The organism is Nostoc sp. JL23 (assembly GCF_017115065.1).
Lineage (GTDB): Bacteria > Cyanobacteriota > Cyanobacteriia > Cyanobacteriales > Nostocaceae > Nostoc > Nostoc punctiforme_A.
On the sequence record NZ_JABXKN010000092.1, the window covers coordinates 230,686 to 288,356 of the forward strand.

Genomic DNA, 57,671 nt, shown 5'->3' on the forward strand with positions numbered 1-57,671 from the left:
TTAAGGTCAGCAACCGTTTTAATTGGTGAATCTTTCGGTACAATAATTGCTTCAGCTTTGGGACTCCAAGGATCATAAGCAACATAAAGCAAGGGAGTACCTCCGGCTTGGGCAAATATTGGTGGTGATTCACCTGTATAGCCAAAGTCAATACTACCTGCGTTCATTGCTTCTAGCATAGGTGGCCCGGCGGGGAATTCTGCCCATGTCACTGAAGCACCAGCAGTCGTTAAAGCTTGCGCTAAATTGCCTCGGTTTTTGAGAGCACTGAGAATAGTCGCCGCTTTTTGATAGCCGATACGAACTACCACACCTTGATTTGCTGTCTGTGTTGCTACAGAGTTACCTGTATTGTTGGCAGAACACGCAGATATCACAAGAGTCAAACTTAACCCACAGGTAAAGAATAAGGCAAATATGCCAATTCTGGATATTTCATAATTCTGAAGAAAGCTGCTGACAATCTTCATCAGTCGATTTGGTAAAAACTTAGCGAACATACCTACATTTAAACTACAAGCAATATAAATACTACTATAATTCGGGCGATTTACCGTATTTTGCTCATAAAATATTCACATAGATAAGCACCAGAAAACGAACTTAGCAGAGAATTGATTAATTACCGTGACTCACTCAAGGCTAACGTCAGTGAACAGGGTGAAAAATTGCTAGGTGGTAAACACATCTAGGGAAAGCTCATGAGTAAAGTAGTAAACTTACTGTTCTAAGAATTGTGTAAAGTGATTCCCATGACCTGATGTTAAAACCCTTCATACAAATGAAGGGTTTTGAAATCTAAACTTTCAGTTACCCTGAAGTTGATATATAAAAGAGCAATTTTCAAATGACCATTTACTTTTATAAGGTTTGGCAGCCTTATGGCTGTTTTTCTAACTTTTCTCTCCACGGAATCCACATCGAGGGTGCTTACTGGCCAACGGTTGAGCATTATTATCAAGCGCAAAAGTTTGTAGGCAGCACAGATGCGGCAATTATACCTCTCATCCATGCTGCCGCCACCCCAGAAGAAGCTGCCACTTTAGGAAGATGTAGCACTCGCCAACTCCGACGAGACTGGGATTTGGTTAAAACTCAAATTATGCGAGAAGCTGTACTCAAAAAGTTTCTCACTCATACCGATATCAGAGAAGTTCTTTTGAAGACAGGTGATGAGATTTTGGTTGAAAACTCCCCAACCGATTCTTTTTGGGGCTGTGGTGCTAATAAAAGCGGTCAAAACCAGCTCGGTAAAACTCTCATGAGTGTGCGTGAAGAAATTCGTAATTTACTATCTTTAACGGTAATTTACGAATGATTTAATCAAAATAGTTACATTCAACATAAAGTCAGTAATTAAACGGGGAATAGTAAAATTCCCCAGCCCAAAATATTTTAAGAAATTACTAATAATTTATTTATTGCTTTGAAGGAATCTTAAGTAATTAAATTAATGGGCAAAAATATGAAAATAATATTTTTATTTTCAAGAAATTATTCAAGCTTTAAATTAAGTAAAAATACTGGAATATTTTAATGATTAAGAGTATAAAATTAGTAAATGTCAATGATGAAAAACTTCTTAACTTTAGACTTGAGATGATAGTTGAAAAGTATCTAATGATACAGCAGTTTTATATCTCCCTAAATCCACTATACAAGGGCTACAGGGAACAAGCAAAATATCTGTTACTTTTCAAACATCCTCTCATCCATTTTCAAAATTTGTAATACATGTATGCCCTGAGCAATGCATTAGTAGCAAGCATTTCTTGAAATAGGATGAAAATCAAAGCATTGTAAGTTGAAAATTCCGATCAGAGACAAATATATAAAAAATTATACTTAAGTCATGGTGTATAGAAAGCAATGACACGTAGGGATAAACCAAACGAGTTGCAGCAAACCTTTAATCGAGAAAGTTTACTGCACCGAATGACAAAACAGATCAGGCGATCGCTCGACCTTCAAGAAATATTAACGACAACTGTTAGCGAAGTGCGTTTGTTTTTGGGTGCAGATCGGGTGAAAATGTATCGCTTTGATGCTGATGGTAGTGGTGAAGTCATTGCAGAATCTATTCATGAGCAACGTTTGCCATCCTTATTGGGGCAACGCTTCCCAGTTGATGATATTCCAGAAGCCGCCAGAGAGATGTTTTTGTTAGTGGGGCAACGTTCGATTGTCGATGTGGCAAATGAGAAGATCGGGCTATCACCTCTACAGTCAAAAGAAACTGGCAAACGTCTAGAAACTAATATCTACTATCGGCAGGTAGACCAGTGCCATATTCAATACCTAAAAGCAATGGGCGTGCAGTCTTCGTTGGTAGTACCAATTTTAGATTGCGACCCACAAGGACAATCAGCAAAGCCTAAATTATGGGGATTGTTGGTATGTCACCACAGTGAACCGCAAAAGATTTTGAAGCAGCAGCTAAAAGTATTGCAGCAAGTTGCTGACCAGGTAGCGATCGCGATCGCTCAAAGTAATTTACTTACTGAAGCCCACGCCAAGCAAAAGCGAGAAGCTACTATTAATCGAGTCACAACACTATTGCATAAACTGCCGACAATCCAATTACAAGGAGCGCTAGAAGAAGTTATTACTGCTTTCTGTGGAGTTGGTGGCCGGCTTTACATTGCAGAGAGCCAAGAATTATACACCTGGGGCGACCAACCGACACTCTCCTACGAGTTAGATAACAGTATTATCGAACAGCATCCCATCTGGCAAAAATGGATGGCTGATTTTCAACAAGGTAATATTTGGGCAACCACTGACCTCTATAAAGAACCACATTTACGAGTTTTGTCTTTAGCATTCCGTTCTACTCAAATTCGCGGACTCATGGTGATTCCCCTACATTATCGCGAAAAATTTATCGGTGTATTAAGTATTTTTCGCTCTGAATTTGAAACGGAAATCTTGTGGGCGGGACGATGCGAACAAAATCGGCGGCAACTATTACCCCAGCTTTCCTTTGAGGTTTGGCGAGAGCATAAAAAGGGGCAAGCACCTGAGTGGAAGTTGGAAGACATCTTTTTGGCACAAGCCTTATACGATCATTTCTCAATGGCTATTCAGCAGCAGCAAATGTATAAACAGGTACAATCCCTGAATGCCAACCTAGAACAGCGGGTGCAAGAGCAAACCGCTGAACTCGAAAAATCATTACTATTTACCAAAGTCATCAAGCAAGTTACAGAGCATATTCGCCGCACATTGGACTTGCAGGCAACTCTGCAATCTATAGTTCGGGAAGTCCGTCCCCTGCTAAATTCAGACCGAGTGCTGATTTTCTACCTGAAGACCAAATCAGTGATTGTGGAAGAAATTAATGGCAATTGGCAGTCAGTTTTGGAAGTGAATGCACCACCAGAATGCTTTCCTGATGAGTATACCCGTCTATACTGTCAGGGTAGGATACGGGCAATTAACAACCTTTCAACGGCTTCTTTAAGTGATTGTCATCGAGAGTTTTTGCAGAGTCTGCAAGTGCAAGCAAACTTAATAGTTCCGATTAATATAGGTATGGAACTATGGGGTTTACTAATTGCCCATGAGTGTGAGGCTCCCAGAAATTGGCAGGATATAGAAATTGATTTATTGCAGCAGGTGGCAGATCAGGCTGCGATCGCTATTCAACAAGCACAACTCTACCAACAAACCTTTGATGCCGAAACTGAAGCCAGAAATCAAGCTGCTCAGTTAGAGCAGACCCTACATCAACTCCAAGAAACACAGACAAGATTGATTCAGACTGAAAAAATGTCTGGCTTAGGACAGTTGGTGGCGGGTGTCGCCCACGAAATCAATAACCCCGTTAACTTTATTTACGGTAATCTGTGCCACGCCAGTGATTACACTGAACAACTGCTAGAAATTTTACGTCTCTACCAGCTACACTATCCCCAGCCCCATAATGAAATTCAAGCCGCGATCGAAGCGATCGATTTTGAATTTTTGGTAGAAGACCTGCCCAAAATCATGACCTCAATGCAAGTAGGAACTGAGCGCATCCGTTCAATAGTGTTGTCGTTACGCAATTTTTCTCGCTTGGATGAGGCTGAAAACAAGCGTGTTGACCTGCATGAAGGCATTGACAATACCTTATTAATTTTGCAACATCGGCTGAAAGGAAATGCTGAATTTCCACGCATTGAGATAATTAAAGATTATGGCAACATCCCACTGGTGGAATGCTATGCTGGCCAAATGAATCAAGTATTCATGAATATTTTCACCAATGCCATAGATGCTCTGGAAGTAGGTAGTCGGAAGTGGCAAAATCAGGGTGACAAGGAGAATAACTCATGCCCAATTCCAACGATCCAGATTTCCACTAAAGTCTCAGTGGACAACTCTCGTCTGTTAATTCGTATTACTGACAACGGGCCTGGAATGAATGAAGACGTGAAAAAGCGAATTTTTGACCCGTTTTACACTACCAAGCCTGTGGGCAAAGGTACAGGATTGGGACTAGCAATCAGCTATCAGATTATTGTCGAAAAACATGGGGGAATAATGGAGTGCGTTTCAGAACCTGGCAAAGGTACAGAGTTCTGGATTGAGATTCCCGTCAAGCCTCCAGCCAAAATAGTTAACTAGCAATAGGGAGCGGGGGATAAGGACGCAGGCGAAGAATCACTATTGGTATTAGTTTCAAAACTTAAAAATTGACTGAGAATTTTTTAAATTCATCCAAAAGGTAGATGATAATTGTCTGAACATATAATTTAAAGAAATATCTATCAACGCTCGGAGTGTGCAATATATTGAATTTGCTTAAAAATCATTTAAAAGTAAAGTTTAGTTGCAAAATAAATCTCTTCCAGCTACAAGTGATACTCTAATAGTAGAAGCTAATAAAAAAGCTTTCTTGGCAGATATAACAGCTGCATTTGAAATGTTAATAAGAGGTATAAGACGCTGTTTAACTTACATCTGTCTCGTCAAAATACAGCAACACCCAACGCGAAAACTGCTGTTTCCTCAAATGTGGAAGATTAGGGGGTACTGTAACTGATTTTCATTACTTGTTTACAAAAGCAATGGAAGTTAGTATATCCCTGGATATGATCGACAAAGAGAGGAGATAGTTCAGCGAGTAGAGGTTTGGGTGTTGTTGTGTTTAAAGAGAAGTCTGAGATAGGGACTCCTCTGGGTGTAAGATTATACGAAGTTGAATAGCGAGAAACAGTTAAAATAGCGCCTTATGTCAATAATTGCGCTCAGAGCGTGGTATCTACAAGATTATGAGCCGATTCCAGAACTGGAAAAACGTCCGCCAGACATTCGCTTAAGCAAAAAAAGCCTGCTGAAATCAGCATTGCGAGCAGACTTTTTGGAAGACAGTGACGAAGTTAAGAAATCAACTTGGTTTGGGCGCTATTTAGAAGGGGAAAATATTGAATTTTATATTGAAGGTAGTGGCGGCTATTGCGTCTCTAACATTGACTTAATTAGTCATGAAATTTATTTCACCAAGCAGGCGGTGTTGGCTCAGTTAGAACCAACGATTTTTTTATCCTATCAAACTGAGTATGCCGCAGCGACGAATATTCTCAAAGAAGAACTGCGAAAAAGTTTGGACAATTTAAACTTGCGATCGCGTCTTCCCCTAACATTGATAGAATCCTCGCGTCCCAGCGGTGCTACTTTCCGAATTAACCGCACAATTATGCGGAAAATCCGTAAGAGTTTGTTATTTATCGCTGACACCACGCCCATTGCTAGCATTGAAGGTAAAGAAACGCCCCAATTAATTCCCAGTCCGAATGTCTGTATTGAGATTGGCTATGCCCTCCAAAGTAAGCGGTCTGAACAGATTCTACTAGCGCAAATGCAACGCCCAGATTTTGAAGGTGAATTTCCCTTCGACTTACCGACACAGCAAATTTTGCAATTTCAAGACACTACAGAACTGAATAAAATTCTGACAGAGACGATTAAAAACCAGCTAGCACGTTTCAAATTGTTTTTTTGACCGAATTTTCCTGTCAGACTTGCTGGCTGTTTTTTCTTCTCAGTTTATACTTGACACAATCTAGTAATAACAATGCTCTCTTTCACAGGAGGGCTTTTTTTAGCGAAAGCAAAGACTAAAAGTATTGTTATTGCTTTAATTAGAATAAACGAACAGGCTTCTTTTGCAGCTTGGAACTAATTGAGCTTACCCGATCAACCACAGAAATCATGTATTTGTAATCTGGTACTTGTCCATTGGGTACATACCCCACTTCTTGAGCCAAATCTGAAGACGATTCACTCATCACTTTGCGGATAAACTCTTGACGGTTACGTTCTACATTTGGCCCAATCAAGACCACGCCCAATGGTACATAATGAGGGTCTTTAAATAGTATGCGGAATTCAGTTGGCGCCAATTGTGAACTGTAGAGACTTAATTCCGCCTCCGAGACAGCACAAGCGATCGCTTTTCCTTGAGCGACCAATTCCAGTGCTGCTTTAGGTGTGGGTGCAAACAGTATTTCAGCCAGCGTTGTACCATAAAGATTGTAAAGAGGAAGATAATATCCTGTTGCTGAACCTAACTGTCCTAAAGCTACTGTTTTGCCTTGCAATTGTTTCAAGTCAGTTATCGGATTATCTTTACGAACAACGAAGATTGAACGTAAATTACTAATACCTATTAAAGGAAATAGGGGAACATATTGGTGACGTGCGATCGCAATAGCCGCTAAACCCGGTGGAGCAAATACCAATGACCAAGCACGAGCATCAAGGCGTTCAACCGCTCTATTTTCATTAAAAACAGGCTCTAACTGAATATATGAGTTTGTTTTTTCACCCAAGTAACTATTAAATTTAGCATATTGATTAATTATCTGTTCGCCTCCACCATAGTTAATTACACCAATAGTTAACGTGCCCTCAACCCCACCTTGTGATTTGCAGGCAGCAAATGTAAAACCTAGTAGATGAAACAGAAATAAACGACGGGGAAATCGCACAAACATCACTAATTATGGTTAAGAAAATAATTTGGCTTTCAGGACTAATTTAGATAAATTTGACTGCTGCCTAAAAGGGTTATATTGCAGTAAAAAGTTAATATTTATTTAAATATTGTTGAGAGGCTTTCTAACAGGTATAAATAAATATTAGACAAACTCACAGGCCACCTTCGTTGCTTAGGTTATGTTAAACAACATTACGTTAAAAAAGTTAAAAATAGGTGCTAAATTTAACTTGCTTTTAATATTAGTTTTCATCATCAGTATTTTAGGAAGTGGCGTTGCCTTATCCAGTGTACTTCAAAGGAGAGCGCAAAATGAAGTAAGTTCTCAAGCGGAGATTCTCATCCAAATGGTGAATGCAGTTAGAGATTATACACAAAATCGTATTGCTCCCCTATTAGAACCTAGATTAGATACTAACCCAACATTCCTGCCTGAAGTAGTACCAACTTTTTCCTCTAAAGAGGTTTTTGAAAATTTTCGTAAAAAGCCTGAATTTAAAAACTTTTTTCATAAGGATGCAACACTTAATCCAACCAATTTAGCGGATAAAGCTGATAATTTTGAAACTCAACTTGTCGAGCGTTTTCGCAACGAACCTAATACTCTAGAAATTACAGGCTTTCGTAAATTGTCAGAAGGCGAAGTATTTTACATTGCACAACCACTAAAGATTACACAAGCGAAATGTTTGCGATGCCATTCTACACCAGATCAGGCTCCTAAAACTCAGTTGGTAAATTATGGCTCGGAAAATGGTTTTGGCTGGCAACTTAATCAGATTGTTTCTGCCCAAATAATCTCTGTTCCTTCTCAAGATATTTTTGCCAATGCCAAGCGGACTTGGATATTGATCATGGGACTTTTAATTGCGATCTTTGCGATCGTAGTTTTCTTAATTAACTTCTTAATTACAAAATATGTGATTCAGCGCATCAGAAGAATAGAGAAAATAGCTCAAAAAGTTAGTATTGGTGATATGAGCGCTGATTTTGAAGAAAGCTCTCATGATGAAATTGGCGGGTTAGCAGAAGCATTTAATCGGATGAAAGCTAGCTTGAAAATAGCTCTGGAGATGCTGAATAACCAAGGCTAATAATTCCTAATTCGTTATTCGTTATTAAGGAAGACAAAAACGCAATTTTGAAAAATTCAAGATAGTAGGCGTCGCTCAAATTGCAAAGCTTTTTGAGGTTCGGGGATTTGTGATGCTAAAATTTTCACAAATTCTGCACGAGAGATTTGCCCAGAAGATTTAACAGTTTTTTGGACTATAAACTTAGCTATTGGGCCAATTAATTTAGCCAACTCACGTTCGCACTCTTCTAGAAATTTGTCACTGATGACTTGAGATTCTTGGTTTAATAAATTATTTGAGTTAATACCAGATTGATCGGATTTGACAGTAAGTTCTTGTAGTAGAGTAGGCTTCTCTAGTAGAAACATTGTTTTCTTATTAAAATCAATTTGTTGATTTTCTCGAAGATGAAGAGCTAATTGACTAATTAATTCTTCAAAATTGGATGCTGAGGCCACAACTTGTCGTAGTAATCTTGAGGCGATGGGGCCGACAAATTCTAAAAGAATTGTTTCTAAGCGGTTGTAACTTTCCCCAGACAGAATAGAAGCAGTCTGATACCCAATTGAGTTTTGTTGAGCAAGCGAAGCTTGAGGCGGTTGTGTAAAAGATGGTAGTTGAAGTGATTGCGCTTCTACTCTAGTATCGAGATCCTTAAGCACGTGTAAAACTTCAGCCGCAGACTGATAGCGCTGTTTAAAGTGATGTAGCACCATCTTAGATAGCACAGATGCCAACTCAGAACTGACGTTAGCTTGATGCTGCCAAGAAATTTCTCCTGTATCTGGGTCTTCTTCAAAGTTTATCGGATGTAACCCTGTCAGCGATTGTATAGCAATAATACCCAAGGAATAAATATCACTGTTGGGGCGGGGCTTACCTTGCCCCTGTTCTGTAGACATATATCCGGGAGTACCAATAATAATAGTAGCCCTCGTGTGCCCTGCAATTGTAAGCAGTTGAGTTTGGACTTGTTTAACTGCGCCAAAGTCAATCAGCACAAACTTACCGTCTTGTTCCCGCCTAATTATATTGTCCGGTTTGATATCTCGATGAATAACGTTGTGGCTGTGAATAAATTGTAGAATACCCAGAACTTGTTGGAGCAATTGAATTACTCGATCTTCTGTCCAACGTTGATTGGGGAATAGTTCCGCTTTCAGGGTATGTCCTTCAATGAACTCTTGCACCAAGAAGAACTCTTGGTTTTCTTCAAAATAGGCTAAAAGCCGAGGAATTTGGTCATGGTAGCCGAGTTGTTCTAGCGTTTCTGCCTCACTAGTAAATAGCCGTCTGGCAGTTTCAAGAAATTCAGGGCTACGAGTGACGGGCTTCAGGTGTTTGACAACGCATTTTGGGAAACCTGGCCGATGGGTATCTTGGGCTATGTAGGTTTGACCGAATCCACCTCCACCTAATATCTGGAGGACTTGGTAACGTCCGTCTAATAATTGTCCTAACATTGTGTCACAAGCCTTAATTCCTCAAATTAATCTTGACACAACTACCAGCTTTGATAAGGTTGAGACAGAAAGTAGTGGTCTGTCCCAAAAGTTTTGAGAGGTTAGTGGTGTTCAGATCCCCGACTTCTTCAAGAAGTCGGGGATCTGCCCCGCAAAATTAAAAGGTATTGGCATGACTGGTGAAGAATTGCTGAAGCGATATGCTGCTGGGGAAAGAAACTTTAGTGGGATTGACTTGAGTGGGGTTGATTTCAATAGTATCCCTATCAATGGCACTAGTATTGATCTGACTGGTATCGATCTCAGTGGAGCCGATCTCACTCAAGTTGTGCTTGGCTCGGTTAACTTGACCAATGCCAATTTGAGTGCGGCAATCTTGCTCAAAGCTGGGATGCACGATGTTACCCTGACTGGAGCCAATCTGACTGGAGCCGATTTGAGAGGGTTGGAAGCTCATGAATCTAATTGGCAAAGAGCCAACTTGAGCAGAGCTAATCTGGGATTTAGCAAGCTCATTCAGTTGGATTTGACTGAAGCGATCCTCAGCCATGCCGACTTGACTTGTGCCGATCTTAGAATGTGCAAATTTGTCGATGCTGTAATGGCTTCCATTCAAGCGGTCTGCACTAATTTTACGCATGGCTTCTTCAACAGAGCTTATCTGAGAAAAGCCAATTTGGAGCGAGCTAGGATAGAGTACGCGGTGCTTGACTATGCCAACTTTACTGCTGCTAACTTGATTAATGCCGCTCTCATGTATTGTGACGCTACCAAAGTTAATTTCACCTATGCCTCGATGGGCGGTGTCGGAATTGAAACTGCCTTTACCAAAAGTAACTTCAGTAATGCCGACCTCTCCAATGGAAGTTTTTACCGACTGATCATCGAAGAGTGTGACTTTAGGAACGCTTTCTTTCACGGGACTCGAATAACCCAAGTTACCTTCGAGAACTGTTTGTGGGGTGAGGTAAGTAGTTTCGATACCGACGCTATCATCAGAGACAATTAAATTGGCAGATATCCCTTATAAGTTTATAACTAACTAGACTCCAGATCGGCTTGCAGGTCTATTATTGTTGAAGCTTTAATAATTCCTCAGAAATTGCCAGTGCCTCAGCTTTTGAAGTAGTTGTTGGTTGAGAGACGACGCTAACTTCTCCTAATTGATTTTTATTTACAAAATAGGTGATTCCCCGAAAGCTCAGTTTATAGGTTACTGGTGGTAGAGGAACTTCCGCCGATTTGGAATTTGGATTGACACGATAGTTAACGCCACGGTACATCAAATTATAAGCTGGCCCAATTTGAGGAACTGGTTGAAACGGCTGTTCTGTTTTTTTACTACCAACTTTGTTTGGGTTATATTCGTAGCTCAGACCACGATAGTAAAGTTTCATAATTTTTGTCTCCTGAATAACTATTTTTCAATAATGCCAATGACTTATCAGACGTTGATTAGAGAGTTATGCAAGAGCTAAGGTAAACTTACACTTTTTTAAGGAACTGCTTAAAGGATTAGGCGTCTAGAGTGAAGATTCATTGGGCATTGCAGGGGAGGCAGAGGGGCAGAGGGGAAAACTTACTGCAACTTCTCCTCTACTTTCCTGCTCCCCTGCTCCCAACCTCCCGTATGCTTACCCTTTTCATTCGGGGGTTACGTGGTTAACAATGGGTTGAATGTTTTTTAAATGATTCAACTTTATGGCTAGAACTGCAAATGAATATGCCGTATACATCCTACTGGAAAGCGGCCACCGAGAAGAAGTACGTTTTCCTACTATTCAAGAGTTTCAGAAATGGTATAGCGGCGAACTTGTGCCAAAATCTGCTTCTAATGACTTTATTAGCGTGCCGATCAAAAATATTCAAGGGGAATATATGGTAGTACGCCCTTCTCGGATTGTGGCAATCCGGGTAGAACCCATTTTTAGTTCCAGTGTTGAAAGATTCAACTAAATGATGAGAAAAACCCTTGCTTTGCTTTCCTTGAGTCTAGGAATTGCCCTCGTAAACCCTCTCTGGTCGGCTGTTGCTCAGGTTCCTAACTTACTGCCGTTGCCACTACCGACTACTCCCGATCTTCCACCTATACCAATACCGATCGCTCCTGTGATCGCGCCGCCGCTAAAACCAATCACTATCGGAAGCGATTGTACAGTCCGGCCGACTTGCTTGGGTTGGGATGAGCAAATTTGGGGTCAAAGAGGTAAAATAGGCGATCGCAAAGCGCTGTTGGCTTCCATTGATAACAGTCTGCTTTACCTAACAAAGGGTGACGCGATCGCAGCATATCAAAATTATCCAGTTCGGGAAATTACCCTCGATCGCGTCCGCCGGAGTTTGCTGCGTTTCCGCCAATTGGTTGTCAGTTCTAAGTCAGCAGCGCAACTACAAGCTGCTGTCAGTCGTGAGTTTGTCTTCTACCAATCTGTGGGCAACGATGGCAAGGGTACTGTTAAGTTCACTGCTTACTATGAACCTGTTTACACTGCTAGCCGTGTCAAGACTGCAATCTATAAGTATCCTCTTTATCGGCTACCACCTGATTTCAGCCAATGGCCTAAACCTCACCCAAAACGAATTGATTTGGAAGGGAAAGATGGTTTAAAAGGGAATAAGAGCAAGTTACGCGGTTTAGAACTGCTTTGGTTTCGCGATCGCCTAGACGCATACATGGTACATATCCAAGGTTCTGCCCAAATTAAATTAACTAATGGCAAGACAACATCAATTGGCTATGCAGGTGGAACTGATTATCCCTGGACTAGTATCGGCAAAGAACTAGCGAAAGATGGCAAACTTCCACTAAATGGATTGACAATGCCACGTCTGATTAGTTATTTCCGACAAAAGCCCCAAGAGTTGAACAATTATCTGCCCCGTTGGGAACGATTTATTTTCTTCCAAGAAACAAGCGGTAGAGGTGCTACTGGTAGTATTCATGTGCCAGTAACAGCAGAACGTTCCATTGCTACAGATAAGTCTCTCATGCCACCGGGAGCGTTAGCCCTGATTTACAACTCATTTCCCTATCCTGTCAGTGGTGGCAAACTAGAGAGGCGTACTGTCAGCCGCTTTGTGCTTGACCAGGATACAGGAAGCGCCATCAAAGGGCCGGGCCGGGTGGATTATTTTATGGGGTCTGGCAAACTAGCAGGCGATCGCGCTGGTGTCACAGGTGGTAACGGTTCACTATATTATTTGCTGCTCAAAGAATAAAGTTAGAAGTTAGAAGTTAGGAGTTATTAATTCAAAACTGATTATTCATCACTCCTAACTCCTCACTCTCCTTAATACGGCGGATAAGCAAAATCATCTTCATCAGCATAAACGTAAGAGTTGGAAACTCCTGCCATTGCCAATTTAGGGGTTTCTGATTTTATAGGTTCCTTGCCAAAATCTTTGTATTCTTCAAAAGTCTTACAAATCATTGCAGACTCAAGAGCATCGGAAGCAATTAAATATTGTGTTAAAGTCCCTACGGTGGGACGTTTATAGTCTACAGTTGAAGCTACCAAAACTGTATTTGGTTCAATACCTCTTTCTTCACACTCAATGATGGGACAAAAAATCCCGTGAGCGTGGAATAAAGGCCCTTTAGGTGTCAAAGGTTGCTTGCGGTAGATAGCATAAGCTTTTTCTAGTTCAGCAACGAATCCACTTACTACTCTGCCTTGTTGATATTCGCAGTAGGTTTTGCTGAAACTCGCTCCGGCTGCACCATTAAGAGTTAGTTGTAGTGGTGATTCATGTAAAAACTTTTTATTCTCACCCACTATAAAAATTAGATAGCGAGTAAAGGTTTTAAATTTAAGTTTGTCGGCTAAAAAAGCATCATAATTGTCTTTGAGCGTACCCAGCTTTAGACCACTTTCTCGGTCTTTAACAGACAATGGCCCCCGACGCACTATAACCAAGCGTGGAGTAGCACTAATAAAGACTGTTTCTACTCCAGAGCTAAATTCATGCTCAACTTGCTGCCAATTATCATCTGGCACAAAGCCGACAGCATTGGCATTATCCAGCTTAATCGCCAAACCGTGAGATTGTATACCATCTGTGCCATACCGAGGATTAATCATCTGACACCAGGGAAGGACTTGAGAAGGCGGTGCATTGAATTTCTCGTCTTCAAAGTCAAAATTAGCAGATGCTTTCATCGTTTTAGGCTATCAAAGTGTTTTATTGAACAAGGTTATCGGCAGGGCGCTGATCTGGAAAGCCAGTTATATGCTGTGGTTCTCAAAGTTTAAGAACATTAAACTGGCATAGTAGTTTTTCTAGAGTAAAACAGAATCAATCTATGTTGCAATCCCTGTTTAGTTTTTTAACAACAAATTCTTTCTTTGGCATCTCTCTATCTCTCTACAATTTTCTGCAATTTTTGGTCAATAATGCGATCTACTTTTTGTTCCTCTTGTGGTTAAATTAAAATCAGCAAATTAGTGTGAACTTAAAGCAGCGATAGTCTTCAAATCAGGCACTTCTAAATCAGGTTGACTGACTGGTGGTAAGTTTGCACTAACCCCTTCCTGTGCTCGACGATTTACCCAGACTGTTGATAATCCCAAAGATTTGGCTGTCACGATATCATGATATACACTAGCAGCAACGTGTAATATCTGCTCTAGCGGCAAATCAATTCTCTCAATAGCCAGTCTGAAGTTGTTGAAGGAGGGTTTGTAGCTTTTGGCCTGTTCTGCTGTGATTATCTGGTCAAATTCCACCTCCAAGTGCTTTGCCGAGAAAGCAAAAAGATCGTCATCTACATTTGAGATAATTACCAGCTTAAACTTTTGCTTTAAAGTTCTCAGTGCCTCAACTGTATCGGGGAAAGGCAGCCAATCCTGAATCGAATCGGCAAGTGAGTTTAGTTCGTCAGCAGTTGGCTCAAAACCAAATCGTTCACCAAATTTCTGAACTACTCTTTTCAAAACTTCTCGATATTTGATATATTCTCCTTTTTCCATTTCTGCTTCAAATTCAGCAAAAATATTGAGAATTTGCTCATCATCCAAATTAGTTTTGTGTGCCAGCAGAAGTGGCTTTAACACTCGTAAGATGCCATTCTCCCAATCAATTAGGGTTCCGTAACAATCGAAAGTTAAAGCCTTATACTGATTTAATTCAATCACCTTTTTATACTCCAGAGCTTGATTAATAGCGTTCAGTTTTCACAAACCAAAAGACGGGTGAACCCGTCTGCGTTGGCGCAGGCATTGCGACATCCACTGTTCTTGAAGTCTCTGAACATTTTTCTATATCACGGCAACGCGGAACTTATAGGTTGCTCAAAGATTGGCAAAGTGAACCGCCAAGGTAGTTTTACCGTTATACCTGCGTTAGAGAGCAGTGCTAACCGAAGTTGTATAGCCGTTATCCAAAAAAAAATATATTACATTGATAATACAATGTTACTAAGTTTAGGTGTGGGATATGGGATAATAGTTATTCCAGAAAGGAAATTATTCCTAAGTATAGTTTGTATGGATGTTAAATTTCAGGATACACAAGCGAATACCACTAAAGAATTAAACTCAAGTAAACAGTCATCTCATAGCAATGCATCCGAAACTTTGTCGGTAGCGGAAGCAGTAGTAAAAATCCTGGAAGAGATGGGAGTGCAGTATGCCTTTGGTGTATCGGGAGGTGCGATCGCCCCAGTATGGGCTGCATTACATCAAAGTTCTATTCAGGTGTTACACTTTCGCCACGAAGCAGGAGCCGCTTTTGCAGCCATTGAGGCGTATTTTGCTAGCGATCGCCCGGTTGTAGTATTCACTACAACTGGTCCAGGGATCACCAACGCTTTGACGGGGCTATTAGCTGCTCGTTGGGAGGGTGCTAAGGTCCTCCTCGTGTCAGCTTCAACCTCAGCACCACAGCGCGGCCGGTGGGCTTGCCAAGAAACTAGCACCTACACTATGCCCAGCACAGGTATTTTTACTTCGGGGTCAATATTTCATTATGCTACAACCCTTGAACGCAGTGATGAACTCCCAGAGGTTGCTCGAAGGATTGCTCTCGGTCTAGCACGACTTGGAGGATTCGTAGCTCATATAAGTATTCCTACAAATATCCAGACAAGTTCAGTAAATACAGTTTTGCCACGAGTAACTCTATCTCATGGTCTGGTAACCGCGAGTGAAGAAACAATCGCAGAATGTGTCCGGTTGCTGTCTGAGGGACTGTTTGCCATCTGGGTGGGCTTTGGAGCACGGGGTGCTGCAAAAGAGATTCGCCAGCTTGCCGAGAGGACAGGGGCTGCCGTAATGTGTTCACCTCGCGCTAAGGGCATCTTTCCCGAAGATCATCCTCAATTTGTAGGGGTTACGGGCTTTGCTGGACATACATCAGTTTTGAGGTACATGCAGGAGTATCGTCCTTTGCGAACTTTAATACTCGGCACGCGTCTGGGTGAATTTACCTCGTTCTGGAACCCTGCTATGGTCCCTAAACGAGGATTTTTGCATGTTGACATCGACCCAGACGTATCAGGAGTTGCATATCCATCTGCCGAAACGTTCGTAATCCCGTCTGATATAGGAGCCTTTGTTAAGGCACTGCTAAAATACATTCCAAAGTGTCCTGATGTGTCAATGGCTATTGCGCTGCCAAGACCTACACATAATATTACCAAGCTACGCAAAGTTGGGTTGGTACGACCTGATGTACTAATTAATTTGATTCAACAGGTAATCGTTGAGAAAAGTGATGCAGTAGTGATGGCTGAGGGGGGAAACTCATTTGCTTGGGCAATTCACCTGCTGCTATTTGCAAAACCGGGGCGTTTCCGTGTCAGTACTGGGTTCTCGTCTATGGGTCATACTGTCACTGGTATCTTAGGTCTTGCCTTAACATGCAAGGATAAAGCTGTCGCCATCGTCGGAGATGGTTCTATGCTTATGCTCAATGAGGTAAACACTGCGGTAAGATACCAAATTCCCGCCGTTTGGATTGTCCTTAATGATGGGCGTTACAACATGTGTGGTCAGGGTTCAACATTGCAGGGGTACAAGGATTTGGATGTAGAAATTCCGCAGGTGGATTTTGTTAAGATTGCCTGCGGTATGGGAGCTGATGGTATCCGGGTTGAGAAGGAAGCTGATGTCCAGACAGTCCTGGAAAAAGCGATGGCTTCGAGCAAACCGTTTGTTGTTGACGTAGTAATTGACCCAACCAGGCTTGCACCAATTGGAGATCGTATTTCCAGTTTGATTTCGCAGAGCGCTACAGATGATTGACAGGAGATACATTATAGTGAATCACTCAGTAGGTATTCGATCGCTGGCATTTAGCTTGCCGAGCATTAAGCGTACAAACGATTACTATAGAGAAAAATACCCAGAGTTGATTGCTGAGGCGGAGCAAAAAAGTTTGGCAAGGTTGTTTTCGCTTGCTGGCTCTATACCCAGTAACGAGTTTGACTCAGAGATGTTGCCTTATCTTAAAGACCCTTTTCGCGGTACTATCGATCGATGGGTGCTTAGTTCAGATGAATCGTCTCTGATGCTGCAAGAGCGCGCAGCTAGTGATGCCCTCAATGCAGCAAAGCTTGCTCCCGAAGAAGTAGATCTGATGCTCGTCGCCTCCATTTGGCCTGAACAAATTGGATTTGGCGATGCTGCTTACCTGGCTCGTCAAATGGGTTTACAGGGTGCTGCTTGGAATCTTGATGCCGCGTGCGGGGTTACCCCGGTTGCACTTCAAACTGCTTGTGCTTTAGTACGATCGAGAGAATATCGTAATGTGCTGGTGGTTATCTCATGTTCATACTCTCGCTTTTTCGATGAAGACGATACCCTCTCATGGTTTATGAGTGACGGTGTCGGTGCTTTTGTGGTCGGTTCACTTGCACCGAACCAGGGTATCCTCGGTACAAAAACCATTCATACTGGTGATTTGTGCGACATATTTTTTGCAGAAGTAACACAGGACGGGCAGGGTAGTCCACAAGTGCATATGCGGATGGGCAAGAGCGCAAATAAGGCGATTCGCGAAACGGCTGTAAGACAACTGCGTACGTGCTGTGATGGCGCTATTGCCGCAGCTGGTGTCACCATCGAGCAAGTTGACTTTTTTGTTTTCAATACATCCACTGCTTGGGGGGCAAGCTTTTGCACGCGCGTACTTGGTATTGACCCAGAGCGCGTAATCAACCTCTACCCCCAGTATGCAAACATTGGGCCAGTAATCACGGTAGCCAATCTGTATTTTGCTGCACAGTTGGGTAAGATTCATCAAAATGACCTAGTTCTTATCTATGGCTTAGGTGCAGCAGGTACCGCTTCTGCAAGTGTGATGCGCTGGGGTAACGTGGCGCTAGGTCCTAACCCTCTCAGTTAAACCAACTCGATAGCAAATGTACCGAAGACCAAAGCCTTATTTCTTGTTAACTATATGTATTGAAATGGTATGTATATTTCAAAATTGACAAAGCAAAGGGAGATGATAGCAACAGGACTTTTCCTGTTGTATGTCATGTTTCCGCTCAAAGTCTCGGCAAAGAATTATGACGAGATTTATGTTTTTGGAGATAGCTTTTCCGATACGGGTAATGTATTTAATGCAACTAATGGAATCGTTCCCCCAAATCCACCTTACTTTAATGAACGTTTTTCCAATGGTCCGGTTTGGGTGGAATATCTCGCCTCTGATCTAGGGTTAACTTTCAATCCGAACACCAACTTTGCCTTCGGTGGTGCAACTACAGGATTCAAGAATATAGGACTCAGCACTATACCAGGATTACAACAACAAATCAACAGCTTTACAACAGCAAATCCGTCTGCCGATCCAAACTCCCTCTATATCTTTGAGGCGGGTATTAATGATTATTTAGATTACTTTTTCCAAGGCACTCCCAACCCTACCCAGAGTGTTACAAATCTATCAACGGCGGTAAAATCGCTTGCTGCTGTTGGAGCTAGAGATATCATGGTCTTGAATCTGCCAGATTTAGGAAAGTTTCCAGTTACAGGCGGCAATAGTCAAGTTTCTAGCTTACTTAGCACTTTTACCAGTAAACATAATTCCAGCTTGACCACAAACCTCAACCTTTTGAGTCAGGAACTAAACCCTAATATCAACATTATTCCTCTTGATGTTAATTCTCTTTTTAATCGGATCGTCGCAGAGCCGGAGGAATTCAGTCTCACGAATGGAACTGACTCGTGCATCGGAGATTCACCAGTAGTGCCTATTAAAGTTACCACACAGCCAGTTATATGTATCCCAGACAAGTTTTTGTTCTGGGATGAAGTCCATCCAACGACTGCCACTCATAAGCTAATCGGAAAATTAGCATTTTCAGCGCTTGAGCCAGTGCCTGCCCCTGAATCTTCTGCTGTGTTAGGAATCTTAGCTTTTTGTGTAGGTGCAGTATCGCTACGGAAACGCAAATATAGCTATCAGTTAGTGCAAAACAAAGCCATCAAAATGGAAGGAACACATCTATGACAGGTCAATTCGATGGAAAAGTTGCGCTGGTTACAGGGGCTTCATCAGGTATTGGTAGAGCGAGTGCGATCGCATTTGCAAGGGCTGGAGCAAAAGTCGTGGTTGCTAGTCGTCGGCTCGCCGAAAGTGAGGAGACCGTGCGCCTGATAAAAGAGACAGGAGGTGAAGCTATTTTTGTCAAGACCGACGTTTCAAATGCTGCTGAAGTGGAGGCATTGGTCAATAAAACTGTAAAGACTTATGGTCGTTTAGACTGTGCTTGCAATAATGCTGGCATTGGGGGCAATCCCGGCTTAATCACCGATGATATGTCAGAAGAAGACTGGGATGGTCTGGTTAACGTAAATCTTAAAGGAACGTGGCTCTGCCTCAAGTACGAAGTCAGGGCGATGCTTAAACAGAACAGCGGAGCGATCGTAAATGTGGCTTCTATTGCTGGTGTTGTAGGTATTGCGGGCATTGCAAACTATAGTGCTACCAAAGGTGGCGTCATCGCTTTAACCCGTGCGTTGGCAATGGACTATGCTAAGGAAGGCATCCGGATCAATGTCGTGAGTCCCGGTGTCATCGAGACTGATATGCTGAGTGGCTTGTCTAGAGATGCACTTGCTCAACTTAAGGCAATGCATCCTATAGGACGCATTGGAAAGCCGGAGGAAGTGGCAGAAACTGTAGTGTGGTTGTGTTCGGAAGCGGCTTCCTTCATCACGGGGCACAACATGATGATGGATGGAGGATATACTGCACAGTAAAGTAAGGCAGATGAAGGCAAGGTTCATAAGTTCTGATAGATTTTACTTGCTTTCCGAATATCGCTTTTGCCAAAGACAAGCACGGAATGTAAGTGCAGGGTTAATAACTGTACTACTACTCCTTATATTTAACTGCTCCTAAAGCTTTTAGAGTGGCAATAGTTGCCAAAGTTACACCTGTAATGCCCGTGATATTAGTACCCTCATAAGGTCTAGAGCTGAAAAGAGTTTTCAGGCATTCACCTTTCAAGATATCCCAAAGCTTTATCGTCCCATCTTCACTGCCACTAGCTAAAATATTACCTTTAGAACTAAAAGCAACTGACCAGATTAGCTTAGTGTGTGCTGATAAAGTTTTCTCGCAGTTACTTGTGCTTGCATCCCACAGCTTCACCGTTTGGTCTCCGCTACCACTTGCTAATATGCAACCATCCATACTAAAGGCAGTAGAATATACGGAATTGGTATGCCCATGCAAAGTTTTAAGACACAGTCCGGTGCTGACATTCCATAGTTTCACTGTTTGGTCACCGCTGCTACTTACCAATGTCGTACCATCAGGACTAAAGGCAACTGACCAGATCCAGTCAGTATGACCTTGCAGAATCCGGAGGCATTTACCATTGCTGACATCCCAAAGCCTTACTGTTTGGTCATGGCAACCACTAGCTAGCGTATGATCGTCTAGACTAAAAGCGACAGACCATACCCGCTGGGTGTGTCCTTGTAAAGTCTTTAAACATTGACCAGTGCTGACATCCCACAACTTCACTGTTTGATCGTCACTGCCACTTGCTACCATTGTACCATCGTGACTAAAGGCAACTGATAAGATCCGATTACTATGTCCGTGCAACGTTTTGAGACACTGACTGATGCTAATATCCCATAGTTTCACTGTTTGATCTTCGCTGCCACTTGCAAGGATGCTATCGTATGGGTTAAAGGAAACTGATGTAACCCGATTACTATGCCCCTGCAAGGTTTTAAGACATTTACCTGTACTGGTATCCCATAACCTTATCATTTGGTCATTACTACCACTGGCAAGCATCGTGCCTTGAGGATTAAAGGTAACTGACCATATTCCATTACAGTAACCCTGCAAAATCTTAAGGCATTGACCTGTACTAACATGCCACAGCCTTACCGTTTGGTCATCACTGCCACTTACCAGCATCGTACCATCGGGACTAAAGGCAACTGACCATACCCGAGTGCCATGCCCCTTGAAAGTTTTGAGGCATTGGCTGGTAGTGACATCCCATAGCTTTACTGTTTGATCATCACTGCCACTTGCCAACATCGTACTGTCTGAATTGAAGGTAACTGAATTTACCAAGTCAGTATGACCCTGCAAGGTATGAAGGCATTGTCTTGTAGCGACATCCCATAGCTTTATTGTATGGTCATGACAACCACTAGCCAATATTTGACCGTCTGAACTGAAGGCAAGTGACTGTACTCTATGGGTGTGCCCCAGTAGAGTCTTGAGGCATTGACCAGTGATGACATCCCATAACTTTACTGTGTGGTCGTCACTTCCAGTCGCAAGTATTGTATCATCAGGACTAAAGGTGACTGCCCATACCCGACTACCATGTCCTGATAGAGCCTTAAGGCATTGACCGGTACGGATATCCCACAACCTCACCGTTGTGTCCTCACTGCTACTTGCTAGTATATTACCATCTGATCTAAAAGAAACAGACCAGATTCCACCGCTATGACCCTCTAAAGTGGCTAGGCATTGCCCACTGCTAGTATCCCACAACTTCACTGTTTGATCGTCACTGCCACTAGCGAGAATACGGCCATCGGGACTAAAGGTAACCGGCCAGATAAAACCTGTGTGCCCTTTGCAGGTGAACAGTTGTTTTCCATCCACAACTTGGTACAGACGAATCTCATTATTAGTATCCCCCGTAGCCAAGAGTTTTCCATTAGGGCTGAATGCTACTGAGTGAATCCCCCCTAGTGTTTCAGCAAAAACACATTTACTTAGATTGGCATGAGCAAAATTTACATTGTGCAAATTTATGTTACGTAGGTCTGCTTGCCAAACAGTCAGATAAGAAAAATCATAGTCACTTAGATCCGTCTCTAGATGACAAAGCAGATTGAAAATATTGCCAGCCGTATACCCTGGTTCTAGCGGAGATTCTTCTCGCAGTCTTGCAAGAATTTGAGTTAACTGACTTTCAATATTTTTTTTACTTCTTAAGTGGTTAAGTAACCCATCTATAACTGGTTTAAGGATAAGGCGAATCTGAATATCTTTAACATAGTCTTTACCGATAGCCTTTATCAAAGTATGGCGCCTAAACGACTCAATATTCTGAGTGACAATCTCTTCACAGACCTGTTCTATCAATCTACTAGTCATATACTCCATGACCACAGGCTGAAGTGTGAATAGTGCTTCACTTTTTTCAATTAGCGTAGGCGTTGGCATTAGCGTTCGCACAGTCTCTCGTAGAGAAGCCTTCTCGATTAGAGATCGCCTTCCTAAAGATTCCAGAGCTTCTAGTAATTTTGCTTGTGGTACTAGTGATATAATATCATTTCGCAATTCTGGAAGCGCCATTGGCTCACGATTAATCGCTAACCAATACATTATTTCCTTTTCTAAATCTGACAAGCGCTCAAACTGCTGCTCTAAGATATCGCGAATGTCTCCAAAAACAGCAGTGTCTTGTTGCAAAAACTCAGTTATATTACCATCAAAAACATCTTGAATGGTCGTGGCAACTATCTTTAATGCTAGTGGATTTCCTGCGTAACGTTCAATCATTAGTTTCCATTCATCTTCTGCCGCCGATAGTCCTTTGAGTTTTAAAATTTCTTGCCCTTCCGCCACCTTCAATCCACTCAGTGGCAAGGAGCGAACAGGTAGTGCTTGTCCTTCCAAAAATGCTATTTCTCTGGGTTTTTCACGACTAGTCAACACTAAGCAGCTTTGGTGAGTTGCTTCTCCCACCCGTCTTAAAAGCTCACCATATTCCTCATATCCTTCTCGATAAAGTCCGGCGCGGCTACCACTACGCAGAATTGATTCTGCATTATCAAGGATCACTAAACAGCGATTATTTTGTAAATAATAGAGTAGTCGCGATACGCGATCGCTAAAACTTTCTGGTAAGTTACTTTCTGTTTCTTGTTCGTCAGATATAAATTGGATTAAGTTACCTAGAATAATTTTAACAGGCGGTGCTTCTCGTAGCGATCGCCAGATCACATACTCAAAGTTGTCCTGAATTTTTTGAGCAAACTTTACAGACAGTGCTGTTTTTCCAATACCTCCTATTCCCAATAGTGCAACCAATTGGCAGTGCTCATTGAGAATCCATTGCTCTAGTGTAATCAGTTCTTCTATACGTCCATAAAAAGCGGAGTTAAAGATAGCCTCTCCCCAATCTAGACGAGTATTTGAGCTTGAATAGTCACTTTTATCTATTTTTAAGTTAAAAACTGAAAAAAGCTTCTCAATAGTCTGTTTATCAACTCCTCCTTCCCGATTCAATACTTTCGAGATGGTAGCGGAATATAAACCAGAACGTACACTCATTTCTTCAAGAGTGTATCTATTTCCAAAATTTTCCTTTGCTTCTGACTGATGCTTTGCTTCCTTAATTTTTTGTAATCCCTTGGTAGTAAGTGCAACGCCACGCTTACGTCTCCAATTCTGTAAAGTCATGTATTAACCCACTATTCGTTTAATCACTTTTTACTAAAAGGAATTATCTACTAGGTTGCTATAGATATGGGGTAATAGCCATAACAATCGAATAATTTCATTTTGCAGAGGATTTAAAACAGGTATATTAGCAAAATATTCACTGATAAAAACCACCTTTGGCATCTACTCATCTCGTTAATTCAACACCGCTTGCTCAACAGACTATCTGGTCTGTAGGGCATTGCTGACATCATCTCTTCAGCCGAAAGCTTCTTACATTTGGTGATAGCAGATTTATTACGTATGGTAATAGTTATTTAATACCTCGTATTTTTCCGTAATATTTTCGGGGCGTAAAGCTTAAGTTCAATCTCAAAATCTCGATTTTCACTGGTAAAGACAGCTTGAAATTGGCAATCTTGTTAAGGAAAGTTTGTATATATCTAGCTTATCAATCAATGAATAAAACTGCTGTACTTAAATTTCCCCGTTTGACAACCTCTAGTAAAAAAAGAGCGCTTAAGCGAATCACTATCACCTTGACATCAGATGAAGCCCAAAACCTTGAAAAGTATTGTGAACAGACAGGCAGACTACCATTAGACGTGATTCGAGAACTCATTCAAGCTTTGCCTTGAACTGCTGAACGTTGACACCAAGCCTGAAAAGCCCCAGTCCAGAAAAGTCATCGCTGAAGTAGAAGGTGTTGCAGATTTGGACAAAGGTTTTTCATTTTACTCTGACATGAGTAGTTGCAGGAGCAGTAATCATAGATTAGCTCCTCACGGCTGTATATTTGTTACCTCAATGCTGTTGTTTGTTGTAAAAATTTTAAACAATATGGGTTAGAGATTATTTTCTAACGAAGGTGACGACAGAATAAGGATAGTCATCGAACCAAAAAATATTCTCTCACTCTTCATTGTGAAACTCAATAATAGCGATCATGCATCTTCTTTTCGGCGCGCTGCGCTCGTCGTAAATGGGCGCAGCACGCCTGAAACTAAATTTTTATATCCTCTCAATCATATCAAAAAATTACTACCTCTTAATTTCAGACCTCCAATTAAACCAAATTCTAATGCTTATATCTTGAAAATCAACCAAGGTAAAATTGTTCGCAAATCTACTTTTATTTCGTCAGTGGCAAGGCTCGAATGAGTTCTCTAATTACATCTGTTGCTGGCCTGCCTGTCTGTTCACAATATTTTTCAAGGTTTTTGGCTTCATTTGATGCCAGGTTTATAGTGATTCGCTTGACCGCCCATTTTTTGTTCATACTGAAACAGATAAATCGTGTAATCATAACTTCAAATCCTGATTTTACCTTCCAGATGGAAAGTAACCTAAATTTTGGATAAACTGAGATACCCTTTAAATAGGACACGTTGTAAATAAATATTGCAGGTGTGCTTTACTGATTTACTAACTTGTCTATAAATGATAAAGGAAGAATCAATATTTATTACTCTATCATTTAATTTTTTATACCTTTTAGCTTAGGCTATAGTCTCATGCCTACTCGTTCGCTATGCGCAGCAGCAACCACAGGACAAGGGTGACACATAAAGTCACTAGTGTCTACAACAAGAGCGAGCTAATAGTCTAGAGTCAGCGAATTCAAACGCACTTGGCAAATAAAGATAAATTATAAAAGTATCCCTGTCTTTTCAATATTCATCATTGAAAGTGCAGGTTGATAGCGATATTATTACTCGATTTACAGAAAAATATTTATGGCATCTAGTTAATTCTAGATTATCCAAATTTTACAGCATTTAAATTAAAATATAAACCTGCTTGATTCACCTCAATAACTCAATGAATATTGGCAGAATATCTATTTATATGCTTCTAATTCGAGTCATAATTGAAGCTTAATTGCAATAAATTTAGAATTAACAATATTGCAGAAAGCCTTAACCTAAATTTGTACTAAGTTTAACTCAACCTTTGCTTACGCTGTATGCCTTAGTAAGAAGATTGTGTAGTAACTATGGCAAAATACTGCACTCCCATCGGGTTTTAGATGTATTGATACCATTAACCCAGAGCTAAAAGTCAAATTGGAGGTTCTTACGAGTTGCTGATTAGTGCATTAAGGATTGGAGATTCATAGAAACTGCAACTGACCCAATTACATATACTCTGAGCCAAATGGCACTAAGAAAAGCCCAAAGGCTTGTGTCGTCTTGTTCCCAGATGGAGGCTGGGAATGTACTTAAAAGAGGCTCTGCCTCAATTCAAGCTACTGGAGGCGGCAGCCCTTCCAGAATGGGTTCCCAGCCTAGAGGTTTGTTCCAGTCAGAGCAAGGGCTGTATCTTTTCTTCGTGCCATTATACTCTGAGCCAAATTACCTGGAGCGTAGACACATGAGACGCACAGATGCTGCTTGAATAGCGGAAAAATAGGTGTCTATGTCCACCGCATGACATTTGCATATTTTCTGTGGAATTTTCTTAACTATTCTTGAGGAGTACAAATGCTTGAGGCTATCGCTGTTGCTTGGTTATTACTGTTTTTTGGTGATTTTCTATCTACATTCTTTTACCACGTACCCGAGCACATTTTTGGTAGCCTTCATTTAAAAACGCACCACTCCTGGAAGAAAGACTTCCGCCACTACGCTATTTTGACTTTTAATCCCCAAGTTCTTTTGGATGGTATCTTGGGAGCTTTACCTTATGTACTTATAGCAGTAGTTTTGTGGTCTTTCTCTCCCATTGGCGTTATCTCTGGATTACTGCTTGGTCAGTTTCATGTATGGTGGAGACACATAAGTGTACTGGGTTGGCAAACTCCAAAGCCTGTAAATATTTTATGTCAAATTCTATTTATTACCACTCCTGAGAGACACTGGTTACATCATCACAAAACTAATTTAGGTTTCGGCGATATTTTCACCTTCTTTGAACAGCCTGCACAAATTTGGTTACGCTGGCTACGATTACTCAGACTTCGTTTTCGCGACTCTCGGATCTAATTAAAACTAGCGCTTACCTAAATACTTTTTAAAATTACCAAAAGAAGCTGCGATCGCAGCTTCTTTTGGTACACTCAGGGCGATTATTCTACTCTCCGAAATACCGCTCACCTATATGTTCAAAAAGCTAATTCCCAATTTATGAGGAGTAGCAATAAGAGACATGAATTTATCATAGACTTAAATCTATGCTTTTATCTAACTATTATTTTTTTATTTATAGTTGTTTTAACTGATTAAACAGTAAGCGAGTTACAAGGAAGAATGGCTCTGGTACAGAGTTTAAAGGTATTTGCTACCGCTCGACTTCGCTGTTATATCGCTAATGTTTTTGGGAAAACTAGTCTTAATTAGTAAATTATTATATCCCTAGATTTTTATGACAATTCCTCTCTTTTCGGGAGATGCTAGGCGTAGCTTGGTTATGCAAAAGGGGACGGATAGCTACGGTGAAGGTGGCAGGAGGTTGCAATACAGTGTAGGTTTTTCTTTGAGACACTACGCCAACGAACCAACACTGATTGCTAGAAATTTGCAACCTGCTCTAGATGAGGTGTTTCATGCCCGCAGTTAGCCTCAGAAAGATGCTCAACAAAAAAGAGTTGCCATCTCTTATTCATAACTTAGTCTACCAGTTCAACATCGCGATTGATGTTGAACTGGTAGACGGCACGAAACTGATTAGCATTGGGGAGCAAACTGGAGAAAATCGATATCCAATCGAGGTTTCAGGAGAAATTATCGGTTGGGTTGTTGGGCAAGAACAGGCAACTTTACTTGCAAATTTGCTCTCATTTCTGGCAAAGCAGGAAGCTGAGAAGAAAGTACTCGCCAAAGAATTGCTAGAGCGATATCAGGAAATTGATTTGTTTGACGATATCTCGACTCAACTGACAACAAGTTTAGATACGCGACAGATTGCCCAACTTGTGCTTCAAGAATTGAGTCAATTAATTGAATCATCTGCGGGGATGATTCTGCTTTTGAGTTCAGATGCAACTGCGTTTGAAATCATTGCCGAATTTGGAGTGTTTTTTGACCACAATCAGCCAGAACCGGGTAAGGGAATTATCGGCAACATTGTGCAATCCAACCGGGCAGAACTCGTCAATGATGTGCAAGCCGATCCGCGATTAGAGGGGCAAAAAAACGTTAGTGCAATGATTTGTGTACCGTTACGAGCCAAAGAGCGGGTACTGGGAGCGATCGCCATTGGAACGCCCAAAACTGACTCATACAAGGCTGAACACCTGAAACTGGTGAGTATTTTTGCCTCTCAAACAGCGATCGCTATTGAAAAAGCTGTGCTTTACGAGCAAAGCATTCAAGCAGCTCTCCAGGCAAAAGCTCAGACACAGAAGCTTCAGCAAGCTCTCCATGAGTTGCAATTAGCCCAAACTCAGTTAATCCAAAGCGAAAAAATGTCCAGTCTCGGGCAACTTATTGCCGGAGTTGCCCACGAAATCAACAACCCGGTTAACTTTATTTGCGGCAATTTAAAGTATGTTGCCGAATACGCCCAAGACTTGTTACACCTGTTGGAAAAGTATCAGAAATTTCTACCTGTTGCTCCTCCAGAACTGGAATCAGAGTTAGACAATATAGACCTAGAATTTATCATGCAGGATTTCCCTAAACTGGTAAATTCAATGAAACTGGGCACAGGTCGCATCGTCGAAATTGTCCAATCCTTGAAAAACTTCTCCCGGCATGATGAAGCTGAAATGAAAGCCGTGAACATCCACGATGGCATCGACGGAACGCTAATGATTCTTCATCATCGTCTGAAAGCAGATGTTCATCGTCCGGCAATTGAAATTGTTAAAGACTATGCAACACTTCCTCTGATTCACTGCTATCCCGGACAATTGAATCAGGTGTTTATGAACATCCTGGCAAATGCCATTGATGCTTTGGAAGAAAGTATGGAAAATTGGGGACTCAAAAATAATCCTCAATCCCCAACCCCCAATCCCCAAATCACTATTCGTACCATAGCCATTGACCAGCAGTGGGTTGTAATTCGCATTGCCGACAACGGCCCAGGCATGAAGGAGGAGGTAATTCGCCGCATTTACGATCCCTTCTTCACCACGAAAGATGTTGGGAAGGGAACGGGGTTAGGCATGGCAATCAGCTACCAAATTGTTGTAGACAAACATGGGGGAATGCTTAAGTGTCGTTCTCAACCGAGTGAAGGGACAGAATTTTGGATTCAGATTCCAATAAATTGTGCATTGGCAGACGCTCCTGAAGAACAAAATAGCACCTCTGCCTTGCCAACTCCCACAACAAAATCATCGCCGACTCCCGATACTGACGGTTTCATTTCATCAACTGTTCCAATACTCAAACCGACGGATCTACTGATCCGCCATACTCAACTGATCCAGCGACTTTCACAGCACAGTCCAGATGTGGAAGGTGCTTCACCCGATCAAATTTACCAGATGTTCCAACGCCACCCAATTTCGTTAAAGCTTTACGCCACTTTGTTGTCTTGGTTCTGTTGTTCTAACCCTACTCAAATACGCCACTAAAGAAACCTCAACCATGTTTAACCAACTTGATGAATACAACAGTCAGCTATTTGAACAATGTCCCGTTGGGCTAGTACTGTGCCGAATAGATGGGACGCTAATTAGCATCAACCCTGCCTATGCTGACATTTTGGGGCGAACTGTTTCAGAAACCCTGAATCTGGGCGATCGCCAGATTACTCCTGAAAACTATGCCGTCACTGACCAAGCTACCCTAGAGAAACTAGAGCAAACTGGTCGCTACGGCCCATCTGAAAAGGAGTTAATCCACAAAGACGGGCATCTGGTTCCGGTGAGGATTTCTGGACAGATGATTGAGAAAGATGGAGAGCGACTGATCTGGTGTAGTGTAGAGGACATCAGCTACCTTCGACGCGTCCAGCAGGAACGCCAAGATACTGAACAAATACTGAAACAGAGTGAAGCCCGATACCGTTCTCTGGTAACAGCTAATACACAAATTGTCTGGGTAAGCACACCAGAGGGAATTTGCTTTGAACTGGCAAGCTGGATAGCCTATACAGGTCAAAGTCTAGCTGAAGCAGAAAATGGGGGCTGGATTGATGCCGTTCATCCTGACGATCGCGCCTATACCGGAGAAGTCTGGAGTGCTGCCGTGGCAAACCTGAGTATGTATCAAATTGAATACCGAATTCGTGGCAAGGATGGCAACTATCGCTACTTTTGGGTCTGGGGTGCGCCCGTTATAGAAGAAGATGGCAGCGTCCGAGAGTGGATTGGCACCTGCACCGATATTCATGAGCGCAAGCTGGCAGAAGCCGAAAATCAGCGTCTTAAAGAACGATATCGCTCATTAGTAACTGCTACTTCACAGATCGTCTGGGGAGCTACCCCGGAAGGACTGGGAATAAGTAGTGAAATGCTCACATGGATGGACTATACGGGGCAGAGCGAAGCTGAAGTAAAAGGTTGGGGCTGGATCGATCCAATTCACCCCGATGACCGTGCCCACTCTACAGAAGTCTGGAATGCTGCTGTGGCAAACCGAGGTATCTACCAAACCGAATATCGGTTGCATGGTAAAGATGGCACATACCGCTACTTTTGGGTCTGTGGTGCCCCCGTCCTGGAAGAAGACGGCAGTATTCGGGAATGGATTGGCACCTGTACTGATATTCACGATCGCAAGCTGGCAGAAGCTGAAAATCAACGTTTATTGGATATGTTGAATCATTCCAGCGATGCCATCATCGTCCGCGACATGAGCGACAAAATCTCTCACTGGAATCAGGGTGCCGAAAGACTCTACGGTTGGACGCGGGAGGAAGTGAAAGACCAATGCATTCACGCATTTCTCAAATCAACCTTTCCAAAACCTTTAGAAGAAATTCTATCAGAGTTTCTACAGGAGGGCACTTGGGAAGGAGAACTGGAACACATCACGCGCGATGGCAGACCGATCACCGTTCAGAGCCGCTGGACTTTGCAACGAGATTTATCCGGTCAACCCTGCGCCATGCTAGAAATCAATACTGACATCACTGCCCGTAAACAAGTAGAAATTGCTCTACGGCAACTGAATCAAGAACTGGAAGCCAGAGTTGTTGAGCGGACGGCTGCCTTGCAAAATACCTTAGCAGAAGCGCAGGGATTAAATGCCATTTTAGATAACTTAGCTGATGGTTTGTTAGTGGCAGATACTACAGGACAAATCACCCACTTCAATCCTGCCTTTTTAGCTATGTATGAATTGACAGCTAACGCCGTCAACGGTCACTACCGAGAATTGCCGATACCTGGTTTAGCAGACCTGGTTGCACGAACTCAGTCCCATCCCGGTGAGGTGTTCTCTGCCGAAGTTGCATTGACCAAAGAACGCATTGGTCAAGCAGTGGCAACCGCCATTTTCAAAAAGACGGCAGATTCAGAACCCGCTGCCTGCTTCGGTTCGGCACTACTGATTCGAGATGTGACAGCAGAAAAGGAAATCGACCAGATGAAGACCGATTTCATCTCAACAGTTTCCCATGAGCTGCGGACGCCACTGACTTCTGTCCTGGGTTTTGCGTCCATCATTCAAGAAAAGCTAGAAACCGATGTGTTCCCAATGCTTGCTACCGAAGACCGCAAGCTTCAGAAAACGATTAAGCGGGTGGCTGACAATCTCAACATTATTGTGTCGGAAGCAGAACGGCTCACGTCTTTGATTAACGATGTCCTGGACATCGCCAAAATGGAAGCAGGTAAGGTGGAATGGCAGATGCAGCCCCTCGATCCTAGCGAATTACTGGATTGGGCAACTAATTCTACCGCCGGGTTATTTGAAAGCAATGGCTTGCAGTTAGTCAGCGAGATTGAACCAGGACTGCCTCAGATAGTAGGCGATCGCAACCGTCTGCTGCAAGTTTTAATCAACCTGATTTCTAATGCCGTTAAGTTTACCGAATCTGGTTGTGTTACCTGTCGCGTCAAACAAGGAAATGACGGTGTTTGCATCAGCGTCATCGACACAGGCATTGGGATTGCACCTGAAGACCAGCCGAAAGTATTCGAGAAATTCCGTCAAGTTGGCGACACTCTCACCGACAAACCCAAAGGCACAGGATTAGGACTGCCCATCTGTAAACAAATCGTCGATCATCACGGCGGTAGAATCTGGGTTGAGAGTGAAGCAGGTAAGGGCAGCGTATTCTCGTTCATCATTCCCACCTACGCCAGCGATCAAAAAACCACTGCTAATCTAAATTTGGATACGCTAGTCAAACAACTCAAAGAACACGTCATCACCAAAAACACTGTGCTGAACCAAAACCGTAAAACCATTTTGGTTGTAGATGATGACGCTAACATTCGGGAACTGCTCCGCCAACAACTGGAAAACGAAGGCTACAATGTTCGCGAAGGAAAGGATGGTATGGATGCAATTCATCAAATCAAAATATCCCGTCCCGATCTGATTCTCTTAGACGTGATGATGCCCCAAATCAACGGCTTCGATGTGGCAGCTGTTCTTAAAAACGATCCTCAGACCGCAGACATTCCGATTATCATTCTGTCGATTATTGAAAACAAAGAACGCGGCTACCACATTGGCATTGATCGCTATCTTACCAAGCCCATTGACACAGAAAAACTCCTCAACGAAATTGGCTCACTGCTTTACCAAGGCACTTCTAGTAAAAAGGTATTGGTTGTAGATAAAAATGCATCAGCCTTAAAAACCCTATCAGATGTACTGCAAACTCAGGGATACAGTGTGATTGAAGCTTCCGATCCGCAAGAATGCATTTATAAAGCCCTGTCAGCCAAACCTGACATGATCATCATCGATTCTATCTTTTCTCAAGAAGCCGATTTGGTGAAAACCCTACGCTTTGAGAAGGAGTTGGAAAATGTATTTTTTATTATGTTGTCTGAACAGTAATCGCTGGTGCTGGCGACTGGGTGCTGAGTACTGGAAAAAATTAGTGGAACCTTACTATATAATCTAATCCCTAATCTCTAATCCCCAGTCCCCAATACAACTCTTGGAGAGGCTGCGCCAACGGCAACTCTTAGAGACGCTGTTCGCGTTCGATCAGTACAAGTCCCCTAATCCCCAATCCCCAATCCCTATGACCCAGAAAATTCTAATTGTTGATGATGAACCCAATATCTTGATTTTGATGGAACAAGCCTTAGAAGCATTAGAGGACGAAGGTGTTGAACTTCTAACTGCTAGAAATGGAGAAGAAGCTCTCGAAACTATTAAAACTGAAAAACCAAACCTGGTTTTTCTTGATGTGATGATGCCGAAAATGAATGGTTTGCAAGTCTGCCATATTGTAAAACATGACCTACAAATGACTGACATCTACATCATAATCTTGACAGCTAAGGGGCAAGAATTTGATAAACAAAAAGGAATTGAGGTTGGTGCAGACTTATATCTAACTAAACCATTTCGCCCCAAAGAAGTACTTGAAAAATCAATGCAGGTGTTGGGTTTGTAAGGAAACTATTGAATGATTTTGTCTGTGATCGCAGTACTTGGAAGAATCGGAACAAATCTGGTTACGTTTCCTTAATGGATCAACGGTTAACAGTACTCGCTCTAAGGGGTGATAAAGTAGCTACAAAGCAGACTGGATAATAGTCATAGCACGTATACCCTTCTGAAAATGGGGTAGTTTACTGGGCTTGAGACGCATCAAATCATGAGCTAAATCAGCCTAAAACTCTATTGCACCTACCCATAACTTCTCATACAAACCGATCCAAAATACACTATGTCTATACTGCGTAGGCGTAGCCGGCCGAAGGCATCGCTGTAATTCCTTGAGACGACCAACATATTTTTATAGTCCCATTTGGCAGGATTTACGACCAGCTAAAATAGCACAAGTTTTAATCCACGAATAATTGATTTTTATCTACATATCATAAACCTGAAACAATATGAACTCCTTTTTTACGCATAGTTTCTTTGAGATCCTGATAGAGAGTATCATCACTAACTAGCAAACCATGTTTAGTTTTCGTGTTTACAATTGCATATCTTGGTTCTTTTTCTGAAGGTGAAGCATTGAATTTTAAGAGTGCCCAATCAGAGTCCTCCCAGAGATATGAAAATTCTTCTAAGTTTGTGTTCATATCAATACCTCTTTTTTTAAACCTAAATCTTACTTAGCGAAGAGAAAGGTTTTTACCTTAATTATGGGTAGTTTTCATTACCACTTTTGTATCTTATACGTATCTACGAGCTAAATTTTAGCAAATAAATACTACTACCAGTCGATCGACTTAACGTAATTTTAGAAGCAGAGTGTTTGGGATAAGTCATCACTTTAGTAGCATAGAACATCGCCAACTCCCGTAGTCGGGAACTGGAACAGCTAGAAACCTAGAAAGCATTGAACCTAGTTTTAAGGTTTCAGACAATCTTTATTGGTTCTAAAACCCAAAAAATTGGTCTAATCTGAAAAGCCTACCCATAAGTAGCTCCCTTGCTTGTTCAATCAGAAGGTAATTCTGGGAAACCTTAATTTGTGAGAGCGAGAGGCTTTTGCCAGAAGGAACTAGAATTAGGAAACACCTAGCTGGGTTCTTCTGACTTTTGAAATTAGGAGTGCATGTGTGCCAAAATCCCCTAAATATTTGCTGATTGGATCGACCGAGAATTACAGCGGTAAATCTGCAACTGTTCTGGGTTTGTCTCATCAGCTACAGCAAAAAGGTCTGGATATTAGCTACGGTAAACCACTTGGTACGTCTTTCAATTCGTCTAGTGGAACCGTAATTGAAGAAGATGTCCAGTTCATCGCTCTTAGCCTCAATTTGCCGGAAAACCGCGTTGCACCTACAATGCTGGCTTTGGATGAACCAAATGTGCAAAAGCGCTTACGGGGGGAAGACAAAACCGATTATCAGCAGTCCCTAATACAGCAATATTTACATAAGTCTCAAGGAGATTTGGTGTTACTGGAAGGGCCTGGTGATTTGTCCGAAGGCAATTTGTTTGACTTGTCTTTACTGCAAATGGCTGAAGTATTGGATGCTGGCGTGCTGTTAGTAAGCCGCTATAAATCCTTGCTTTCGGTTGAGGCACTATTGGCTGCTAAACAGCGTCTGGGCGATCGCTTGATTGGATCTGTGATCAATGATATCCCTGTCACCGAACTAGAAGCAGTTGAAACTCTCGTGCTACCATTTTTGGAACAGCAGGGTATTCCGGTGCTAGCAATGCTGCCAAACAGCGATTTGCTCCGCAGTGTGAGTGTTGGCGAACTAGTCAAACAGTTAAAGGCAGATGTTCTCTGTCGCAACGATCGCATGGATTTGTTGGTAGAAAGTCTGGCAATTGGAGCGATGAATGTCAATTCAGCTGTGAAATATTTCCGCAAACGCCGGAATATGGCAGTGGTGACAGGAGGCGATCGGGTGGAAATTCAGCAAGCGGCTTTGGAAACATCTACCCAATGTTTAATTCTCACTGGGCAACTACCACCGCCACCGTTCATTCTCAGTCGCGCTGAAGAACTAGAAATACCCATTTTGTCTGTTGACTTAGATACCCTAACTACTGTCGGAATTGTTGACCGCACTTTTGGTCAAGTTCGTGTCCACGAGCCGATTAAGGTTCAGTATATTCGTCAGTTGATGTCCGAGCATTTTGACATTGACCGCTTGTTATCCAAACTAGGTTTAACTCCCGCAGCGGCATTGTCTTAGATTCATCAACTCAAACTTTTAAGAGCATCTATGCTCAGTTATTAGTTAGGAGGCTGTATTGCTAGGATACAGCTGGTTCGCCGTCACCTCCCAGGCGACGGCGTGCTGTTTCCTTCCGTCTCATCGCTGGGACGTGTTTAGTTGCAGCAGCTAATCCAAAGACAGGCATATTCCCGTAAATCGCCTCATATCTTCCGGGTTCAATTAAATAAGTTTCGTGCCAAATACCAACACTGCCATCAGCACCAATGGCTTGATTAAACCTTTGCCAAGCTTTTAAATGTGCATCGGCTGGATTTCTGGCAAAACGCTCCAAATCCTCGAACGATCGCCAATACTGAATCAATCCTACCCCTCGCGGGTAGATAAACTTTTCTCCCCCTAAAAACCCTTTTTCAGGATTCTGATTAAGGCTTTGTAGCATGGGGGACATTGCCCTAGCTGTGGGAATCCATTTGGAAAAAGCGAATAACTTATTAATTCGCATCCCAATTAGAAACACAACAAAGGGTTCATCAATCTCGGCTGTAAATCGTCCCGGTATTACTTGAGGCATCTCTCACTCCTTGTTGTTTAAGTTAATATGCAACTAATTGCATATAGTTATTGTTATGCAATTAGTTGCATAAGTCAAGTAGTGAATTAAAAATTATGGCATTAGCGCACGCAATCTTAGCGGCTCTGGTTGACGCATCCTGTAGTGGGTATGATTTAGCAAAACGATTCGATGGCTCTGTAGGCTTTTTCTGGTCGGCAAGTCACCAGCAGATTTATCGGGAGTTGGCGAAGCTAGAAGATCAAGGCTGGATCAGTTCTGAGTCAATTCTTCAAGCAGGACGGCCAGATAAAAGGCTCTACAGCGTTACAGACTTGGGAGAACAGCACCTCAAAGAGTGGATTGCTCAACCTTGTGAACCCACACCGATTAAAGATGATTTACTGGTAAAAATTTTTGCTGGTCATATTGTTCCTAACCAAATTATCTTGGCAGAGCTAGAAAATCACCAAAAAGCCCATCAAAAAAAATTGTCTACGTACCATAACTTAGAACAGCGTTACTTTCAGAATCCGCAAGAACTGCCAGAATCAGGCAAATTTCAGTATTTAACTCTCTTAAATGGCATTAGTTACGAAACACATTGGCTAGCCTGGTGTAACCAAGTAATGGAGTTACTGAACCAAAGAATCGAAAAATAGTCGCAATGTCTAACTTAAGTTTTCTTCGCATCTACACGCTGTTTGGTAAAATATCTGGGTCGTTTAGTCTGATTATCTCCATCTTTGAGCCAATCAACAGACCTTATTAACCTCGATACATTAGCGCAAGAACTGGCGACAATCCAGCAAACGGGTTCTAAAAGAATTGCCTTGCTGGGTTCTCGTCATGTGCCAATTACGCATCAGAATCTTATTGAAATGATGACTTATGCCCTAGTTTTATCGGGTAATCGAATCATTACTTCTGGTGCTACAGGTACAAATTCCGCCGCCATCAAGGGAGCAACCCGGGCTGATGCAAATTTGTTGACAGTGATTTTACCCCAAAGCCTGGAACGCCAGCCTTTGGAATCCCGCCAGCAACTAGAACAGGTAATGCATCTAGTCGAAAATCCCAGTAATGATAATCTGTCTCTGGCGGAAGCTAGTTATTTGTGCAACAAGGAAATTGTCTCCCGTTGCCAGCAACTAATCTGCTTTGCGTTTCATGACAGTCGCACCCTGTTACAAACTTGTCAGGATGCAGAAGAACAAAGAAAAGTGGTGACGCTTTTCTACTTTGATTAGTCATTTGTCATTTGTCTTTTGTCATTTGTATTTGACTAATGACTGATGACCGATGACTGATGACTAATAACCAACGACTAATAAGTAATGATAATTTTTTTGTACTCGATCGCTGCTGCTGCCGTTCTAATTTACGTGCCATTTTTGCTAGTAGCTTATGCCCGTGCGCGTATTGGGTATGAAATGCTTTCTACTCCTCGCGCCATGTTTGATAAATTGCCACCTTATGCCCAACGGGCTACTTGGGCACATCAGAACACCTTTGAAGTCTTTATGATATTTGCCGCAGCCGCATTGATGGCTTATGTAACTGGTGTAAATTCTTTTACAGCCCAAGTAGCTGCGATCGCGTTTGTGGTGGCCCGTTTCCTATACTCGATTTTTTATATTTTGAATATACCCCTTTTGCGATCGCTGATGTTTGGCATTGGCTCCATCGCCTCTGCCACTCTCATGTTTTTCAGCATCATCCAAGCTACTAGTTAATTGGGGCATTGGGCATGGGGCATTGGGCATGGGAATTATTATTAATGTTTTATGCCCAATTCCAAAATCCAAAATCTAAAATCTAAAATGTTTTATGGCTTCTACTTTTTCCTTTGACATTGTGAGCGACTTTGACCGACAAGAGTTGGTTAACGCTGTCGATCAAGTTATACGAGACATCAAAGGTCGTTACGACCTCAAAGACACTGAAACTACTGTCGAGTTAGTTGAAGAAAGCATTAATGTTAGTACTGACAGCGAGTTTACCTTAGATTCTGTACACACCATTCTGCGAGAAAAAGCCGCCAAGCGTAACCTCTCCCAAAAAATCTTTGATTTTGGCAAGGTTGAATCAGCCAGTGGTAATCGCGTGCGTCAAGAAATCAAACTCAAAAAAGGTATCAGCCAGGAAATCGCCAAACAAATTTCCAAATTGATTCGGGATGAATTCAAAAAGGTACAAGCTTCAATTCAAGGTGATGCTGTGCGGGTTTCTGCCAAATCTAAGGATGACTTGCAAGTTGTCATGCAGCGGCTAAAACAAGAAGACTACCCAGTTGCTTTGCAATTTACAAATTATCGTTAAAAGATTCGTAATTCGTAGTTAAAAATTTAATTACGAATTACGTTAGCGCAGCGTTAGCGACGCAGGAGCGTCATTACGAATTATTTTAAGTCCGTCCGCCAATACTTCTTTGAAATGCCGGACGCTCAGATAACTGCTTCATATAGTTCAACACCGCTGGATAGGGGCTGAGGTCTAGCTTCAGTATCATGGGAATGTAATTCAAAATAGACCCTACTGCCACATCAGCAACAGTGAACTCATTGGCAAGTAAAAAAGGTTGCTTACTGAAAATTTCATTTAAGGGAGTCAACAAGCGGAGCATTTCCCGTTCTCGATTCTCTTCTCCAAAAATCCCTGGAGCAAGGGTAGCATTAGCAAACAAAACCCATTGGGAAAATACAGCACGTTCCTCTGGTGAAAGTGGAGTTTTACTATACTTATCGGCAAGATACAGCAAAATTGCCCCAGATTCCCAAAGCTGAAAATCCTCATCAACAATTGCTGGAACTTTACCAAATGGGTTGATTGCTAAATACTCAGGCTTGAGGTGTTCACCGGCCTGCATATCAAGCTTGACGAATTCGTAGGGAATTCCTAATTCCTCTAAATACCAGTGAACAATTGATGCTCGACTACGAGCGCCACCGTAAAGTTTTAGCATAATTACTTAAAGAACTTTGTGAGTATGAGAATGCTGCTTAACGTTGTCTTCTTTGGTGACAACTCTAGCGGCGTTTAACACCCGTTTCCGCTCAATGGAATACTTAAACTCAGTGTAGTTTGTACCTAATGGAATCAGAGATTTTGCAGATTCACGACGCTTGTAGGTACGAGCTGCTGCAAATGCCCGTGGCACAAATTCCTCTCCAAACTGAGCCGACTCTGGGAAGCCATCTGGCAGCAGTTGTGAATCGCCATCCAGCACAGATCCCAAAGTTGTGGCATGAGCCAGCTTATAGGAGGTAGGAATGCCCTTTAACAGCGCTTCCAAAGCCGCAGAGGGAATCGGTTCTATAACTTCGATTTGATAAACTTCTCCATCTTCTTTGACGAAGCAGGTTGCCAAGCCGATGACAATGTAATCATCGGTTGCTAAATCAGGGGCATTGGGATAGGAAATTGCAGTTGTCATCGGGAAATTTCTCAAAAAAATTGAATATGGGGATTGGGGTATGGGGCATTGGGCATTGGGCATGGGGCATTGGGGATTATTATTTCCCTTGTCTCTCTCATCTCCCTCATTTCCCTTGCCACCAGTCCCCGTCTCTTCTTTCTCATCTCTAAATGAACGGCTTGTTGGCATTCTACCAAGTTGTCGCTCTCACTACTTGACTAGTCTTTGATATTTAACGTCTGCTATTTCTGGAATTTTCCTTCGGGATCAAGTATCTATGATTAGGTTTGAGGAGCAATTGTTTATTTAAGGGGTAGATTTCTACTGGTGTGAGTAGTTTAAATCTCAGTCTTAAGATGGCTTTAAAGTAACCATAACTACCTTGAGAATAGACACAGTGGTAAAATCACCAGCGTTAAAAAACTAGACTTTTATTTAAAAAAGCAGGGATTTCAAGCAGGGAAAGATGAATATTCACTCATTTTTAGCTGACGATGACCAGCAAAGTAACCAATATAAGTATGTTCTAAATACTACAAAAAAACTTCAAGAGCGAAGGAAAAGCGATCGCAGCGAATCTATTTTTGGGGATAGCGACTTGCGCTCTTGTGCTTTGAGGTTGGCTCAACAAGGAGATTATACTGAGGCGATCGCACTTTTAAGCCAACTAATTTGCCGCCATCCTCACAATGCCGTTGATTACAACAACCGGGGGCTAATTTATTTCCAAAGTGGTGAAAGGCAAAAAGCGCTTTACGACTATAACACCGCCCTGAAACTTAATCCCTATTTGGCTAGTGCTTATAATAACCGAGCAAATTACTACGCGGCTTGTGGAGAATTAGCTGTAGCACTTGCCGACTACGATCAAGCGATTGATTTGAAACCTCACCATGTCCGCGCGTGGATTAACCGAGGCATTACCTGGCGCGATTTGGGGCAATACGAGGTGGCAATTGAGAATTTTGAGGTAGCACTGCTTTTCGGTCAACTAGAAGGTCATATCTGGGCTGAACGTGGCAGAACTTACCATCTTTGGGGCGACTGGAATTGTGCGATCGCTGATTATCGTCGCGCCCTCACTCAACTGCCCTCTTTCGACAACGACAAGGATATTACTGGTTGTCGCCTGCGTTTACAACTCGAAAATTGGCTAGACGAGTTACTATCTCAATCAACGTGCTAATTGGTAGATTAGTCCTTTTTGCAAATTCAAGATTCAAAAAGTAAATTCTTCATTTTGAATTTTGAATTTTTAATTGGAGCGTTCGCGCAGCGTCTCGTAGAGAAGCGACGCTGTATCGCTAATGACTAATAGATGATAAATACATAGCTATTCAAAAATTAGCTATTAACCATTACTTATTAGCAATAATATAAATTAACACCCAGTTTATACGTAGCCTGAATCATAATAAACCGAAATAATCCCAAATTCGCCATTTGTCTTAGGGTAACGAGTCTGTTGGCTCATCTTCTCGGCGATCTTGATTCATCAACACGATCTGACGCTGGCTAGGATCGAATCGGTATCCTTGTCGTTGTCTAATAGTTTTAGCTTCTTGCGGATCAAAGTTACGGCTAAATTCTGCCTGTAAACCATTGACATGTCCTTCCATCAGCTTGACTTCAGTACTCATTTCTCGCAATTTTTCTTGCTGTAACCAATGATAAGGCAAGAGTTGTGTTAAAGCAGATGCTGCAACGGCTGTAATCACAAGATTGACCGCTATTTTGGCTGTGCTTTCCAGTGCCATCACCTGGTAAGAACGTTGACGAAGATGCCGCTTGGGTCGAGAAATGACCTGGCGTTTTTGTATAGGTTGTAACGGTGGTCTGGAGGGTTGAATCGCGTTCATGATGCTAAAAGATAAGCTCGCTTAGTGAAGTGAAGTACTATCAAGAGTGCTGAGTTATGAGTGCTGAGTGAGATTTCTAACTCAGTAATCAGCATTTAGCACTCAGTACTCAGATATCAGCACTCCTGAATGCTTGATTTAGCTGTCATATTACTTCATTTTTTTGAAATAGCTACAAGTGTCGCATTAGTTAAAAAATAACCTGGCTTACGTAAGTGCAAGGTTTCCAGATTTTATGGCTTTATGCCATAAAATCTGGAAATTGCACCCCGTACTGCCAGGATTATTAACTTTTTAACTGTGTCACATCGGAGCGTTATTTGTAAAGTTCTGTGGCTAATCGCCAAGCTAGAACTCCTGGGATCAAGGCTACAACTAGAGCGATGTAGACTTGAGTATCTGAGATGGAAGATATCTGAGCGATGTACAGAGTATCTAAGATAGGCATGGCTGAAAACCTCCTAACCTGAATAGATTTTGAACAGTTCGTTTACTACTTTTCCTTGTTTTGCCAAGATTGTGGAATATCTTGTTACAAGATGCAACAAAAGCAGTTATTTGTCAGTAGTCCTTATTTATTCTCCATTAAAAAAATTTATAAAAATTATGAATTTATATCTGGGTATCGATTTCGGCACATCTGGCGGGCGCGGTGTGGTGATTGACGAGGAAGCCTCTTGTATTCAGGCAGAGGTGCGATATCCCTTCCATGACTCATCAAATGCCGTTACGCCAAAAATTTGGCAGGAGGCTTTGTTTGTGTTGGTGGAACAAATACCTGACCAATTGCGGCAAGAAATTAAAGCGATCGCAATTAATGGGACTTCTTCCACCGTCTTGCTGGTCGATGCTGCTGGCAACCCTGTAGATGCACCATTGCTGTATAACGACGCGCGGGGATCATCTGTGCTAGAGCATTTGAGGAGTATTGCACCCCCCAATCATACCGTGTTGAGTGCCACCTCCAGCCTAGCCAAACTTTTGTGGATGAAGCAATTACCCTCTTTTAGTGAAGCTAGATATTTTCTGCATCAAGCAGATTGGCTGGCGTTTCTCTTACATGGACAGTTGGGTATTAGCGATTACCATAATGCTTTAAAGCTGGGTTATGACGTAGAAGAGTTGAAATACCCAGAATGGCTAGAAAATTTGCAAATACCGATTCAGCTACCCAAAGTTTTACCTCCTGGTACTCCCATTGCCGAATTACGTCCTGAAATTGCCGATAAGTTCGGTTTCCGCCGTGATTGTCTGGTCTGTGCTGGTACAACCGATAGTATTGCTGCTTTTCTCGCCAGTGGGGCAAAATTACCTGGTGAAGCCGTGACTTCCCTTGGTTCAACGTTGGTACTAAAGTTATTAAGTCGTACCCGTGTAGAGGATGCCAGATATGGGATTTACAGCCATCGCCTGGGTGATTTGTGGCTAACTGGGGGCGCTTCTAATACTGGGGGTGCAGTACTAAAGAAATTTTTCACAAACGCTGAGTTAGAAAGCCTTAGTCGGGAGATTGATGCCTCAAAAGCCAGCGAGTTAGATTATTATCCATTGTTGAAGGTAGGCGATCGCTTTCCGATTAACGATCCCAATCTACCCCCACGCTTGTCACCACGCCCAGATAATCCAGTGGAATTTTTGCATGGCTTGTTAGAAAGCATTGCCCGCATAGAAGCGCGAGGGTATGAATTATTACAGCAAATGGGCGCAGATAAATTGAGCCGTGTTTATACTGCTGGAGGTGGCGCGGCGAATGAAACTTGGGCTGCGATTAGGGCGCGTCATTTGCAGGTTCCTGTAGTAGCGTCAGTAAATACAGAAGCTGCTTACGGGACAGCGCTGTTGGCGATGGGAGAGAGAAAAAGGGGTTAATCAACAACGCATCTTTTGGTAGATATCTTTTAAATCAGTATCTATCCCAGTGACAATCGACATATCTCCGACGATACTTGGATGATTAGATACCGGACTATAGATTCCAGGTTCATCATCTGGGCAGCTATTCGGGGATGGGTGCTTCGCAGCAAGCGAATGTCATCTGTCCCCTTTATTAATTACTGGTATAATTTCTGAGGAGAGTAGGAAAAAAACATTTTTTAAGAAGGTTTGACCTGCGCGATCGAGATTATCATCTAGGGAAAAGGTGAGGCTGCGGACTCGGATTTGATCGCTTTTAATATCTAGTGGCTGTGTCAAGTCTTTGGGGTATATCAAAAAGGCTTGCATTTTGTTGTGTTAGCGTAGCTGATCATTTGATGAATATCTGTATATCCTGCCAGTTCTAGGGCTTTATACTTTGTATCCAAAACTGCTATTGTTTTGCCAGTATCAGCATCACACAGTAATATATCTATACTAAAGTACCGATTCTGACTAATTTCTATTGGATGTTGCTGTTTGAAAAAATAGCCTTGCGGCGTGTTTTTCTTAAGCCATTCCGCAACAAAAAGTTCATATAAATGTGCCATATCGACGAGAAAGGGTAAGGTTTTGTAATTTCCCCTTTCATGACTGGGACTACTATTTTCTAAAAAGAATCGGCATAAATTATGTAATAGTTCATAGTCTGGATTGAGGCGATTATACTGTCTGGCTATACAATCTTCTGCGCTACAAGGTTGCAGCGTTACTAATCCTTGTAGAGCGTGATAAGCTTTTCGTACTGTTGGTGATACTCTTTCTGAACATAAACTGCTACGACCAATGATATAAAGTGTCCATGCCAGTATTTGATTTTCTTTAACATCAGCCGTATGTTCTTCGTAATTGCATTTAAGTTTAACATTCCACGGCTTTTGAATTATCTGTTGCACATCTAGCCTTCCCCGCACATAAGAAAGCTGCTGTGTTTTAGGCAAGTAAGTACGGTATAATCCTTTGCGGCATCGTTCTAAAACTTTATCGGCTAAGATATGAGCCAGATTATTATAAAAATTCTCTAGAGATTCACAATCCATTAGCCCTTCGAGAAAGCGAAAACCTTTAAAATTGTAGGCATATTCCAGCATTCCGAAGAAGTTTTGAATAGGCACTTTCGGATTTATTTTTAGATGCAATTCAGGAGTGACAGGAATGTAACCTACCCATCCTTTAGCTTTCAGTTTCCAATGTTGTCTTGTTGTATAGGTAGGAAATTCTATATCTACTTGTGTTTTGTATTTCTCATATAACTCGACTCCGGCTGAATAGGGTATTTGATCAAGCGGAAATAATTTATTTTCATATTCTGTAAGTTCAAGAATTCTTGGTTTTGCTGGGTTTATATCCATAGTTTACTTTTTATTTCATCCCAGCGAAACTGATCTACTTTTTCTAGCTGGTTAAAAAAGTATTCTTCTAAATATGGTTCAATTTCCATGCGCCATATATCTTCTATCTCTTCCCGTAGGTTGTCTGTTAAAAAGAATGAAATACCAATTTCGTAATTTTTATCTGCGATCGCCTGATTTAATTGCTGTAAAATATTAATTAATCCCTCTACTGCAAAACCTGTTTTTAGGTGATAACGTCGCAGCAGATCATAATTTGGGCGAAGTTCGATAAATGCAAAGCGACGACGGAGTGCATGGTCTATATTTGTAATAGACCTATCTGCTGTATTCATTGTGCCAATAATGCGGACATTTTTCGGAATGCGAAAGGTGTTACCGCCAGCTAATAGAATTTCTCTATCTCGGTACTCAAGTAAGTACATTAGTTCGCCAAAAACTTGTGCGAGATTAGCGCGGTTTATTTCATCAATAATTAAAACGCAAGTTCCTTGATGATACTCTGCTTCTTTGCAGAATTTTAGAAAACTGCCTGGAAGCAAAGGGTATGTTAATTGTCCATCTTGGCTTTGAGGACGTATACCTTGAATAAAATCTTCATAAGAGTATGCAGGATGAAATTGCACTAATTCTGAGAAGCCATCACTACCACCTATTAAATATTTTGCAAGGTGTTCAGCAATAAAGGTTTTACCTGTTCCAGGAGAACCGTATAAGATTATTTGCTTTTTGCGATGAATTGTACGTATCCAGTGTTCTAAGTCAGTTTCATTAAACCCAATTTCCTGAGAAATTTGCCTACTAGAATACTTAGCTTTTAATTGATATAAAGAGAAGAACCTGAATACTTGATTAGCAGCATCTGTAACTTTTTGCGATTGCTCAAAATTCTCAAAATGACCAACATCATTACAATCTGTAAAATGACCAAAATGATCAAAATCATTATAATCTGTGTCTGATAGGTATATTTTATCCTGAGCCTCTTGCTTTTCACATATTTCTATAATTGCAACTTCATATTTTATGATTTTGTTATTTTTATAAAAATCTTCATGTTTTTCAGATAATTTAATTATTTTTTCTACTGATATGCCATTACTAATTAATTCAGCGTCTATTCTTTGTAAATTATATTCATCTTCTTCAAATTCTTCCTCTTTAAGTTTTTGTACAGTTTTAAACAACATTGAGTCACTATTAAGCTTGTCCATTAGTAATTTCGTAACTTGTTGTAAAGCCATATCTACAGAATATAATAGTAAACTATCTAATTTTGAGTTTGGCACTAGGGGTAAAGCCAAGCTATATACACATTCGATTGTATATTCAAGATAATCATCAGCCATTCTAATAGCTTTAATCCAGTCGATTATGTAATAATAAACATAGTATTGCCAATCATCCTCGTCCAATAATTCTAGGTAAAAACTTACAACAGCAACAAAGCGTATGACTACTTGCAAAAATTCAAGTTTATTAGAATAAGTTGTAAGTCTAGCTTGGATTATTATTTCCCATGCTTGCCAAATCAGTTCTAATGCTTCCCATTCTTGCTTTGATCCTCCAGTCGCAATTCGGGAAGCGTAAGCTACATCACTCCAAGTAAGAATATTTTTTTGATTCATGTCACAGATGATCTAAATACCCCAATTAATTACTTTATAAAATTTAATACTTATTTATTAACTATTAAAGTGATCGCAACAAACTTTCACTGGTAAAAGAACGCTAAATTTTGGGTTGAAAGTAACCGGATGCTGCAACGCTATAGTGTAGAAGCTAATGATAGCAAGCGGAACACGGAGACAAAAAAGTGCAAATCACTAAGCGCAATGTTGAATTAAGAGTAGATGACAGCTTAATGCGTATTTATATAGCAGCTCCCAAAGCAGCAGGAAAATACCCTGGTATTGTCTTCTACAGTGATATTTATCAGTTAGGTGATGCAATGATTCGTCTCGCTAACTACTTAGCAGGATACGGCTATGTAGTAGCAGCACCAGAAATTTTTCACCGAATTGAGCCAGTTGGTTCAATAATTGAGCCAGACGATCTTGGAAGGATGCGGGGTAATGACGATGCTCGTCGAACCTCCGTAGCTGATTATGATGCCGATTGCCTTGCCGTAATTGAATTTCTAAAAGGAGAGAGTGCAGTTTCTCCAAATCAAATAGGCACTTTAGGCTTTTGTATTGGTGGACATTTAGCTTTCCGTGCAGCATTTCAAAGCGAAATTCGGGCTTGTGTCTGCTGTTACCCGACTGGGATTCCCAGTGGTAAACTGGGTAAAGAGGTAGCCGATACAATCCAGAGAGTAAGTGAAATCAAAGGCGAGATGCTAATGGTGTTCGGTACTCTTGACCCTCATATACCAGATAGCGATCGCCAAACCATAATAAAAGCAATTGAGAATGCTAAAATCCCTCACCAAGTTTTCTTGTATGAAGCAGAACATACATTCATGCGCGACGACGGTTATCGTTATGATTCTAGTGCTACCACCGCAGCTTGGTCTGAAATAATAACTTTTTTGGGACGCATATTCGCAGACTGAAAACTCTTATTATTGCTTTCTTCGCGTCAATTTTGAGTTGTTTGCAACGCTAATAACCCAGCACCATAAGCAGGTTCATACCTCGGAAATATCACCTTTACATTAGGAAAATTCTTAACAATTGATGCTGCAAATCTTTCATGGATCTTGCATCTACCCTGCCATACACTTCCCGTTGTGACTATTTCTAAAACTAAGTCAGCACTAAAAATTGCATCCATTACTGTAGATGTAGCTTTTACTAACTCTTTTACAGCATCATCAATTATGAGATTCGCTACTATATCACCTGACGCTGCTGCCAAATCTACAACTGGTGCTAAAGCCGCAATCTGTTTAACTCCCCATTTTTGCCGATATACTACTTCTATTAAATCTTCTATATTTTCCAAATCAAGATGCTGTTTGAAATCCTCTATCAAACTCGTTGATATTTCCCGTCCATCATAAGATTTTAATGCTGCGTTCATGGCTGCGATCGCAATTTTATAGGCACTACCTTCATCTCCTAAAATATATCCCCAACCACCGACTCGCTTGGTATCTCCCTGATGATTTTGTCCGAAAACTATCGAACCAGTACCGGCTGCAACCACAATTCCTACAGGCTGACCAATTCCACCAACTAAAGCAATTAAAGCATCGTTACAGATTATAATATTTCCTGGCTGTAATACCCAATTAATAGGCATACATTTTTTATTTTGCAACTCTTGTACTAAACGTTTTACTACTTCTATATCTGCTGCACGACCTACACCCGCTAAACCCAAACATATCGCATCAATATTCACAGTATTTGTAATTATTGCTGCCTCAACCGCATTATGAATTGCAGATTGAATAGATTGTAAAGTTGCTTCGATACCTATACTTTGATAATTAGATGGCCCTGCTTCACCGTGACCTAGTACTTGATACAAATCATCCATCAAGACACAAACAGTCTTGCTACCGCCGCCATCTATTCCCAAAACATAACTCATGATCGGTAATAATATTAATTATTTTGACGCTTCGGTTCTTCTTTTAAAGGTATAAAAAACAGAGCAATCATCCCAGGAATAGTCAACAAACAAACAAAGATAAAAAATAATGGATAGCCAAAAGCTTTTTGCAGATAACCGCTAATTAAACCTGGTAGCATCATCCCTAAAGCCATAATGCCAGTGGAGATAGCAAAATGAGAAGTTTTATATTCGCCCTGGCAAATATGCATTAAATAAACACTAAAAGCTGTAAATCCAAAACCATACCCAAATTGCTCCAATGAAACTAAGGGATACACTAATGTTAGTGAAGGTTTATTGTAAGCCATATACACATAAAATATATCAGGTAAATTCAAAGCTAAAGCCATAGGAAACAGGCACTTTTTTAATCCATATTTTGAAATTAATAGACCTCCTAAAATTCCTCCACAAATTAGGGAGATTACCCCAAATGTTCCGTAGACTAAACCGACATCTGATGTTGATAGTCCTAAACCCCCTACTTCTGGTTTGTCCAATAAAAATAAAGAGGCTATTTTCACAAGCATTGCTTCGCCAAATCTGTAGAGTAAGATAAATGCTAAAATGTTTATAATTTTATTCTGAGCAAAATATGAGCTAATGATTGACCAAAAGGGTATATTTTCCCTAGCTTGTATTTGTCGTTGATTATCTGATTCGGGTAAGGGTAAAATTAGGCGATGGTAAATAAACAAAATTGCTAAGATTAAAGCTGAGAAGCCAATGGCTATAGTCCAGCTTAAAGGAATATTATTGAGAGATACTTCAAGCTGACCTGCTAAGACTACTAATATTCCAGAACCAAAAATGACAGCCATTCGATAAAATAATGAGCGAATGCCGACAAAGAAGGCTTGTTGTTCTGGAGATAAAGCCAGCAGATAGAAGCCATCTGTAGCAATGTCATAAGTTGCAGAAATAAATGCTCCTATTGTTAATGCTGCGAGGGAGATGAAAAAGAAATTTGGCAGTTGTAATGAGAAGGCTATCAAACCCAAGCAGCAAAACATGGCAAATTGGGTATAAAGTATCCACTTACGTTTGGTAGAGTAAATATCAACAATTGGGCCCCAAAACATTTTGATGACCCAAGGTAGATAGAGAAAACTTGTCCATAAGGCAATTTGAGTGTTATCTATTCCGAGTTTTTTGTAAAAGATTACGGAAACTGTGTTGATGATAATGTAAGGGATGCCGGAGGTGAAATAGAGGGTGGGGATGAATTTCCAAGGGGAGGTTGTTTGGTGTTTCATGGATTTGGGGGACGAACCGCAGAGGCGCACAGGGCACAGAGAGATTAAGAGAGGATAATGCGTTTGATGCCGTCTTTGAGGAGGGGGACGTTAAAGTTGATGAGAAGGGCTAAGGGGTAATTAGTCATTTTAAGGTATGAGAGGACTTGAGCTTCGTGGATTGGGGCTAAATTTTGAACAGCTTTTAATTCCACAATTAAACAATTGGCAACCAGAAAATCTAATCTCCCCTTGCCTACTTCATGTCCTTTGTAATTCACTATTACCCCCTTCTCAACCACATGAGGTATCCCGCACCTGAAAAATTCTATAATTAGCGCCTCCTTATATACCTCCTCCAAAAACCCAGGCCCCAACACCCTATGCACCTCAATCGCTGCCCCAATCACCTCACCCGTAAGCCGATTCATATCCTCTCCTAACTCTCTTCCCTCCGCGTTCTCTGCGCCTCTGCGGTTCGTTTCCATCAATCCCTCTCCAACCCTGTGGCAAAATTTATTAGAGTCCTTCCTTAGTTTTCCCGCATGACCGCAACCATTCCCAATCTCCCCAGTCTCTACGACCCCTTTTCCACTGAAGCCAAGTGGCAAAAATTCTGGGAAGACAACCAAGTTTACAAAGCTGACCCCAACAAAGGCGGCGAACCCTACTGCATCGTCATTCCCCCCCCAAATGTCACCGGCAGCTTACACATGGGTCACGCTTTTGAAAGTGCCTTAATTGATACCCTCGTGCGCTACCACCGGATGCAGGGACGCAATACCCTATGGCTACCCGGAACTGACCACGCCAGCATTGCTGTGCATAGTATGCTAGAAAAGCAACTCAAGAAAGAGGGTAAGACTCGCTATGAATTGGGGCGCGAAAAATTCTTAGAACGCGCTTGGCAATGGAAGGCGGAGTCTGAGGGAACAATTCTTAATCAGCTACGACGCTTAGGTGTCTCAGTGGACTGGTCACGGGAAAGGTTTACGCTGGATGAGGGTTTATCTAAAGCTGTTGTCGAGGCATTTACTCGCCTCTACGAAGAAGGCTTAATTTATCGTGGTGAATATTTAGTTAACTGGTGTCCCGCTTCTCAGTCGGCTGTGTCTGATGTGGAAGTTGAAAATCAAGAAGTTAATGGAAATCTCTGGCACTTCCGCTATCCCCTCACCGATGGTTCCGGTTTTGTAGAGGTGGCGACAACTCGACCAGAAACGATGCTGGGCGATACGGCAGTAGCGGTTCATCCTAATGACGATCGCTACAAACATCTCATCGGCAAAACTCTAACTCTGCCAATTCTACAACGAGAAATTCCCATTATTGGCGATGAATTTGTTGATCCTACCTTCGGTACAGGTTGCGTGAAGGTGACTCCCGCCCATGACCCGAACGATTTTGACATGGGTAAGCGTCACAATCTGCCGTTGATTAACATTATGAATAAAGACGGCACTCTCAACGCCAACGCTGGGGAGTTTCAAGGACAAGACCGCTTTGTTGCGAGAAAAAATGTGGTTTCTCGCCTAGAAACAGATGGCTTTTTGGTGAAGATAGAAGATTATAAGCATACCGTTCCCTACAGCGATCGCGGTAAAGTACCTATTGAACCTCTCCTCTCAACTCAGTGGTTCGTCAAAATTCGCCCCTTAGCTGATAACACTCTCAAATTCCTCGACCAGCAAACTTCCCCAGAGTTTGTCCCCCAACGCTGGACTAAGGTCTATCGTGATTGGCTAGTAAAACTCAAAGATTGGTGTATTTCTCGCCAATTATGGTGGGGACACCAAATTCCGGCTTGGTACGCTGTCAGTGAAACCGATGGGCAAATTACCGATACCACGCCCTTTGTGGTAGCGAAATCGGAAACTGAAGCTTGGGAGAAAGCTAAATCACGATTTGGCGAAAATGTCAAGCTTGAACAAGACCCAGATGTGTTAGATACTTGGTTTTCTTCTGGACTCTGGCCATTTTCGACTTTGGGCTGGCCAGAACAAACTCAGGATTTAGCAACTTACTATCCGACTACCACTTTGGTGACAGGCTTTGACATCATCTTTTTCTGGGTAGCCAGAATGACAATGATGGCTGGGCATTTTACGCAGCAAATGCCTTTCCAAACAGTTTACATCCACGGCTTAGTGCTGGATGAAAAAGGTCAGAAGATGTCAAAGACCAAAGGTAATGGCATTGACCCATTGTTATTAATTGACAAATATGGTACTGATGCCCTGCGGTATACCTTAATTAGGGAAGTAGCTGGCGCGGGTCAAGATATCCGCTTAGAATACGATCGCAAAAAAGATGAATCAGCATCTGTAGAAGCATCCCGCAACTTTGCAAATAAGTTGTGGAATGCTGCCCGGTTTGTGATGATGAATTTGGATGGACAGACACCGCAACAACTGGGGAATCCAGTCGCTACAGAATTGAGCGATCGCTGGATTATCTCGCGGTATCATCAAGTTATCAAACAAACTACTAATTACATCGATAATTACGGTTTAGGGGAAGCAGCAAAAGGACTCTATGAGTTTATTTGGGGTGATTTTTGCGATCAGTATATTGAACTGGTGAAATCCAGATTGCAAGCAGATGCCGATCCAGTATCGCGGCGGGTAGCACAGGAAACCCTCGGCTACATATTGGAAGGAATTTTAAAACTGCTTCATCCGTTGATGCCTCATATTACCGAAGAAATTTGGCAAACTCTCACCCAACAACCAGCAGATTCCCCGCAAACTTTACCGTTACAACTCTATCCCCAGGTAGATGCAAACTTGATTGATCAAGCTTTAAAAGAACAGTTTGAATTGCTGATTGCTACTATCCGCACAATTCGGAATTTGCGGGCTGAGGCGGATATTAAGCCAGGGGTAAAAGTGACAGCGAATTTGCAAACTGAAAGCGAGAAGGAGCGAGAAATTCTCACTGCTGGACAGTCTTATATTAAAGATTTGGCGAAGGTTGAGACTTTAACCATTACCGACAAGCAAGAAAACCAAACTGTTGCTGTTAAAAAACCTCAAAGGGGTTTGAAGACAATTGGCTTAATTATCGTGGCCATTGTCTTTGGTAGAGTGGGTTTAGCTGCGGGAAATGCCATTGATGACATTCCCATCGTCGGAACTTTCTTTGAACTAGTTGGTTTTAGTTACACAGCGTGGTTTATTAGCCAAAATTTACTCACTGCTCAAGCAAGACAAAGTTTATGGAGCCGATTTTTCCCCCAGAGAGAATTAGAACAACCACAAGAACCAGAAAATGCGATCGCAGGTGTAATTGGTACAATACAGGTGCTAATTCCTCTAAGCGGTGTGGTAGATATTGAAGCTGTGCGTGCCAAGCTAGAAAAAAGCTTGAGTAAAGCTGAAGCCGAAGTTCAATCCCTGAGTACCAGATTAAACAATCCTAGTTTCGTAGATAGAGCTAGGGCTGACGTGGTACAGGGAGCGCGTGATGCCTTAGCAGAAGCACAGAAGCAAGCTGAAATTTTGCGCGAGCGTTTGAAGGGGTTGTCGTAGCGATCGCCTGCATGGCTTAGGATAACTGTAATGGGTAATGGGAGTGTTAATAATTCCCAATTACCCATTACCAATTAACAAAGTAAAAATATCAATTCTAGTACTTCTAGTACTTATTTTTTTATTAAATTATTTTGAATTTTGAATTTTGAATTGGAGCAAAGCGACTCTCATGCTATATCTAGCCCAGGTGCGTAAAAACGATTTTTTAGACCAGCACCAGTTACGCTTATTGGCGCGTCAAGAAGCTGATAACTTGTGGGCGATAATTCCCGAAGAAGCTTTCATTCTGCTTGGAAAGGGAAAAATCATGAGTGAGAACTTGCTTGTTCTAGTCGAACTTTCTCCTACAGGCGATATTGAAAGACTAGAAGACGCCACTAACTGGGTACTGCATCTGGTACAAAACTACCTCACCATCGGCATTACCCCAGAATTTTTGCAGCATGAGGCCGAGCGAGCAGAACATTGGCGACAATCCCTGACGTTGCAAAACCAAGACTTAGCAAGGCGTTCTTTAGAGTTGGAAGCCAGACGCGAACAAATTCAAGCCTTAGAAGAAAGCCTCAAACGCGAGAAAAATGGTTATTCCCAAGAGGAAGGTTAAAAGTTTGCAGTTATGTTGCACTCAAATGTGTATTTATAAAAGATTACCCAGCAAGAGTTGCTCTGTCTATTACTGGGTAATTTCTCAATACTTGCTATAGTTAGCTTGCGTTAGGCAATGATAGTAATATTTGCACTACTAAGCGCTACCTGATTGGAGAACTGGGCAATTTGAAGAACTTGTGCAGCCTTACCAATCCCATCCGCGTCAAAGAAAAGATTACCCGTAGTTTGATCGTAGATAAAGCGATCGCTTGCTGTTATCGCAGTGGTACCAAGTCGAAACAGGCCCGAATCGAGCGTAGTATTTTGAGATTGAACCAGTCCGAATTCAGCCTTGGAAATCAAGATAGTATCCTCTCCAAGAGTAAAATCAGCGATCGTATCATACCCTCCAGTACGGGTACCACTTAGGTTGAAGCTATCTTGCCCAGTTCCACCAATCAATACATCTCGACCAACTCCACCAGCGATTAGATCGTCACCTGCACTACCGAACAAGGTGTCATTGCCTGAGTTACCAAAGAGGCTATCATTGCCATCTCCTCCTGTTAATGTGTTAGCACCATTATTTCCCATCAGGATGTTATTAAGGCTATTACCAGTACCATTGATTGCCCCAGTTCCAGTCAGAGTCAAATTCTCTAGGTTATTTCCCAACACCCAATTCACCGAAGAATTGACTAAATCTGTGCCTGCATCTAAGTATTCAATAATCAAGTCGTTTACGTTGTCTACAGTGTAAATATCATTACCGACTTCACCATCAAGACTGTCAGTCCCTGCACCTCCATTCAAGGAGTCATCGCCTACACCGCCTAACAAGGTGTCATTACCTGAGCTACCAAACAGGCTATCGTTGCCATCAACTCCATTCAACGTGTTAGCACCACTATTTCCCACCAGGATGTTATTAAGGCTGTTACCAGTACCATTGATTGCCCCACTTCCAGTTAGGGTCAAGTTCTCCAGATTATTTCCCAACACCCAATTCACCGAAGATTTGACTAAATCTGTGCCTACATCTGAGCCTTCAGTAATCAAGTCGTTTACGTTGTCTACAGTATAAATGTCATTGCCGACTCCACCGTTGAGACTATCAGCCCCTAAACCTCCATCCAAGGTGTCATCACCTGCACCGCCCAACAAGGTGTCATTGCCTGCACCACCAATTAGGCTATCGCTACCATCTTCTCCACTCAAGATGTTAGCGCCAGTATTTCCAATCAAGATGTTCTTAAGACTGTTACCAGTACCATTGATTGCCCCACTTCCAGTCAGGGTCAAGTTCTCCAGGTTATTTCCCAACACCCAACTCACCGAAGACTTAACTAAATCTGTACCTGCATTTAAGCCTTCGATAATAATATCGTTTACGTTATCTACGATGTAAGTGTCATTACCGATTCCACCATCAACACTATCAGCTCCCAAACCGCCATCTAAGGTATCATTGCCTGCACCACCCAACAAGGTGTCATTGTCTGAATCACCAAAGAGGTTATCGTTGCCATTTTCTCCACTCAAAATGTTAGCGCCAGTATTGCCAATCAAGATGTTATTAAGGCTGTTACCAGTACCATTGATTGCCCCACTTCCAGTCAGGGTCAAGTTCTCCAGGTTATTTCCCAACACCCAACTCACCGAAGACTTAACTAAATCTGTGCCTGCATTTAAGCCTTCAATAATAATATCGTTCAGGTTGTCTCCGATATAAATATCATTGCCTTTACCACCGACGAGACTGTCAACTCCTGCACCACCATCTAAGGAATCATTTCCATCGGCGCCATCGAGGGTATCATTATCACCTAGTCCTTGGAGCGTGTCATTACCCTGCAATCCTGAAATGATATCCATATTGACTGTACCATTCAGGTTGTCTGCACCTAAAGTACCATTAATCACATTGTATTGATTAATAGTCAAGTTGACGGTAGCAGTACTATTTTCTCCCTGTCCATCAGTTATGGTGTAAGTGAAGCTATCAAAGCCATAATAGTTTTGGGCAGGGGTATAAGTGTAAGTACCGTCGTTGTTGTTAACTAAGCTTCCTTGGCTAGGTTGAGTAAAGCCAGTAATGCTCAAAACGTCGCTAACATCGATATCTGTATCATTGCTTAACAGAGTAGTAGCGCTAATAATAATGGGTGTGTTTCTTTTTGTAGTGATGCTATCGTTAACAGCAACAGGCGCATCATTCACCGCCGTAATATTAATATTGCGGGTAACGGCAGTACTATTAGCAGCCCCATCATTAACTAGAAAGCTGACGGTACGAGGTGTAGTACTGGGGTTATCACTACTGTTGGTATAAGTAATGGAACGTAGTGCGGTTTGATAATTAGCAACAGTGGCACTGCCAGTTAAGGTTAGAATGCCTGTGTTACTGTTGTAGCTGCCGATAATCCCATTTTGGTTGGTGAAGGCGAGAGTATCTTGAGCAGAGACAAAACCATTGGTAATGCTGACGGTGGCACTAGCCAGGTTGGCGGAGTCTACGTCACTAACGGTGATACCTGAGTCAATGAGTGTAATAGCATTCTCAGTGTATACTAGGGCAGAGTTGGTGGCAGTAGCAATGGGTGCATCATTCACCCCCGTAATATTAATATTGCGGGTAACGGCAGTACTATTAGCAGTCCCATCATTAACTACAAAGCTGACGATACTAGTTGTAGTACTGGGGTTATCACTGCTGTTGGTATAAGTAATGGAACGCAGTGCGGTTTGATAATTAGCAACGGTGGCACTGCCGGTTAAGGTTAAGACACCTGTGGTGCTGTTGTAGCTGCCCGTAATCCCATTTTGGTTAGTGAAGGCGAGGGTGTCTTGAGCAGAAGTGAAACCACTAGTAATGCTGACGGTGGCACTAACCAGGTTTGGGGATTCTACATCGCTGACGGTGATGCCTGAGTCAATTACTGTAGTTGCGTTCTCGGTATATGATAAGGCAGAACTCGTGGCAGTAGCAACGGGTGGATCATTTACCGACGTAATATTAATATTGCGGGTAACGGCAGTACTATTAGCAGTCCCATCATTAACTAGAAAACTGACGGTACGAGGTGTAGTACTGGGGTTATCACTGCTGTTGGTATAAGTAATGGAACGCAGTGCAGTTTGATAATTAGCAACGGTGGCACTGCCGATTAAGGTTAAGACTCCTGTACTGCTGTTGTAGCTGCCGGTAATCCCATTTTGGTTGGTGAAGGCGAGGATATCTTCAGCAGAGGCAAAACCACTGGTAATCCTGACGGTGGCACTAGCCAGATTGGGGGAGTCTGTGTCGCTGACGGTGATGCCTGAGTCAAGTACTGTAGTGGCGTTCTCAGTGTATGTCAGGGCAGAGACAGAACCAGAGGTGACTGTCGGAGGAACCCCGCTGTTGTTGTTTAGTTGGGCATATATACCCTCCCCAGATCCGTCCTGACCATCGCTTTGCCAAGAAATTACAAAATCTCCAGTAGCATCCATTGCTACTGTGGGGTTAGTTTGACTGTTGTTGGTGTAGGTATTGACCAGAAATTCGCCTCCAATAGCTACCCCAGAACTGTTATAGCGTTGGGCATATATACCATAGCCAGACCCGTCCTGACCATTGCTAGTCCAGGAAATCATAAAGTCCCCATCTGCATCCATCGCTACTGTGGGATTATATTGATTGCCGTCAGTGTGGGTATTGACTTTGAATTCGACCCCAATAGCTACCCCAGCACTGGTGTAGCGTTGGGCATATACACCATAGCCAGATCCATCCTGACCATAGCTTTGCCAAGAAATAACAAAGTCCCCAGTGGTATCCATTGCTACTGTGGGGTTGTTTTGATAGCCCTGAGTGTGGGTATTGACCAAAAATTCACTTCCTTGAGCCACCCCAGCACTGTTATAGCGTTGGGCATATATACCCAAGTAAGACCCGTCTTGATAATAGCTTTGCCAGGAAATAACAAAGTCCCCAGTCGCATCTATCGCTACTGTGGGGTTATATTGAGAGCTTTCGGTGTGGGTATTGACCTGAAATTCGCCCCCAACAGCCACTCCAGAACTGTTGTAGCGTTGAGCATATACCCCATAGCCAGACCCGTCCTGACCACTGCTTTGCCAGGAAATGACAAAGTTCCCATTGGTATCCATCGCTACTATGGGGTTAACCTGATCGTTGTTAGTGGAGGTATTGACCTGAAATTCGCCCCCAACAGCCACTCCAGAACTGTTGTAGCGTTGGGCATATATCCCAAAGCCAGACGCATCTTGGCTTTGCCAGGAAATAACAAAATCCCCTGTGGAATCGATCGCTACTGTAGAGTTAAGTTGATTGCCGTTGGTGTTGGTATTGACTTGGAATTCCCCCCCAACAGCCACGCCAGTACTGTTGTAGCGTTGAGCGTACACCCCATCGCCAGACCCATCCTGAGCATTACCAGTCCAGGAAATGATGAAGTCCCCATCAGCATCCATTGCGACTGCGGGGTTAATTTGATTATTGTTGGTGTAAGTATTGACTTTGAATTCATTCATGAAAAAACCTCTGAAAAAACTAGAA

General features: G+C 42.1%; 47 protein-coding genes (1 of these 47 running past the window's edge). 27 read left to right on the plus strand and 20 right to left on the minus strand.

Annotation, left to right across the window (positions count from 1 at the left end; all coding sequences use genetic code 11):
- Nucleotides 1-500, minus strand: partial view of a sulfonate ABC transporter substrate-binding protein gene (locus HWQ42_RS18800; protein ID WP_292814843.1) — the 5' portion only. The gene continues 559 nt to the left of window position 1, outside the view; only the first 500 of its 1,059 coding nucleotides appear in the window; the start codon lies at nt 498-500; the stop codon falls past the left edge of the window.
- A 347-nt stretch (nt 501-847) separates the two neighbouring features.
- Here HWQ42_RS18800 and HWQ42_RS18805 point away from each other — a divergent pair, with 347 nt between their 5' ends.
- From HWQ42_RS18805 to HWQ42_RS18815, 3 genes are all read left to right on the plus strand, one after another.
- Nucleotides 848-1,318 carry an NADAR domain-containing protein gene (locus HWQ42_RS18805; RefSeq protein WP_292814846.1) on the plus strand — a complete coding sequence of 157 codons (471 nt, stop codon included), beginning with the start codon at nt 848-850 and terminating at the stop codon, nt 1,316-1,318.
- A 551-nt stretch (nt 1,319-1,869) separates the two neighbouring features.
- Nucleotides 1,870-4,611, plus strand: a complete 2,742-nt coding sequence (locus HWQ42_RS18810; RefSeq protein ID WP_292814849.1) for a GAF domain-containing protein — start codon at nt 1,870-1,872, stop codon at nt 4,609-4,611.
- Between the two features lie 607 nt (nt 4,612-5,218).
- Nucleotides 5,219-5,989, plus strand: coding sequence for a hypothetical protein (locus tag HWQ42_RS18815; RefSeq protein ID WP_292814852.1), 771 nt, complete (start codon nt 5,219-5,221; stop codon nt 5,987-5,989).
- A 139-nt stretch (nt 5,990-6,128) separates the two neighbouring features.
- Here the strand turns inward: HWQ42_RS18815 and HWQ42_RS18820 are convergent, their stop codons facing one another.
- On the minus strand, nt 6,129-6,983 hold the full coding sequence (locus HWQ42_RS18820) for a PhnD/SsuA/transferrin family substrate-binding protein (RefSeq protein WP_292814855.1): 855 nt from the start codon (nt 6,981-6,983) through the stop codon (nt 6,129-6,131).
- 181 nt (nt 6,984-7,164) lie between these two features.
- Between HWQ42_RS18820 and HWQ42_RS18825 the strand changes: the two genes are divergently transcribed.
- Nucleotides 7,165-8,079: a DUF3365 domain-containing protein gene (locus HWQ42_RS18825; protein WP_292814858.1), complete on the plus strand. Its 915-nt coding sequence runs from the start codon at nt 7,165-7,167 to the stop codon at nt 8,077-8,079.
- A 56-nt stretch (nt 8,080-8,135) separates the two neighbouring features.
- Here the strand turns inward: HWQ42_RS18825 and HWQ42_RS18830 are convergent, their stop codons facing one another.
- Nucleotides 8,136-9,524 (minus strand): serine/threonine-protein kinase, encoded by a 1,389-nt coding sequence (locus HWQ42_RS18830; protein ID WP_292814861.1) that lies wholly within the window; start codon nt 9,522-9,524, stop codon nt 8,136-8,138.
- 172 nt (nt 9,525-9,696) lie between these two features.
- On the opposite strand from HWQ42_RS18830, the gene HWQ42_RS18835 reads away from it, so the two are divergent.
- Nucleotides 9,697-10,533 (plus strand): pentapeptide repeat-containing protein, encoded by an 837-nt coding sequence (locus tag HWQ42_RS18835; protein WP_292814864.1) that lies wholly within the window; start codon nt 9,697-9,699, stop codon nt 10,531-10,533.
- A 61-nt stretch (nt 10,534-10,594) separates the two neighbouring features.
- On the opposite strand, the gene HWQ42_RS18840 is transcribed toward HWQ42_RS18835, so the two are convergent.
- Nucleotides 10,595-10,921 (minus strand): DUF4278 domain-containing protein, encoded by a 327-nt coding sequence (locus HWQ42_RS18840; RefSeq protein ID WP_292814867.1) that lies wholly within the window; start codon nt 10,919-10,921, stop codon nt 10,595-10,597.
- A 304-nt stretch (nt 10,922-11,225) separates the two neighbouring features.
- Here HWQ42_RS18840 and HWQ42_RS18845 point away from each other — a divergent pair, with 304 nt between their 5' ends.
- A complete protein-coding gene (locus tag HWQ42_RS18845) occupies nt 11,226-11,480 on the plus strand; it encodes a hypothetical protein (RefSeq protein ID WP_094348386.1) in 255 nt (84 codons plus the stop codon).
- 3 nt (nt 11,481-11,483) lie between these two features.
- Nucleotides 11,484-12,743, plus strand: coding sequence for a murein transglycosylase A (locus HWQ42_RS18850; RefSeq protein ID WP_292814993.1), 1,260 nt, complete (start codon nt 11,484-11,486; stop codon nt 12,741-12,743).
- Nucleotides 12,744-12,814: 71 nt separating this feature from the next.
- Here the strand turns inward: HWQ42_RS18850 and HWQ42_RS18855 are convergent, their stop codons facing one another.
- Nucleotides 12,815-13,684, minus strand: coding sequence for a DUF5895 domain-containing protein (locus HWQ42_RS18855; protein WP_292814869.1), 870 nt, complete (start codon nt 13,682-13,684; stop codon nt 12,815-12,817).
- A gap of 282 nt (nt 13,685-13,966) precedes the next feature.
- Nucleotides 13,967-14,659 (minus strand): haloacid dehalogenase type II, encoded by a 693-nt coding sequence (locus HWQ42_RS18860; RefSeq protein WP_292814873.1) that lies wholly within the window; start codon nt 14,657-14,659, stop codon nt 13,967-13,969.
- A gap of 351 nt (nt 14,660-15,010) precedes the next feature.
- On the opposite strand from HWQ42_RS18860, the gene HWQ42_RS18865 reads away from it, so the two are divergent.
- From HWQ42_RS18865 to HWQ42_RS18880, 4 genes are all read left to right on the plus strand, one after another.
- Nucleotides 15,011-16,768: a ScyA-related TPP-binding enzyme gene (locus tag HWQ42_RS18865; protein WP_292814876.1), complete on the plus strand. Its 1,758-nt coding sequence runs from the start codon at nt 15,011-15,013 to the stop codon at nt 16,766-16,768.
- A 13-nt stretch (nt 16,769-16,781) separates the two neighbouring features.
- On the plus strand, nt 16,782-17,870 hold the full coding sequence (locus tag HWQ42_RS18870; RefSeq protein WP_292814995.1) for a 3-oxoacyl-[acyl-carrier-protein] synthase III C-terminal domain-containing protein: 1,089 nt from the start codon (nt 16,782-16,784) through the stop codon (nt 17,868-17,870).
- A 69-nt stretch (nt 17,871-17,939) separates the two neighbouring features.
- Nucleotides 17,940-18,983, plus strand: a complete 1,044-nt coding sequence (locus HWQ42_RS18875; protein WP_292814878.1) for an SGNH/GDSL hydrolase family protein — start codon at nt 17,940-17,942, stop codon at nt 18,981-18,983.
- Nucleotides 18,980-19,735, plus strand: a complete 756-nt coding sequence (locus HWQ42_RS18880; protein ID WP_292814881.1) for an SDR family oxidoreductase — start codon at nt 18,980-18,982, stop codon at nt 19,733-19,735. The genes HWQ42_RS18875 and HWQ42_RS18880 overlap by 4 nt, the downstream gene beginning before the upstream one ends.
- A gap of 115 nt (nt 19,736-19,850) precedes the next feature.
- Here the strand turns inward: HWQ42_RS18880 and HWQ42_RS18885 are convergent, their stop codons facing one another.
- Entirely contained in the window at nt 19,851-23,432 is a 3,582-nt protein-coding gene (locus HWQ42_RS18885) for an NB-ARC domain-containing protein (protein WP_292814883.1), read from the minus strand.
- Between the two features lie 440 nt (nt 23,433-23,872).
- Here HWQ42_RS18885 and HWQ42_RS18890 point away from each other — a divergent pair, with 440 nt between their 5' ends.
- Nucleotides 23,873-24,052 (plus strand): CopG family transcriptional regulator, encoded by a 180-nt coding sequence (locus HWQ42_RS18890; protein WP_292814885.1) that lies wholly within the window; start codon nt 23,873-23,875, stop codon nt 24,050-24,052.
- Between the two features lie 494 nt (nt 24,053-24,546).
- On the opposite strand, the gene HWQ42_RS18895 is transcribed toward HWQ42_RS18890, so the two are convergent.
- Nucleotides 24,547-24,693, minus strand: a complete 147-nt coding sequence (locus tag HWQ42_RS18895) for a ribbon-helix-helix protein, CopG family (RefSeq protein ID WP_094348756.1) — start codon at nt 24,691-24,693, stop codon at nt 24,547-24,549.
- A 1,204-nt stretch (nt 24,694-25,897) separates the two neighbouring features.
- On the opposite strand from HWQ42_RS18895, the gene HWQ42_RS18900 reads away from it, so the two are divergent.
- The 5 genes from HWQ42_RS18900 to HWQ42_RS18920 all read left to right on the plus strand — a co-directional run bounded on the left by HWQ42_RS18900 (nt 25,898) and on the right by HWQ42_RS18920 (nt 32,891).
- The gene (locus HWQ42_RS18900) at nt 25,898-26,398 is read left to right on the plus strand and encodes a fatty acid hydroxylase (RefSeq protein ID WP_292814888.1); all 501 of its coding nucleotides are present in this window, start codon (nt 25,898-25,900) and stop codon (nt 26,396-26,398) included.
- A gap of 379 nt (nt 26,399-26,777) precedes the next feature.
- Nucleotides 26,778-26,972, plus strand: coding sequence for a hypothetical protein (locus tag HWQ42_RS18905; protein WP_292814891.1), 195 nt, complete (start codon nt 26,778-26,780; stop codon nt 26,970-26,972).
- Nucleotides 26,959-28,938, plus strand: coding sequence for an ATP-binding protein (locus HWQ42_RS18910; RefSeq protein ID WP_292814893.1), 1,980 nt, complete (start codon nt 26,959-26,961; stop codon nt 28,936-28,938). Before HWQ42_RS18905 ends, HWQ42_RS18910 begins: the two co-directional genes overlap by 14 nt.
- A 13-nt stretch (nt 28,939-28,951) precedes the next feature.
- Nucleotides 28,952-32,323, plus strand: a complete 3,372-nt coding sequence (locus HWQ42_RS18915; RefSeq protein ID WP_292814896.1) for a PAS domain S-box protein — start codon at nt 28,952-28,954, stop codon at nt 32,321-32,323.
- Nucleotides 32,324-32,513: 190 nt separating this feature from the next.
- A complete protein-coding gene (locus tag HWQ42_RS18920) occupies nt 32,514-32,891 on the plus strand; it encodes a response regulator (protein WP_292814899.1) in 378 nt (125 codons plus the stop codon).
- 427 nt (nt 32,892-33,318) lie between these two features.
- Here the strand turns inward: HWQ42_RS18920 and HWQ42_RS18925 are convergent, their stop codons facing one another.
- The gene (locus HWQ42_RS18925; protein ID WP_292814902.1) at nt 33,319-33,531 is read right to left on the minus strand and encodes a hypothetical protein; all 213 of its coding nucleotides are present in this window, start codon (nt 33,529-33,531) and stop codon (nt 33,319-33,321) included.
- Between the two features lie 483 nt (nt 33,532-34,014).
- Here HWQ42_RS18925 and HWQ42_RS18930 point away from each other — a divergent pair, with 483 nt between their 5' ends.
- Nucleotides 34,015-35,109 carry a phosphotransacetylase family protein gene (locus tag HWQ42_RS18930; RefSeq protein WP_292814905.1) on the plus strand — a complete coding sequence of 365 codons (1,095 nt, stop codon included), beginning with the start codon at nt 34,015-34,017 and terminating at the stop codon, nt 35,107-35,109.
- Between the two features lie 61 nt (nt 35,110-35,170).
- On the opposite strand, the gene HWQ42_RS18935 is transcribed toward HWQ42_RS18930, so the two are convergent.
- Nucleotides 35,171-35,665, minus strand: a complete 495-nt coding sequence (locus HWQ42_RS18935; RefSeq protein WP_292814908.1) for a DUF4188 domain-containing protein — start codon at nt 35,663-35,665, stop codon at nt 35,171-35,173.
- 95 nt (nt 35,666-35,760) lie between these two features.
- Here HWQ42_RS18935 and HWQ42_RS18940 point away from each other — a divergent pair, with 95 nt between their 5' ends.
- From HWQ42_RS18940 to HWQ42_RS18955, 4 genes are all read left to right on the plus strand, one after another.
- A complete protein-coding gene (locus tag HWQ42_RS18940) occupies nt 35,761-36,306 on the plus strand; it encodes a PadR family transcriptional regulator (protein ID WP_292814910.1) in 546 nt (181 codons plus the stop codon).
- Between the two features lie 84 nt (nt 36,307-36,390).
- Complete coding sequence (locus tag HWQ42_RS18945) at nt 36,391-36,894, plus strand: hypothetical protein (protein ID WP_041565591.1); 504 nt, start codon at nt 36,391-36,393, stop codon at nt 36,892-36,894.
- Between the two features lie 87 nt (nt 36,895-36,981).
- The gene (locus HWQ42_RS18950; protein ID WP_292814913.1) at nt 36,982-37,380 is read left to right on the plus strand and encodes an MAPEG family protein; all 399 of its coding nucleotides are present in this window, start codon (nt 36,982-36,984) and stop codon (nt 37,378-37,380) included.
- A 94-nt stretch (nt 37,381-37,474) separates the two neighbouring features.
- A complete protein-coding gene (locus HWQ42_RS18955; protein WP_012411046.1) occupies nt 37,475-37,966 on the plus strand; it encodes a YajQ family cyclic di-GMP-binding protein in 492 nt (163 codons plus the stop codon).
- 85 nt (nt 37,967-38,051) lie between these two features.
- On the opposite strand, the gene HWQ42_RS18960 is transcribed toward HWQ42_RS18955, so the two are convergent.
- On the minus strand, nt 38,052-38,609 hold the full coding sequence (locus tag HWQ42_RS18960) for a glutathione S-transferase family protein (protein WP_292814916.1): 558 nt from the start codon (nt 38,607-38,609) through the stop codon (nt 38,052-38,054).
- Nucleotides 38,610-38,615: 6 nt separating this feature from the next.
- Nucleotides 38,616-39,080, minus strand: coding sequence for a hypothetical protein (locus HWQ42_RS18965; RefSeq protein WP_292738383.1), 465 nt, complete (start codon nt 39,078-39,080; stop codon nt 38,616-38,618).
- Between the two features lie 448 nt (nt 39,081-39,528).
- Here HWQ42_RS18965 and HWQ42_RS18970 point away from each other — a divergent pair, with 448 nt between their 5' ends.
- On the plus strand, nt 39,529-40,248 hold the full coding sequence (locus HWQ42_RS18970; RefSeq protein ID WP_292814919.1) for a tetratricopeptide repeat protein: 720 nt from the start codon (nt 39,529-39,531) through the stop codon (nt 40,246-40,248).
- 262 nt (nt 40,249-40,510) lie between these two features.
- Here the strand turns inward: HWQ42_RS18970 and HWQ42_RS18975 are convergent, their stop codons facing one another.
- Nucleotides 40,511-40,921 (minus strand): hypothetical protein, encoded by a 411-nt coding sequence (locus tag HWQ42_RS18975; protein WP_292738275.1) that lies wholly within the window; start codon nt 40,919-40,921, stop codon nt 40,511-40,513.
- Between the two features lie 316 nt (nt 40,922-41,237).
- Nucleotides 41,238-41,327 carry a photosystem I reaction center subunit XII gene (psaM, locus tag HWQ42_RS18980; protein WP_040630342.1) on the minus strand — a complete coding sequence of 30 codons (90 nt, stop codon included), beginning with the start codon at nt 41,325-41,327 and terminating at the stop codon, nt 41,238-41,240.
- Between the two features lie 200 nt (nt 41,328-41,527).
- On the opposite strand from psaM, the gene HWQ42_RS18985 reads away from it, so the two are divergent.
- Entirely contained in the window at nt 41,528-42,790 is a 1,263-nt protein-coding gene (locus tag HWQ42_RS18985) for an FGGY-family carbohydrate kinase (protein ID WP_292814921.1), read from the plus strand.
- Nucleotides 42,791-43,128: 338 nt separating this feature from the next.
- Here HWQ42_RS18985 and HWQ42_RS18990 read toward each other — a convergent pair whose 3' ends face one another.
- Together HWQ42_RS18990 and HWQ42_RS18995 are read right to left on the minus strand one after the other, a co-directional pair.
- Nucleotides 43,129-44,187 (minus strand): restriction endonuclease, encoded by a 1,059-nt coding sequence (locus tag HWQ42_RS18990; RefSeq protein ID WP_292814923.1) that lies wholly within the window; start codon nt 44,185-44,187, stop codon nt 43,129-43,131.
- Nucleotides 44,178-45,815, minus strand: a complete 1,638-nt coding sequence (locus HWQ42_RS18995) for an AAA family ATPase (protein WP_292814926.1) — start codon at nt 45,813-45,815, stop codon at nt 44,178-44,180. The genes HWQ42_RS18990 and HWQ42_RS18995 overlap by 10 nt, the downstream gene beginning before the upstream one ends.
- A 188-nt stretch (nt 45,816-46,003) precedes the next feature.
- On the opposite strand from HWQ42_RS18995, the gene HWQ42_RS19000 reads away from it, so the two are divergent.
- On the plus strand, nt 46,004-46,744 hold the full coding sequence (locus HWQ42_RS19000) for a dienelactone hydrolase family protein (RefSeq protein WP_292814928.1): 741 nt from the start codon (nt 46,004-46,006) through the stop codon (nt 46,742-46,744).
- A gap of 26 nt (nt 46,745-46,770) precedes the next feature.
- On the opposite strand, the gene HWQ42_RS19005 is transcribed toward HWQ42_RS19000, so the two are convergent.
- Genes HWQ42_RS19005 through HWQ42_RS19015 form a run of 3 tightly spaced genes read right to left on the minus strand, consistent with a single transcriptional unit; the run spans nt 46,771 to nt 49,477 of the window.
- On the minus strand, nt 46,771-47,730 hold the full coding sequence (locus HWQ42_RS19005) for an N-acetylglucosamine kinase (protein WP_292814931.1): 960 nt from the start codon (nt 47,728-47,730) through the stop codon (nt 46,771-46,773).
- Nucleotides 47,731-47,744: 14 nt separating this feature from the next.
- Entirely contained in the window at nt 47,745-49,010 is a 1,266-nt protein-coding gene (locus tag HWQ42_RS19010) for an MFS transporter (protein ID WP_292814933.1), read from the minus strand.
- Nucleotides 49,011-49,054: 44 nt separating this feature from the next.
- Entirely contained in the window at nt 49,055-49,477 is a 423-nt protein-coding gene (locus tag HWQ42_RS19015) for a GxxExxY protein (protein ID WP_292814936.1), read from the minus strand.
- A 57-nt stretch (nt 49,478-49,534) separates the two neighbouring features.
- On the opposite strand from HWQ42_RS19015, the gene HWQ42_RS19020 reads away from it, so the two are divergent.
- Together HWQ42_RS19020 and HWQ42_RS19025 are read left to right on the plus strand one after the other, a co-directional pair.
- Nucleotides 49,535-52,519 (plus strand): valine--tRNA ligase, encoded by a 2,985-nt coding sequence (locus HWQ42_RS19020; protein WP_292814938.1) that lies wholly within the window; start codon nt 49,535-49,537, stop codon nt 52,517-52,519.
- A gap of 172 nt (nt 52,520-52,691) precedes the next feature.
- Complete coding sequence (locus HWQ42_RS19025) at nt 52,692-53,126, plus strand: hypothetical protein (protein WP_292738382.1); 435 nt, start codon at nt 52,692-52,694, stop codon at nt 53,124-53,126.
- 110 nt (nt 53,127-53,236) lie between these two features.
- On the opposite strand, the gene HWQ42_RS19030 is transcribed toward HWQ42_RS19025, so the two are convergent.
- A complete protein-coding gene (locus HWQ42_RS19030; RefSeq protein WP_292814941.1) occupies nt 53,237-57,646 on the minus strand; it encodes a cadherin-like domain-containing protein in 4,410 nt (1,469 codons plus the stop codon).
- Nucleotides 57,647-57,671: the final 25 nt, after the last annotated feature.

Bases quoted from the DNA above. Each gene is read 5' to 3' on its own strand.
- HWQ42_RS18915 (WP_292814896.1), top strand. From the start codon at position 28,952: ATGTTTAACCAACTTGATGAATACAACAGTCAGCTATTTGAACAATGT.
- HWQ42_RS18850 (WP_292814993.1), top strand. From the start codon at position 11,484: ATGAGAAAAACCCTTGCTTTGCTTTCCTTGAGTCTAGGAATTGCCCTC.
- HWQ42_RS18925 (WP_292814902.1), bottom strand. From the start codon at position 33,531: ATGAACACAAACTTAGAAGAATTTTCATATCTCTGGGAGGACTCTGAT.
- HWQ42_RS19025 (WP_292738382.1), top strand. From the start codon at position 52,692: ATGCTATATCTAGCCCAGGTGCGTAAAAACGATTTTTTAGACCAGCAC.
- HWQ42_RS18820 (WP_292814855.1), bottom strand. From the start codon at position 6,983: ATGTTTGTGCGATTTCCCCGTCGTTTATTTCTGTTTCATCTACTAGGT.
- HWQ42_RS19010 (WP_292814933.1), bottom strand. From the start codon at position 49,010: ATGAAACACCAAACAACCTCCCCTTGGAAATTCATCCCCACCCTCTAT.
- HWQ42_RS18895 (WP_094348756.1), bottom strand. From the start codon at position 24,693: ATGAACAAAAAATGGGCGGTCAAGCGAATCACTATAAACCTGGCATCA.
- HWQ42_RS18900 (WP_292814888.1), top strand. From the start codon at position 25,898: ATGCTTGAGGCTATCGCTGTTGCTTGGTTATTACTGTTTTTTGGTGAT.
- HWQ42_RS18985 (WP_292814921.1), top strand. From the start codon at position 41,528: ATGAATTTATATCTGGGTATCGATTTCGGCACATCTGGCGGGCGCGGT.
- HWQ42_RS18875 (WP_292814878.1), top strand. From the start codon at position 17,940: ATGTATATTTCAAAATTGACAAAGCAAAGGGAGATGATAGCAACAGGA.
- HWQ42_RS18855 (WP_292814869.1), bottom strand. From the start codon at position 13,684: ATGAAAGCATCTGCTAATTTTGACTTTGAAGACGAGAAATTCAATGCA.
- HWQ42_RS18890 (WP_292814885.1), top strand. From the start codon at position 23,873: ATGAATAAAACTGCTGTACTTAAATTTCCCCGTTTGACAACCTCTAGT.
- HWQ42_RS19020 (WP_292814938.1), top strand. From the start codon at position 49,535: ATGACCGCAACCATTCCCAATCTCCCCAGTCTCTACGACCCCTTTTCC.
- HWQ42_RS19005 (WP_292814931.1), bottom strand. From the start codon at position 47,730: ATGAGTTATGTTTTGGGAATAGATGGCGGCGGTAGCAAGACTGTTTGT.
- HWQ42_RS18960 (WP_292814916.1), bottom strand. From the start codon at position 38,609: ATGCTAAAACTTTACGGTGGCGCTCGTAGTCGAGCATCAATTGTTCAC.
- HWQ42_RS18910 (WP_292814893.1), top strand. From the start codon at position 26,959: ATGCCCGCAGTTAGCCTCAGAAAGATGCTCAACAAAAAAGAGTTGCCA.
- HWQ42_RS18865 (WP_292814876.1), top strand. From the start codon at position 15,011: ATGGATGTTAAATTTCAGGATACACAAGCGAATACCACTAAAGAATTA.
- HWQ42_RS18975 (WP_292738275.1), bottom strand. From the start codon at position 40,921: ATGAACGCGATTCAACCCTCCAGACCACCGTTACAACCTATACAAAAA.
- HWQ42_RS18815 (WP_292814852.1), top strand. From the start codon at position 5,219: ATGTCAATAATTGCGCTCAGAGCGTGGTATCTACAAGATTATGAGCCG.
- HWQ42_RS18995 (WP_292814926.1), bottom strand. From the start codon at position 45,815: ATGAATCAAAAAAATATTCTTACTTGGAGTGATGTAGCTTACGCTTCC.
- HWQ42_RS18825 (WP_292814858.1), top strand. From the start codon at position 7,165: ATGTTAAACAACATTACGTTAAAAAAGTTAAAAATAGGTGCTAAATTT.
- HWQ42_RS18845 (WP_094348386.1), top strand. From the start codon at position 11,226: ATGGCTAGAACTGCAAATGAATATGCCGTATACATCCTACTGGAAAGC.
- HWQ42_RS18830 (WP_292814861.1), bottom strand. From the start codon at position 9,524: ATGTTAGGACAATTATTAGACGGACGTTACCAAGTCCTCCAGATATTA.
- HWQ42_RS18935 (WP_292814908.1), bottom strand. From the start codon at position 35,665: ATGCCTCAAGTAATACCGGGACGATTTACAGCCGAGATTGATGAACCC.
- HWQ42_RS18810 (WP_292814849.1), top strand. From the start codon at position 1,870: ATGACACGTAGGGATAAACCAAACGAGTTGCAGCAAACCTTTAATCGA.
- HWQ42_RS18940 (WP_292814910.1), top strand. From the start codon at position 35,761: ATGGCATTAGCGCACGCAATCTTAGCGGCTCTGGTTGACGCATCCTGT.
- HWQ42_RS18805 (WP_292814846.1), top strand. From the start codon at position 848: ATGACCATTTACTTTTATAAGGTTTGGCAGCCTTATGGCTGTTTTTCT.
- HWQ42_RS18965 (WP_292738383.1), bottom strand. From the start codon at position 39,080: ATGACAACTGCAATTTCCTATCCCAATGCCCCTGATTTAGCAACCGAT.
- HWQ42_RS18920 (WP_292814899.1), top strand. From the start codon at position 32,514: ATGACCCAGAAAATTCTAATTGTTGATGATGAACCCAATATCTTGATT.
- HWQ42_RS18880 (WP_292814881.1), top strand. From the start codon at position 18,980: ATGACAGGTCAATTCGATGGAAAAGTTGCGCTGGTTACAGGGGCTTCA.
- HWQ42_RS18955 (WP_012411046.1), top strand. From the start codon at position 37,475: ATGGCTTCTACTTTTTCCTTTGACATTGTGAGCGACTTTGACCGACAA.
- HWQ42_RS19015 (WP_292814936.1), bottom strand. From the start codon at position 49,477: ATGGAAACGAACCGCAGAGGCGCAGAGAACGCGGAGGGAAGAGAGTTA.
- HWQ42_RS18990 (WP_292814923.1), bottom strand. From the start codon at position 44,187: ATGGATATAAACCCAGCAAAACCAAGAATTCTTGAACTTACAGAATAT.
- HWQ42_RS18950 (WP_292814913.1), top strand. From the start codon at position 36,982: ATGATAATTTTTTTGTACTCGATCGCTGCTGCTGCCGTTCTAATTTAC.
- HWQ42_RS19030 (WP_292814941.1), bottom strand. From the start codon at position 57,646: ATGAATGAATTCAAAGTCAATACTTACACCAACAATAATCAAATTAAC.
- HWQ42_RS18970 (WP_292814919.1), top strand. From the start codon at position 39,529: ATGAATATTCACTCATTTTTAGCTGACGATGACCAGCAAAGTAACCAA.
- HWQ42_RS18835 (WP_292814864.1), top strand. From the start codon at position 9,697: ATGACTGGTGAAGAATTGCTGAAGCGATATGCTGCTGGGGAAAGAAAC.
- HWQ42_RS18840 (WP_292814867.1), bottom strand. From the start codon at position 10,921: ATGAAACTTTACTATCGTGGTCTGAGCTACGAATATAACCCAAACAAA.
- HWQ42_RS18905 (WP_292814891.1), top strand. From the start codon at position 26,778: ATGACAATTCCTCTCTTTTCGGGAGATGCTAGGCGTAGCTTGGTTATG.
- HWQ42_RS18885 (WP_292814883.1), bottom strand. From the start codon at position 23,432: ATGACTTTACAGAATTGGAGACGTAAGCGTGGCGTTGCACTTACTACC.